We start from the raw sequence: 57,671 nt of genomic DNA on the forward strand, positions 1-57,671 counted from the left end.
AGAGCGCAATGGCATAAGGGAGCTTGACTGCGAGACCGACAAGTCGAGCAGGTACGAAAGTAGGGCTTAGTGATCCGGCGATTCCGCATGGAAGGGCCATCGCTCAACGGATAAAAGGTACTCCGGGGATAACAGGCTTATCTCCCCCAAGAGTTCATATCGACGGGGAGGTTTGGCACCTCGATGTCGGCTCATCACATCCTGGGGCTGGAGCAGGTCCCAAGGGTTTGGCTGTTCGCCAATTAAAGCGGTACGTGAGCTGGGTTTAAAACGTCGTGAGACAGTTTGGTCCTTATCTGTTGCGGGCGTAGGATATTTGAGGAGATCTGTTCCTAGTACGAGAGGACCGGAATGGACGAACCTCTGGTGTTCCAGTTGTCGCGCCAGCGGCATAGCTGGGTAGCTATGTTCGGAAGGGATAACCGCTGAAAGCATCTAAGCGGGAAGCCCACTTCAAGATGAGATATCCCGTGGCGTAAGCCACCTGAAGGCTCGTTGGAGACCACAACGTTGATAGGTCAGGTGTGGAAGTGTGGCAACACATGGAGCTAACTGATACTAATAGGCCGTGCGGCTTGACCATATTTTTTCTTAAAGACTCACAGTGTCTACTAATAATTAAAAACCTGTTCGATTGTCACAGTTTTTATATATAAAACGTTCCAACGATCAAACGTTTGAACGCTACACGTTTGAACACTTTTTTTCTCGGCTAACACACCAGCCGAGGTATTGATTTTTTCGGTGGCCATTGCGAGAAGGATACACCCGTTCCCATTTCGAACACGGAAGTTAAGCTTCTCAGCGCCGATGGTACTGCCAGGGAGACTTGGTGGGAGAGTAGGTCGCTGCCGAATTCTTTCTTTTAGGCCCGTATGATCCTTATCCGATCATTCGGGCCTTTTTTTTTCGATTTCAAGGACAAGCTGATGACCGAAACTGAGAAAAAAAAAGGGACACTTTATGTTGTTGCAACTCCCATAGGGAATCTGGAAGATATTACCATGCGGGCGCTACGTACCCTGCAGGAAGTTGATCTTATCGCTGCAGAAGATACCCGTCATACCCGCAAACTCCTGAGTCATTTCGGAATCAACAAACCGCTCATCAGTTATTACAAGGAGAAAGAGGCAGGCCGTTCCGATACGATTGTTGCAGAGTTGCTTGGGGGCCGTCAAATTGCTCTCGTGTCGGATGCCGGCACACCAGGGATTTCCGATCCAGGAGCCATGCTTGTCGATAAATGCCGTCAAAACGGTATTGATGTAACCGCAGTTCCTGGTCCGTCTGCGCTCACAGCTGCACTCAGTATTTCCGGGCTGTCTTATTCCGCTTTTACATTTCTTGGTTTTTTGCCGAGTAAGCAATCCCAACGGAAAAAAATGCTCAGCTCCCTTGTTCAGCTTGAAAATCTGCTGGTTTTTTATGAGTCACCTCGGCGCATCGTGCAGACGCTTGTCGATTGTTATGAAATTCTTGGCGAGAGAAGAATTGTCGTTGCCAGGGAACTCACCAAAATGCATGAGGAAATTTTGCATGGCAATTTGTCTTTTGTGCTCGACAGTCTGCGTCAAAAAAGTATCGTAAAAGGTGAGTTTGTTGTTCTCATCTGTGCAAATGATGTTTCACTTCCTGCGCTTGCTGAAAATTTGCCTGATTTATTGTTGTGGTATAAAAATCAATCCGGTTTGAGCATGAAGGATTCCGTTAAAAAAATCTCGACTGATCTCAATCTTTCCCGTTCTCTTGTTTACAAGGAGGCGCTGACCATTTGGAAGTCCTGATTTCTCATCTTTTTTTGTTTCGCGTTTTTCCTTTGTCATCATCATATTGCAATGCGTGCAAATTCCTTGTTTTTGCTCGTGAAATGGGCTACTTTCCAAATTTAATTTCCTGTTTTTCAGTCTTTTTTTTTGAATTGGTTTTTTGCCACATGCGACATGGAGACTTCAGTTCCGTTAAAAACGATCTCCGGATTGCATACCCGCTACTTTCGCGTGTGAAGATGGCTTGCTAATCTGCTCCGGCGGGAATAGCCTGGTCGTGTACGACTTGGCAAGCGTCTCTTTCGCCATCAATTTGTCGAGATTAAAGTGAAAAAAGTTCAAGATTATTATTTTAAAAAAGCAAAACAGGAAAATTACCCTGCCCGTTCCGTTTACAAACTCGAGGAAGCCCAAAAAAAATATGGATTTATCAAAACCGGCGACAAGGTTCTTGATCTCGGGTGCCATCCGGGCAGCTGGTCGCTTTATGCAGCCAAAATTGTCGGCCCCCACGGGATGGTTTATGGCGCTGATTTGCAGAAAAGTATTCCTGTTACGGTTCCCGGCGGCGGCAAAATCCAATTAATCTGTGCTGATATTTTTGATGATGATTTTCTCAGCCTGACATCACAGACCTTTTCTTTTCAGGTTGTTTTAAGTGATCTTGCTCCAAAGACCACGGGGCATAAATTTTCCGACCACCTGCAATCGATTGAGCTCTCGCGTCGGGCATTGTATCTTGCGGGAAAAATGCTTGTACGAGGCGGACATTTTTATTGCAAAGTTTTTCAGGGCGAAGATTTTCCTGTTTTTGTCGATGAGGTTCGTCAATTTTTTAAAAAGGTGAAAGTCGTAAAACCGAAGAGCTCCAGGGTGGAAAGCCGTGAGGTTTTTGTGCTGGGGCTTGATTTTGTCGGATGAAAGTACTTGGGTTAAGTAAAATTATTTTGTTTCGTTTCATGTGTATTTTTAAGTTTTCGGAGGATAATAGAAATGTCCGGACATTCAAAATGGGCTAACATTAAAAGAAGAAAAGGTGCCGTGGATGCCAAGCGCGGTAAGATATTTACCCGGCTGATCAAAGAAATTACTGTCGCGGCCCGCCTCGGTGGCGGTGATCCCGATGCCAACCCCCGTTTGCGCAGCGCCATCCTCACGGCCAAAGCGGTCAATATGCCGAAGGACAACATCGATCGGGGGATTAAAAAAGGAACGGGTGAACTTGAAGGCGCTGTTTATGAGGAGATCACCTATGAAGGATACGGTCCGGGCGGTGTTGCCATTCTGGTTGACTGCATGACCGATAATAAGAATCGGACCGTTGGCGAGGTTCGTTTTGCCTTTACCAAAAGCGGCGGAAATCTTGGTGAAACAGGCTGCGTTTCTTACATGTTTGATAAGAAAGGGGTGATGCAGGTTGACAAAAAAACCATTGATGAAGAAAAATTGATGGATATTGCCTTGGAGGCCGGTGCCGATGATGTGCTTGATGAGGATTTAGAATTTCAGGTAATTACCGCCCCGGAAAATTTTGAATCCGTGCGTGAGGCCCTCGCCGGCCAAGGAGTCGCTTTTCTGGAGGCTTCCATATCCATGGTTCCGCAGAATGTTGTCGAGGTAACGGATGAGAGTGTTGTCAAACGACTCCTGCGGCTTATGGAAACCCTGGAAGACAATGATGACGTGCAGAATGTTCATGCCAACTTCGACATTCCCGATGAAATCATGGAGAATCTCTCCTAAGTGCAACGATTTATCCGCATTCTTGGCATTGATCCCGGAACTCGTACCACCGGTTTTGGTATCGTCGAACAATGTGGATTTGATGTTCATTTTGTCTGTTGCGGGGTCATCAAGTCCACCGTTAGCCTACCCATGCATTCGCGATTGCAGGAAATTTATGATGGGATTTGTGAAGTGATGGAAAAGCACACACCTCATCATGCGGCCATAGAAAATGTGTTTATGGCCAAAAATCCAAGTTCGGCGATCAAACTTGGCCAGGCCCGCGGGGTTCTGTTGCTGGCTGCAAGCAAGTTCCATCTTCCTTTACAGGAATTTTCGGCAAAGGCGGTCAAACAGGCGGTGGTCGGATATGGCCAAGCCGGCAAGGAGCAAATGCAGCAGGCTGTCAGGGCACTGTTGAAACTCTCCGCCACCCCCAGTTCCGACGCTGCTGATGCCCTTGCTGTGGCCATGTGTTGCGCCAGTCATCTTGCCGTTAATCGAGTGGCGGACAAGGTGCGGCAATGATTGCCTGTTTGCGCGGGGAGCTTTTTTCCCGAACGGAAGAAAAGCTCATCATCATGACCGGCGGTGTCGGCTATGAGATGTTTGCCACCGCATCCTGTCTCCGTGCCCTTCCTGAAATAGGGAATCAGGTGCTGGTGCATGCCTATACCCATGTGCGCGAAGATGCGCTTCTGCTCTACGCTTTTTCCAGTGAGGAGGAAAAGGAGATTTTTCTTCAGCTGATCAGTGTTTCCGGGGTTGGCCCCAAGCTTGCGCTTGCCATCCTCTCTGGTATTACCGCCGGGGAACTTGCCGCTGCCATTCGCAGCGAGTCCGTTGCCCGTTTGACCAAATTGCCGGGCGTGGGAAAAAAAACCGCGGAGCGTCTTTGTCTGGAGCTGAAAGATAAGATGCAGTGGCTGCCTGTTCATCAGGAAATGCAGCCTGCCGCAAGAATCGCAGGGCATGAAGAGTTGCTACGGGATACGGTATCGGCGCTGGTCAATCTGGGATATCCGCAAAACAGCGCGGAGACGGCGGTGCGGAAGGCGGCCGATGAAACCGCCGATACCGGCAAGATGACCCTGGAATATCTGGTGAGACTTGCCTTGAGGTTGCTGGCATGAATTACGAAGAACGCATTGTCAGTTCACGTGCGGTTGCGCCGGTTGAAGAGGTTGAGGAGAAAAATCTTCGGCCGAAAAAATTATCCCAGTATATCGGCCAGCAGCAGGTCAAGGCAAATCTTGATATTTCGCTGAAAGCGGCCACGGCCCGGGGCGAACCGATGGATCACGTTCTCCTTCATGGTTTTCCAGGGCTGGGCAAGACGACCCTTGCCTATATCATTGCCAACGAGATGAATGCCAATATCCGGGTGACTTCCGGTCCGGTCATTGAAAGGCCGGGTGATCTGGCAGCCATCCTGACCGGCCTTCAACAGGGAGATATCCTCTTTATTGATGAAATCCACCGTTTAAATCATGTGGTCGAGGAGATTCTTTATCCGGCCATGGAGGATTTTCAGCTTGACCTTGTCATCGGCCAGGGGCCTGGGGCGAAGACCGTAAAGATGGATCTGCCCCATTTTACCTTGGTGGGTGCCACCACCAGGACCGGCCTGTTGACCCCACCCCTGCGGGACCGTTTCGGCGTTATCCTGCGCCTTGATTTTTATTCACCGGCAGAGCTTGTGACCATTATCAAACGTTCAGCATCCCTGCTCAATATCCCCATGGATGATGAAGGTGCCTTGGAGATGGGGCGCAGATCAAGGGGTACTCCCCGTATTGCGAATCGCCTTTTGAAAAGGGTACGAGATTTCGCCGAGGTGAAGGCTGATGGCCGGATTACGGCTGCAGTTGCAGATGCTGCTTTGGACATGCTTTCCGTTGACAAGGAGGGACTTGATGAAATGGATCGGCGTATTCTGCTTACCATGATCGACAAGTTCCAGGGCGGGCCTGTCGGCCTAGACACCATGGCGACGACGGTATGCGAGGAAAAGAACACCCTTGAAGATGTCTACGAGCCTTTTCTTATCCAATCCGGACTGCTGATGCGAACACCGCGGGGGAGAATGGCAACCCTTGCCGCATATGAACATTTCGGCCGCACCAAGGAGTATTGCCGACAAACGGAAATCAGCGAGTTCATCGGGTCGTTGAAATAAGCCGTGTTCATAAAAATACCGTCGTTCCGAGCAGTGGCCGTCCTCAAATGATTTGCTTTTATATGTAATTTTTCTTTGTCACTTTGCCTTGGTGCGCTAAAATAAAATCCGGTGTTGCATTTTTACATTTTGAGGCATCACAGCCATGAAGAAACTGACCATACCCGATATAATCAACCGGAAGGGCGGAGAAAAACTCACCATGCTCACCGCCTATGACGCCGCCTTCGCCCGCCTGCTGGATGCGGTCGGCATTGACATGATTCTGGTGGGTGATTCCCTGGGCATGGTCCTGTTGGGATATGATTCCACCGTGCCGGTGACCATGGATGAAATGATTCATCATGCCAAGGCGGTCAGGCGCGGAACTTCGGCGTTTCTGGTTGGCGACATGCCTTTTCTTTCCTATCAGGTCGGCAACGAAGAGGCTGTGCGAAATGCCGGACGCCTTTTTAAGGAGGCCGGGTGCGATGCGGTCAAACTTGAAGGGGGACCGGAAGTATGTGATGCGGTGCGGGCCATTGTCAGGGCAGGCATGGGGGTTATGGGGCACATCGGTTTGACGCCGCAGACTGCCGGTAATCTCGGCGGCTACAAGGTGCAGGGTAAGGATGCGGCTTCCGCGCGAAAGATTCTTGCCGACGCCAAGGCGCTGGAAGAGGCTGGTGTTTTTGCCATTGTCATGGAATGTATCCCTGATCGTCTCGCCAAGGTGGTAACCGAAAGCGTTTCCGTGCCGACCATCGGCATCGGTGCCGGGGCTGCCTGTGACGGACAGGTTCTGGTCACCCACGATCTTCTCGGCATGTTTGAAAAGTTCGTGCCGCGTTTTGTCAAAAGTTATGTCAACCTCGCGCCTCAGATCAAAGAGGCTGTTGCCGCCTTCAAGAAAGACGTCGAGATCGGTCGTTTCCCTGATGAAGATCATAGTTTCATTATGCAGGTTGATGTGGAGACGCTCGTCTCGGACGATGAGGCGTAAAGGAATCAAGAACGTATGGATTTAGCCACAATTATTGGTCTGGTGGGCGGTTTTGGAATTGTCATTATGGCAATTCTCTTCGGCGGTTCCCTCTTGTTGTTTTTCGATATTCCATCCGTCCTCATTGTCGGCGGAGGAACGATTGCCACGGCATTTATCCGCTTTGGCGCCGGTGATGTTATGAATTCCATCAAGGTTGCCAATAATGCCTTTGCCACCAAATTGAGCATGCCTGATAAGGTGATTAAAGAGATTGTCAATCTGGCCAATATTGCCCGCAAAAACGGCCTGATCGTCCTCGAACAGCAACCCATCGAAGACCCTTTTCTGAAAAAGGCCATCATGTATTGTGTTGACGGACATGAAGCTGAGTTCATCGAGGAGGTGCTCAACAAAGAGGTGAGCCTGACCGTTGATCGGCACGAGCTGGGCCGCAAGGTCTTTTCCGCTATGGGGGACTCCGGACCCGCCTTCGGCATGATCGGTACCCTGGTCGGATTGGTGCAGATGCTGTCGAACATGGGTGATCCCAGCACTATCGGTCCGGCCATGGCGGTTGCCTTGTTGACAACTCTTTATGGGGCGCTTATTGCAAATATTTTCTGCATCCCCATCGCGGAAAAATTGGCGTTGCGCAGCCGTGAGGAGGAAAGAAACCGGAAATTGATCATAGAAGGTGTATTGGGCATCTTAAAGGGCTTGAATCCCCGAGTCATGGAGGAATTTCTGGAGACGTTCCTGCCGCCGAAAGAACGCACCTCCGCTGATCAGAAGAAAAGTTAGGAAAATATCAACGACGGATAATTTTAATGGCCAAGGAAGAACCGAAAAAAGTGGAATGTCCACCCGGCGCGCCCCTCTGGATGTGCACATTCTCCGACATGATGTCGCTGCTGCTTTGCTTTTTTATTCTGATACTTTCCTTTTCGGTTATGGATGTCAAAAAGTATCAGGACGCGGCCGGCTCCATGAAGGATGCCTTCGGTGTCCAGAAAGAAAAGAAGGAAACTTTTTCCATCCAGGGCGAGAAAATGATTTCCACGACTTTCGATACCGTTCCCCTGCAAGTGCAGATCAAAGTTGCCAAGGAGTTGTCCGATGAGATATCCGGGGGACTGGTGGAAACAGAGTATACGGAGAATGGGCTTATTCTCCGGGTAAAGAGTTCGGTTGCCTTTGATTCCGGCCGGGCAATCATCAAGAATGATTTTTACCCTTTTCTGGATAAGCTCGGCAAAATGGTCGAAGAGATGGATCTGGCAATCGAGGTGAGTGGACATGCCGATAACGTGCCGTTAAAGCCTGGCATGAGCCCCTATAAGAGCAATTGGAGCCTGTCCGCCGCCAGGGCGGTGGGGGTTGTTGAGTATTGGGTGGAAAAAATGAAAATTGCCCCGGAAAAACTCGCAGCTACCGGATTTGCCGACGGCAAACCGATTGCGGCCAATAACACTGAAGAGGGGCGTGCCGCAAACAGAAGGGTTGAGTTCAAGATCAGGCCCGCCAACCCGCAGGTGATCGTGACCGGGATTGAGCTGGAAAAACCTGTTTCCACTGACACTCCGCAACAATAGGGGCGATTGAATATGACAAAGCGAAATACCGAGGATGCGGATCGACGGCAGTCTGTTCGTATTGCCGGCAGGAATCTTTTTTATTGTCAGCCTGTGAGCCGGGAAAGATTCAATGCCGTGGCCCAGGATTTTGCAGACGGCATTCCTCCCTATAACCAGGATGGACTTTCCGATATTCAGATGTTCATCGGAGCGCAAAGCGCTTTAGCACGAATTCGCGAGAAGGATGCCGATCTTGGTGATTTTTTGGCCCATCTTGACACAAAAATTAATCTTGTCCTGAAAAAAACCAGTGCGAGCAAAACGATTTTTGACAAATTAAAGCTGCATGACCTGAGTTTGAGCGGCAGTGGTATTGCCTTTATCGCACCGGGGAAAATTGATACTGGTACTGTCCTGGAATTTCATATTGCCCTTCTGCCGTCGTATACCTACATTTATTGCTTCGGTAAGGTTGTTTCCTGTTCGCCGTTACCGGAACGGGAGGGGAAAGTTCCGTATAAGGTGGGGGCGGAGTTTGTCCTTATCATGCAAGAGGATCAGGAAAAATTGATTCAGCACAATTTCAAGCAGCAAAGTCTTGCCTTGCGCAATCGCAGGCTCAACAAAGAGTAAACAAAAGCTGTTCGGGCGGAATATCATTTTTTAAGCGTGAATTCGGGAGTTGATATGCGGGAAATAGAGGCCGGACGCATTACCGGGGCGGTAAAAGAGATCACCATGGCCGCAGGCTGCGATCTTGAGCCCGATATTCTTGAGGGGTTGCTGAAGGCCAGGGACAATGAAACTTCGCTGCTGGCCCGAAGTGTTCTCGATCTTTTTCTTATCAACGCCGATATCGCCAGCCGTGAAAAAATACCGGTCTGTCAGGATACGGGCGTGGCGGTAGTTTTTGTCGAACTGGGACAGGAGATCCATGTCCAGGGGGATATGATGGAGGCGATCCAGCAGGGCATCAGGGAGGGATATCAGCAGGGTTACCTGCGCAAGTCGGTCTGTGATCCGGTCAGCCGGATCAATACCGGTACCAATACTCCCGCCGTCATCCATGTCGAACTTGTGGCCGGTGATCAGTTGAAAATTACCGTTCTGCCAAAGGGCTGCGGCAGTGAGAATATGAGTGGTCTCGTCATGCTGCCGCCTTCCGCCGGAATCGCCGGCATGGTTGATTTTGTCGTCAAGCAGGTGGTAAATGCCGGTCCTAATCCCTGTCCTCCATTGCTGGTCGGGGTCGGCATGGGCGGCACTTTTGAAAAAGCGGCTTTCCTCGCGAAAAAATCATTGCTGCGACCCTTGGGCGAACCGAGCCGACGCCGGGATATAGCCGACCTTGAACAGGAAATCCTGACAAAAATAAATGAACAAGGGATGGGGGTCCAAGGTCTGGGCGGCAACAATACCGCCCTTGCCGTCCATGTCGAGTCCTTTCCGTCACATATCGCAAGTCTGCCGGTGGCTGTCAATATTCAGTGCCATGCCCATCGCTATAAGGAGATTATTCTCTGATGTCTCTTCTTCGTAGTCGACCGGAGTTTCTTGATAATCTGAAAGAACTGGAAGTTCCCTTTGGTGACGGCGCACTCGAAAGTTTGCATGCCGGCGACCTTGTCAGCCTCAGCGGCACCCTTTTTACCGGACGCGACCAGACCCATCGACGCATGATTGAACTGCTGGATCAGGGAAAGTCCTTGCCCGTTGATCTGGCAGGACAGCTTCTTTATTATGTCGGGCCGAGCCCGGCGCGTCCGGGGCAGATCATCGGCGCGGCCGGCCCGACCACCAGTTATCGCATGGACAGCTATACTCCGCGACTGCTTGACTTGGGGCTGAAGGCCACCATGGGGAAAGGAGCGCGGTCCATGACGGTGCGTGAGGCGATGATGAAATCAGGGGCGATCTACCTGTCCGCTTTCGGCGGAGCAGGCGCCTATCTGTCGAAGTGTATTGTTGCCGCGGAAGTTGTGGCTTTCGCCGATGCGGGGCCGGAGGCGCTGTATCGGTTCACGGTGAAAAATTTTCCGGCCGTGGTGATCAATGACATCCACGGCCGGGATTTTTACGATTCAGTCAGGCAAGGAAAGGTCTGAAGCAGCGCCTTTTTTATTACCGGCCGAGATCGAGCTTGCCGAATACAGCCAGACCTTTCAGCAGGGTCAGGGCCTGGGTAAGCTGGTTGTCTTTGCTGATATCCTCTTGTTCGGCTACATCCTCCGGCTCAGGCGCATCGGTGCCTTCTTGTGCGGGAGCTGTTTCCTCTTCAACGTCTTCCTCTTTTTTCTCATTGCCATTGGTAATGTGGTGCTTGAGGTCTTTTTCGCGGAGGAATTTGACCGGTTTCTTATTGTTTTCCGCATCAAGGGCGGTCAACTCGGTGGGGACGACGATATCGGGAGTGATGCCGGTGGCCTGGATTGATCGGTCATTCGGCGTGTAGTAACGAGCGGTTGTCAGCCTCAGACCCGCCCCGTCATCCATGGGGATAATGGTCTGCACGGATCCCTTGCCGAAGGTCTGGGCGCCGAGGATAAGCGCCCGTTTATGATCCTGCAGCGCTCCGGCAACAATTTCAGAGGCGCTTGCGCTGCCTTCGTTGACCAACACAATGATGGGGAAGGTGTATTTTTCCCCGTTTGCATGAGCACGGAATTCCATGTTCTGTTCTTTTATCCGGCCCTTGGTGTAAACAATCATCCCTTCATCGAGAAAAATATCGGAAATTTTTACCGCTTGATCCAGCAGGCCGCCCGGATTGTTGCGGAGATCAATGATGAGCCCGGTCAATTTGGCCTCTTCGCCCAGTTTGTCGAGTTGATCCTTGAACTCCTTCGTGGTTTTTGACTGGAAATTGCGGATGCGCAGATACCCGTAGCCCGGTTCCAGCATTTTTGAGGTCACGCTGATCAGCGGGATGACATTGCGGACAATGGTAACATCCTTCAGTTCGGTGAAACCCTCGCGCAGTATGGAGACGGTGACTTCCGTTCCCTGTGGGCCACGCAGTCTTTTAACCGCTTCCATCAAGGTCATGTCCTTGGTCGATTCGTCGTCGATTTTCAGGATTTTGTCACCTGATTTCAATCCTTTTTTAAAGGCAGGCGTTCCTTCGATGGGTGAAACAACGGTCAGAATTCCGTCCTTCATGGAAATTTCGATACCGATGCCGGAGAAGCTGCCTTTGGTTTCGATCTTCAGTTCCTGAAAATCGTCGGGCTTCATGTAGGAAGAATGGGGGTCAAGGGTGGTAAGCATGCCCTTGATCGCTCCTTCGAGTACCTGTTCCGTATTTATCTCTTCCACATAATTTTTTTCCAGCAGATTGAGCACATTGGAAAAGATTTCAAGATTTTTGTAGATGTCCTGGGTTTTTGCCTGAACCTTGGTGTCGTGTTCCAGGAAGATAAGGCTGAAAGCGGGAAGGCAAACCAGAGCGATAACAAGGGTTTTCCAGAACAGAGATGTCTTTTTTTTCATAAAATTACCGTTGGAAACGTTGTGACATTAGGCAGCATTGACGGACAAATTCATTCTATATCTTTTTTCTGCAGAGCGTGGGGCATCCGGCGCTTCGGGCCTGAGGATTCAATACAGGTTATAATTTAACAATATAATTTTACTTTTTTCAACAAGATAGAGAATTTTTATCAATGTAGCATGGAGCAATCATTCTCACAATGTCAAATCATATAAAAAAATCCCTTAAACCGTGGTAAAAAAAATAACTGTTACATCATCGGAACAGAAACGGCAAAAGGGCCTGGGGAAAAAAAGGGTTGGAGGTGAAATAGCTGTTTTCCCGCCGGCGCAACTTCTCGTCGCTCAGCGAAGTTGCGAATCCTCAAAAGAAAGCAGTGAGGAATCAAGCCAGTTACACGGATCCTGCACCTCGGTATTATAACGTATTTCAAAGTGGAGCCCTTCCTGCAGGGTGCCGGTGTGCAGGCTGGTAGCACCTATTTTGTCATGCTGCTGAACGGAGTCGCCGACTTTGACAAGAATTTCGCCAACGCCGCTGACCAATGAATAGTAGTGGTTTCCGTGGTCGATGATGATCAGGTTGCCGTAACCTCGCATGGCGCCAGCATACACTATTTTCCCCTGGTAAACGGCTTGAATATCGCTGCCCGGCGGACATTCGATGTCAATGCCGTTGCTTTGGACGGCCGATTCAGTATCGGCAGCATCATTTTTTTTGAACGAACGGACAACGGTGCCCGCGGCTGGAGGGGGAAGTTTGCCCTTTTCCGCGGCAAAACCTTTTGCCGATGCGGGTTTTCGTTTCTTGAAGGCCTTGAGCGGATAGTCGCGGATGTGTTTCATTTCGCGTTCATCCTTGGCTGCCTGTGTCCGTGTCTCCAATTCTTGCAGGGTCCGGGTAAGCTGCGCCGATGCACTTTCAAGCTCGGCAACGGCCTGCTGGTAGAGTGCCTTTTCCATCTTGACCCGTTCCAGGACGGCCTTTCTTTCCCATTGCTTTTCTTCCAGGTTGTTTCTCTGCTCCTGAACAAGCAGCACCACTTGGCCGAGCCGCCTTTTTTCTTCTGCGTGGGCTTTGCCGGCTGATTCCAATTCCTTCATCTTTTCTTTGTAGCTGGTGAACACCTCGCGGTCATGCTGCAGCATAAAATGGAAGCCGTCCTGCAAGCTTACCAGGTCGGCGAGGGACTCGGCCGAAAAGGCGGCGTTCATGATGCCGATATCTCCCGTCCTGTAATAGGCGGCCAATCTTTTTTCCATGTGCCGGCGAAGAGCCTCTTTTTCAGCAAGAATCCGCTCGGCTTCCTGTTTTTTTTCCAGGGTCAATTCGTCCTGCCGCAGCATGTCCCGTTCCAGCCCCGCCAGTTTTTCGCTTTCAAGGGCAATGCGCCGGTCGATTTGTTCCAGTTCGCTCAACAAGTCGACTTCCCTTTTTCTCGATTCTTCCACTTTTGACTGATGGGTGCTGATGCCGGTTTGCACCTTTTCAATATTTTTTTTCTGCTGCATGACCTGTTCGTCGAGCTTCTTGATCTGCTCAAGGTCGGCGGAACGGGCGGGCGGGTTGCCGGCGGCGAGTGTGGTGAAGAGGAGGAGTATGTTGAGCAGAACGGCGCGACTTTTCATACTTTCAGGAGTTTGCGGATGGAGAGCACGCTGCCGACCGTGCAGAGCGCTATGCTGATCGAGAGGATCAGGAAAGATTCGCCAAAGGACAAAAAGGATAACTGGAATACGTTGATAAAGCCGGGACCGCTGAAATTGTGCGCGACCCATTGAAAAAGAAAATTCAGGGCGCCGAGGCCGAACCCCGCCCCGAAAAGACCGAGGAGGAAGCCTTCAACAAGAACAGGACCTCGAATATAGCTGTTTGTGGCACCCAGATACCTGAGGACTTTCAGCTCCTGTTCACGGGCGTAAAGGGTGAGTCGCAATGTGTACGAAACCATGAACATGGTGGTGAGAATGAGCAGAAAACCGCTGATAATGACGATAAAGCGCAGAAGCGTGACGAAGTAGCCGAACCTTTCCACCCATCCGTGCCCATACTGCACTTTGGAGACTCCGGGCAGGTTTTTCAGATAGTCGGCGAATTCCTTGATTTTCGTCAGATTTTTCAAACCTTTGTCAGGGTGGATTTCCGCCGAAAAGGGCAGGAAGGCGGAAGTGAGATCGGCAAGGACATCGCGGTCATCGCCGAGTTGTCTGCCCAGTCGCTCAAAGGCATCGGTCGGGCTGATAAAGTCAATTTTTTCAATCTTGGCGAAACCGGCTGCTTTTTTGCGAAACAGATCCTGCTGCACGGGGTTGAGTTCCGATTCGAGATAAACAACAAGCCGCAATTCTCCGCCAAGTCGGGCACCGGCCTCAATCATATTGCTGTAAATAAGGTAAAAGAAAGAAAAAATCAGCACCGACAGGGTAACGGTGAGCAGGGTCATGGACTGGATTCCCCATGACTGTTCGATGTTTCTTTTGGTCTGGGTCAGAATGAAGAGTGGATATTTCATGCAATGTCTCGAGAAAGAGGGAGTTGGAACACGTTTAATGGAGTAGTATCCGCATTAAAGTTCTTGCATCTCGCCTTGGCGCAGTTCAAATTTCCGGTGACTTGTTTCCCGATAAATGGATTCGTCATGGGTGGCAATGATAATGGTTGACCCACGCTGGTTGAGTTCGTTGAAGAGATTCATGACCAGTCCGGTTGTAACGGCATCGAGGTTGCCGGTCGGTTCGTCCGCCAGGATAAGAGGAGGAGCATTGGCCGCGGCCCTGGCAATGGCCACGCGTTGCTGTTCTCCCCTGGAAATTTTTCCCGCGGGCTTGTTCTGTTTTTCGGTGAGTGCCAGTTTCGCCAGAAGCTCCATGACCCGCTCGCGAATTTCTTTCGGATTTGTGAAGCACACCTCCATGGGCATGGCGATGTTGTCGAAAACGGATTGACGCGGCAAGAGCCTGAAATCCTGATAGGCGACACCGATACGCTGCCGGAGTTGCTGGATGTCGTTTGGTTTGAGAGAGCTTAAGTCCTTGCCCCCTATCTCAATCAGTCCCCTGGTCGGGGTTTCTATCCGGCAGAGAAGTTTCAGGAGAGTCGTCTTGCCGGAACCGCTAGGGCCGGTGAGAAAGACAAGTTCACCCTTTCGCGCGGAAAGGGAAACATTGCGCAGGGCGACCACATCCGGAGGGTATATTTTCGTCACCTTGACGATTTCCACCAGATTGGGGTTGGTGTTTTCAGAAAAGAATTCTTGCATGGCCATATGGGATGATGAGGTTTGCAGTTGACAATCAGCGGGTTGAGGATGTTCTCTGTGTGAAATTTGGAAAATTCCCGACCGTAAACTGGAAACCGGCAACAGTGAGTTGCTTCAATAGGGAATACTTTAAACTGTTTTTAAAAAAAATTGACACCTTTTTCCCGTATATTGTATATCAATTGTATACCAAAACTACGTAATAATTGAAATTTATTTTATAAATAACTTAACGGCAACAGGTGGATCCCCCATTGGCCACGCCTCTCCCCGCAAAAATCGACGCAAAGGATACAGCCCCATCCGCCTTTTATCCCCGGATTATAGGGAAAAGCAAGCCGCTGCTTGAATTGTTCGATATCATAGAAAAAGTATGTGACACGAATGCCACTGTTCTTATTCAGGGGGAAAGCGGAACAGGCAAAGAACTTATTGCTCAGGCGCTTCATTACGGCAGCGAACGGAAGAACGGACCTTTCATTCCGGTAAATTGCGGCGCGATCCCGGCGGAGCTCCTGGAAAGCGAACTCTTCGGTCATGAAAAAGGCGCTTTTACCCATGCCATCCGTACCCGGCTGGGTCGTTTTGAACTGGCCGACGGCGGCACGGTTTTTCTTGATGAAGTTGCGGAGATGAGCCCTTTGCTCCAGGTAAAATTGTTGCGTGTCCTCCAGGAAAAACAGTTTGAGCGGATCGGCGGAACCAAGACGATTGTTTCCGATTTTCGGGTGATTGCCGCCACCAACCGGGACCTGGACCAGGAAGTGGCCGAGGGCCGTTTCCGGGAGGATCTCTATTACCGGCTGACCGTCATCCCCATCAAGGCGCCGCCGCTGCGCAACCGTTTGTCCGATGTCCCCCTGTTGGTTGAATATTTTATTGATCGATTCAACAGGTCGAAAAAAAGAACGATTTCCCGTATCGATGATGAGGTGATGGCGTATCTGTTCCATTATTCATGGCCCGGGAATGTCCGGGAACTGGAAAATGTGGTGGAAAGAATGGTGATCCTCTGCCAGGGTGATGCCATAACCTGCGATGATTTGCCGGCCAAGATCCGCGCCGCGGAACATCGGGCGGAGCGCACCGGTGAAATTCCTCCCCATGGTTTTTGTTTGAGTCACGAGGTGGCTGAATTTGAAAAACGTTTGATTCTCCAGGCCCTTGATCAGTCGAAATGGGTGAAAAACAGGGCGGCAAAGCTGCTTCATGTTAATCGAACCACCCTGCTTGAAAAGATGAAGCGTCATGGAATAGGCAAAGAAGAATGACAGGCCCTGTTTTTTCCACGTTGCGCGGCCGTGGATACCGATGATTTTCTTGCAAACCCATCATAGTGATCGTTGTGGTGTCTCGGCTGCAGGACGGTTGTGGGTTTTCGTTTTTTTTCTTTTGTTTTTCCCGCCCGTTGATTTTCGGTCTTGTTTTCCTTTCTGCTCGAGCGTGACTTTTGCTGCTGACATGAGTGAGGAAGAGGCTCTTAAGGAGCTGCTCAAGCGCCGGGAAGAGAAGTTGTGGCAGGATGCCAATGATGCCTTGCGATTGGGCAAGGATCGGGAGGCGGCCGAATCCTTCCTGGGCTATTATCGCAAGTACCCTGCTTCACCCCTGGCTGAAGAGGCGTTGTGGCAGACCGCAAATCTTCATCGGGAACTTGCCTTGGCCGATGCTGACGCGGACTGGGAGGTGGTCAAGGATCTTTTTCGTTCCTACACCATTGATTACCCGGATTCTCCCCGGCAGGCGGAAAGTTACTTTCAGGTGGGAAACGCCTATGTGCACATGGGATATTACCGGGAGGCCATGACCTATTTCGGCCTTTTTGTTCAAAAATTTCCGTCCAGCCCCCAGATCGATGAGGCCAGGTACATGAAATCCCGCATTCTCCTCCAGATCGGCCGACTCAATGAAGCAGCCGCTGCCTTTGAAGATCTGGGCTTGAGCCGGGATCCCATTTCTCAGCTGCGTGCTGAAGCGGGCGGGGCGCATATTGATTTTGCCCGGCAGAAATATCATGACGCCTTGGCGGTCTACTTGAAAATATTGCGGAGGGATCCGGCTTTTTACGTGAGCGATCCTGATATCCTCCGCAACAAGGGAATTGCCAACCTTCGGGTGGGAAACCGGGATGAAGGGCGCAGGGATCTGCTGCAATATCTCAATGTCACCGGGTTTGGCCCCTCCCGTGCCGAAATATTATTCGAACTTGCCGAAAGTTATGGGGTGGATGGTCAGGCTCAGTCTGCCGAAAAGTTTTATATGCAGATCGTCGAGGAAGGAAAACCGGAAGGCCGCGAGGTCGTCTTGAGCCGTTTCCGCCTGGCCCAATTGAAAAAGCCTGATCAGGGCGATAAGGCGGCAACGGAAAAGGTGGAACAGCCGCCGCCCAAGGATGATCAGCCCTTCCAGGCGGTGCTTGATACCCAATATGCCGACCCCGTCAGCCAGGACGCTCGACTGGAGATGATCCGGCGCCATTGGCAGCGTGGTGAGCTGGATCAGGCATATTCCACGGGCAGGGCCTACCTTCGGCATCAGGCCTCGAAGTCGGAAAAAGATGAAGTGATTGACGTCATGGGGCGGATTCTGATCACGCGGATGGAAAAATTGTTGCAGGAAAAAAAATATGGGGAAATATACCAGCTCTATCAGGATGAATATCCCCAGATCAAGGAGTACAAAGGGGGAAAACTGCTTTATCTTGTCGGTCGCGCCCTGGAAGAAATGGCATTGTACCGCCAGGCCGGGGTGGTTTATTACCGGGCCATGGCCCTTGCCTTGAGTGATGCGGAACTGCTTGATCTTTATGTTCACCGGGCCTTGACCTACCTTGCCGATAATGATTTGAAGTCTGCCCAGCGTCTGCTCAAGTACCTGCGGATTCTTTATGCATCAAATAAGGCTCTCGGCGAGATCTGCTGGCTGAGCGGTCAACTGCGGGAACGGCAGGGGCGTCCCGGGGACGCCTTGGAATTTTATAAAATTGCTGTTGAGAGCCCAACCTTTGCCGAAAAGAAAAATATTTACGCTGCTGATTATCTGAGGCTTCTTTTCGACCAAAATCAAATTTTCGAAAAGGCTGATGTGCTGACGACCTTTGCCGAACAGAAGTGGCTTTCTCCCCTGGAGCTGCAGCAGTGGTATGGAAAGCTTGGTGATCGCTATCGGGAGGATGACGATCCGGTCAAGGCCGCGGAGGCTTACCGTGCTGCCGTGACTGAGGGAATGCCGGCGGACAGTGAGACGGCCCAGATGCTTCAGTTGCGTCTCGGCGACATGCTTTATCTGCAGGGGATGAAAGAGGAGGCCGGCGTGCATTTTCAAAAGGCGACGGAAGGGAAGGTCGAACTGGTCAAGAAATTGGCGCAGCAGCGTTTGCGGCAGCAAAGCATCCAAAAATCCATGGCTGAAACGGAAGCCGTTTTGAAAAATTAGCATGACGGAACAATTGCGGAAAATTCTTGTAGTTGATGATGATCGCGAGACGCGGATGCTTTTTTATGAAGCGCTCAATCGCCGGGGATACGTGGTCAGCGTCGCGGAAAACGGCGTCATGGCCCTGGATATCTGTGAAAAAAATCCACCGGACGTGGTTATCACCGATATCAACATGCCGGAGATGGACGGTCTGGAGCTTCTGCGCCGGTTGCGCGACGATAACGGCGAACTGCCGGTGATCATCATCACCGCCCACGCCACGGTTGAAACCGCGGTCAGCGCCATGAAGCTCGGTGCCTTTGATTACCTGCTCAAGCCCCTTTCCGGCGAGATTATCGTCGAGGCTGCCGCCCGCGCATTGGTCGGCAGTCCGCTCAAGAAAGACAACGGGGTTGGATCTGCGAGGCCGGCAAGTGATGCGACCGGAAAAAAAATGATCGTCGGGTCTGATTCCAAACTTGCCAGGGTGCTGCAGAAGGCCAAAAGTGTCGCTTCAAGCAAGGCCACTGTTCTTGTGCTGGGAGAGTCGGGTACGGGCAAGGAAATGATTGCCCGTTTTATCCATGAGGAAAGCGATCGCCGGGAGGGGCCCTTTGTGGCCCTGAACTGCGCGGCCTTGCCCGAGGGGTTGCTGGAGAGCGAACTGTTCGGCCATGAAAAGGGTTCCTTTACCGGTGCCGTCTATGCCAAGAAAGGCAAATTCGAGCTGGCTGACGGCGGAACCCTGCTGCTTGATGAAATTGCGGAGATTCCCCTGCATCTGCAGGCCAAGCTCTTGCGCGTCCTCCAGGAGGAAGAGGTGGACCGGGTGGGCGGCAAGGCCCCGGTCAAGGTTGATGTGCATGTGGTGGCCACCACCAACCGCAACCTGGAAGAGGCGGTGAAAAACGGCGAGTTCCGCCAGGATCTTTATTATCGTTTAAATGTCATTCCTTTGACGATGCCGCCGTTGCGGGAGCGCAAGGAGGATATCGAGCAGCTTTCCCGCTATTTCATCAACCGTTTCTCCGAGCAGTACGGGAAATCCGTCAAAAAAATGTCAAAGGCGTCACGGGCGCGTTTTCTCGAATATTCCTGGCCCGGCAACATCCGGGAGATGGAAAATCTGGTGGAGCGGGCTGTGCTCCTGTCCCTGACAGAGCAGCTTGAGCCCTGGGATTTCTGGGATGAGGATGCCGATGTCCCGTCGATTGCTCCGGAGTTTGCCGCCGAACCGGCAGGCGAGTTTTCTCCGGCCCCTGAATATGCGGGAGAGAAGGGCGGCGTGGCGAGTCTCAGGGATGTGGAGCGTCAAATGATCCTGCAGGCCCTGCAGCAGACCGACAATAATCGGACACATGCGGCCAGGATATTGGGGATCAGTGTCCGTACCCTCCGCAATAAGCTGCAAGAGTATCGTTCTTGCGGGATAATTGATTGATTTTTCATTGTTTTTGTCTTTTTTTCGTTGCCTCCACGCATTTTGTTTTTTCCCTCATGCCGTTGTTCTGAAAGTCTTTTCTTCGTAAGGCATGCATTTTGCAGATTCTTTGTGCAGCAGAATAAAACAGCCGGCACAGGAGAAAATTATGCCTATTGATAAACTGTTCAGCGGCGGTATCGCCCGGATGGAACAAGCCTTGAATCTGCGTTATGACCGGCAGGGTCTCATTTTGTCCAATGTGGCCAATATGGAAACCCCGGGATACACGGTTCAGGATTTTTCCTTTGAAAAGGCCATGAAAAAGGTGATGGACAACCAGGGTATCCTGAGCCGCACCCATGAAATGCATCTGGATCTTGATCCGGTTGATGCGGCGCAAAGTCTTGAGTTTTCCGCGGAGAAAAGACCGGTGGATCTTGACGAGGAAATGGTCAAGCTTGCGGAAAATCAAATGATGTACGAAATCGTCTCCCAGATGATCGGCAAGAAATTTGACGGCTTGAAATATGCCATTGATGAAGGAGGATCATAATCATGGATATACTCACCGCTTTTCAAATAAGCGGCTCTGGGCTGAAGGCGGAAAGGGCCCGGCTGAATGTGACGGCGATGAATCTGGCCAATGCCAATACGACGCGAACCATGGAAGGCGGCCCGTATCGTGCCAAATCCGTTGTTTTCCAGGCAAAACCTCTGGAAAATTTCAGTGATGCGCTGCAGGCCAGTTCCGACAAGCTGCGCACGGTGGAGGTCGCGGAGGTTGTCGAGGACAACAAGGAGTTCAAGTCGGTTTACGACCCGTCTCATCCCGATGCCGATGAAAACGGGGTTGTGCTTTTCCCTAATGTGGATGTGCCGGAGCAGATGGTCGACATGATCAGTGCGAGGAGAGGGTATGAGGCAAATGTAACCGCCATAGAAGCGGTGAAAAGCATGGCCATGAAGGCTCTTGATATCGCCAGAAGATAAAAAGACAATTGCTGCGTGATTGCTGCGCACGGATGATAATTTGACGGAAGTCGGGAGGAGAAAGCAAATGGAAATGTTGCCCTTGCAGCCGGTTCGTTATGGTGAATCGCTTCAGTTGGATCAGATTGAAAAAACCGGTAAATCCCAGACCCCGGGCACCGGGTTTGGCGAGGTGCTGCAAAAGTCCATCGACGGCGTCAACGCCCAAATGCGGGAAGCGGATGAATTGAGCCGGGGGCTGACTGCCGGTGAACACGGCAACATTCATGAAACAATGATTGCCATGGAAAAGGCCGGCGTTTCCTTCAGGCTGATGACCAAGGTGCAGCAGAAGGCGATCCAGGCATATCAGGAAATGATGCGTATGCAGCTTTAGGCCGCTGGACGAAAAAGAAGCGTGAAACTGCAGCGCCGTATACGGCATAAGGGAACCGTCACGCTCATGATGAGAAATGGAACGACTCTTGCGCAACGGTCCCCTCAATTTTAAACTCGGAGCCTTGAACACATCTTATGGCACCCTTACGAGATATTTCGAATCAGGCTGTTTCCGTAATCAAAAGTCTCACCCTGCCCCAGAAAATTATTGCCGGTTTCATTGTCGCAGCTGTTCTGGTCGCCATGCTTTCCCTGTCCTTCATGGGGGCAAAACCGAATTACAGCGTGCTTTACAGCGGATTGACGCCGGAGGATGCGGCCGGGGTGATCGCCAGACTGAAAGAGCAGCGAATCGATTACCAACTGGCTGAAAACGGAACAGCCGTTCTGGTGCCTGGACCAACTGTCCATGAGACAAGGCTTACCCTGGCGGGTGAAGGATTGCCGAGGGGCGGCGGCGTCGGGTTTGAACTTTTCGACAAGAGCAGCTTCGGCACCACGGATTTTGTCCAACAGCTCAATTACCAGCGGGCGGTGCAGGGCGAGCTTGCCAGGACCATTCGCCAGTTTAAGCAGGTGAGTGATGCCAGGGTGCATATCGCCACGCCGAAAGAATCCGTTTTTGTCGAGGATAGCAGGCCGCCCAGTGCCTCGGTGAGTTTGACCATGAACGGGCAGGAAAACTTGGCCAAAAGTGAAATAATGGCTATAGTTCATTTGGTGGCCAGTGCGGTTCCCGGTTTGACCTCGGAGAATATAACGGTTGTCGATACCGTCGGCCGTCTCCTGTTCCGCAAGGAGAGTGATGATGCCGCCATGCTTTCCGCCACCCAGCTTGAATACCAGACCAAGGTGGAAAGCGATCTGCGGAAAAAAGTGGAAAGCATGCTCGAGGAGGTCGTGGGTGTCAACAAGGCCCTGGCGCGGGTTACCGTTGATCTTGATTTCAATAAGGTGGCGGTGACCGAGGAAAGCTTTGACCCGGATGGGCAGGTGATTCGCAGCGAGCAGTTTCTGCTGGAAAAACAGGGGGGCGAGGAGGATACGGGCGGTATTCCCGGAGTCAAGGGACAGCTGGCGACATTTACCGAGACAGGAGATGCCGCCACCTCAACCGAGGGGTTTAACCGGAAGAATATAACCAGGAATTATGAGATTACCCGCAAGACCCGCCAGGTTCAGGAAGGAGTCGGGGTCATCAAGCGTCTCTCCGTTGCCGTCATGGTTGACGGCGCTTATGAGGAAAGTAAGGACAAGGACGGCAAGAAGTCACTGGTTTACAAGGCGCGCAGCCCGGAAGAACTGCAGCATTTTGCCAAGATGACCCAGAACGCCATTGGTTTTGATCCGGATCGAGGTGATCAGGTGGAAGTGGTGGCCATGCCTTTCTATCTTTCATCGGTTGTTCCTCCGGAACCTGATCCACTGGAAAAATGGCACGCCCTGATTGAAAACCTCGCTGTTCCGATTGCGCTGCTGCTGGTGGCACTGGCGTTTCTCCTCTTCGTTGTGCGTCCTTTCCTGCGACTGCTCAGCAAGCAGCAGCAGGAGGCGCAGCGCAAGGCGGAACTTGCCGCCCAGGCGGGGCTGCTTGAGACGAGAGGGGAAGACGGGGAGGATTTAACATTTCAGCCGCTGGGTATGACGGATAAGGAAAGAATATACAAGCTGGCCCAGAGCGATCCGGAACGAGCGGCTGACCTGGTAAGGCGCTGGTTGCGCGAGGAGATGTAAGGGGTGGCCAAGAAAAAAGATGCAGGAACCGACAACCTGACCGGAGCGGAAAAAGCGGCGATCTTTCTGCTGACCCTGGGCGAAGATTTTGCCACCGAGGTTTTCAAACGGCTGGATGAAGATGAGATCAAGATGGTGGGTCGGCAGATGTCCAAGATGGACAAGGTCGACAAGGAGGATATAGCCGCGCTCCTCCGGGAATTCAAGACCGACGCCGGCGGCGACGAGATCTATCTTTCCGGTGATGAGATGCTGGAAGCGGCGGTGAAACGCGCCCTGCAGTCGGATAAGGCCAATGAAATCCTTGACGATATCCGTTCCGACTGGCGTCTGACTCTTTTTCAGAAAGCACGCAAGCTTGAACCGAAAATTCTGGTCAACTTTCTGCGCAATGAGCATCCCCAGACCGTGGCTTTGGTGCTGGCCGTTCTTGAACATAGCCAGGCGGCGGCTATTCTGGCGGAATTAAAGGAGGAAACGCAGGTCGAGGTGGTTATGCGCATGGCGGAACTCGATAAGGTCAGTCCGGAAATTCTTGTTGATGTGGACCGGGTTCTGCAGGAAGAACTGTTGTCGGTGGAGGGCCTCGAGGGACAGCGGCTCGGTGGGGTGGCCGCGGTTGCGGAGATTCTTAACAACGCCGATCGGGCGCTGGAAACCCAGGTGCTTGAAGGGATAGAAGAGCAACGTGAAAGCCTGGCGGAAGACATTCGACGTCTGATGTTTGTCTTTGAAGATCTTCTTGGCGTGGATGACCGCGGTATCATGGCGATTTTGAAAGAGGTCTCAACCGACGACCTGAAGCTTGCCCTGAAGACGGCTTCGGAAGATTTGAAGGGCAAAATTTTCAAGAATATGTCGACGCGGGCCGTGGAGATGCTCAAGGAAGATATGGAGATCATGGGGCCGACTCGTATCAAGGATGTCGAAGCGGCTCAGCAGTCCGTAATCAAGATAGCCAAACGGTTGGAGCAGGAAGGGAAGATCCAGCTCATGACCGGTGGCGGCGGCGAGGACGAATTTGTCTAATATTTTTGAGTTCAAGGATAAAATCGAAAAAGACAGGAGCCGGGGGTTTGTTTCCTTTGAAAGCATGATGCCGGCGAAAAAGGGTGAAGACGTTCGTCGGGCCGACCCGGTTGCCGAGCTTGAAAAAAAGAAGACCGTCCTTCAGCGCGAGATCGAGGAGATGCTTGCCCTGGCCGAGGCCGAGAAAAAAAGGATTGAACAGGAGGCATATGACAAAGGTTTCGCCCAAGGGATTGTCGAAGGGCGCGAGGCGGGCAAAGAGGATTTTTCGGGGAAAAGCGCCGATGCCCTGCGGCTCATCGCGTTGCTCGAGCAGGAACGGAACCGGGTGAACCGGCAGTATGAGGAAGAGCTGCTGGTCCTTGTCACGACCATGGTGGAACGATTGGTGGGGCATGAGGTTTCCGTTAATCCCCTGGTGATAAAAAATTGTCTGCACAGTGCCATGGCCTTTGTGGTTGAAGATTCCGTCGTCAAGGTGCACCTGCACCCCGAGGATTTTCAGCGTTTGAAAGAAATGAGTCTGGAGGATCCTTCCCTGCTGCAGGGCGCAAAAAGGGTGGAGTTGCTGGATGATCCGGCTGTTTCCCTGGGCGGTTGCCTGCTGGAAACGGATTTCGGCGAAATTGACGCCCGGCTGGAAAAGTGCCGGGAAAAGCTGTTTGAACTGGTGGACCGGGCCTTCATGGCCGCTCTCGCGGCAGATGGATAAAGGAATTGCCGAATGAGACCGTCGAATTTGAAACCTGGATCCGGGAAGTAAAAATGAATCTTTCTTCCTGTATCCAGCTCGCTGCCGACCAGCCGCTTATCAGCGTGCGCGGCCGGGTGAACCAGGTCATCGGTATGGTTATCGAAAGCCGTGGTCCGGGAATTCCGGTGGGCAGTGTCTGCGAGGTGGATCTCTTTCGGGGCGAAGGCCGGGTGCCGGCCGAGGTGGTCGGTTTTCGGGAGGGTCGGGTGCTGCTTATGCCCCTTGGCGAAATGCGGGGAGTGGAGCCGGGCAGCTCGATCCGCCTGATTGGCGGCCAGGCGCGGGTGCCGGTGGCTGATTCGCTGCTCGGCCGGGTCATTGACGGGTTGGGTAATCCCATGGACGGCAAGGGGCCGCTGGAGTATGGGGTGGATTATCCCCTCTACGCCGAGCCGCTTAATCCCATGAAAAGGGAACGGATAAAAGAGGTGGTTGATGTCGGGGTCAGGGCCATCAATGGGCTGCTGACCCTGGGCAAGGGGCAGCGCATCGGCATTCTTGCCGGTTCCGGCGTGGGCAAGAGTACCCTGCTTGGCATGATCGCCAAGCATACGGCGGCGGATATCAGCGTCATCGCCCTGATCGGGGAACGGGGCCGCGAGCTGAAGGATTTTATTGAACGTGATCTTGGCCCTGAAGGACTGGCGCGTTCGGTGGTTGTCGTTGCCACTTCTGATCAGCCTCCCCTGGTCAGGATGCGGGGGGCCTATCTTGCCATGGCCATCTCGGAATTTTTCCGTGACAAGGGCCGGGATGTGATCATGATGATGGATTCCGTGACCCGTTTTGCCATGTCGAGCCGCGAAGTGGGGCTTGCCATCGGCGAGCCGCCCACCTCGCGCGGTTACACCCCGTCGGTTTTCGCCCAGTTGCCGAAACTGCTTGAGCGGGCGGGAACCTGTGAGGGAAAGGGCAGCATCACCGGCATCTTCACGGTGCTGGTGGAGGGTGACGACATGAACGAGCCCATTGCCGACGCGGTTCGTTCCATTGTTGACGGCCATGTTATCTTGAGTCGGGAGCTGGCAAGTCGGGGGCATTATCCGTCAATTGACATCATGGGCAGCGTCAGCCGTTGCATGACGGATGTGGTCGTCAAGGACCAGGTCAAGGCCGCGCACCGTTTTCTGGAAACACTGTCAACCTATCGTCGATCGGAAGATCTGATCAATATCGGCGCTTACGCCTCCGGGACAAATCCCAAGATTGACAAGGCCATCTCCATGATCGACCGCCTGAATAATTATCTCAGGCAGGAGGTGGAGCAGAAATTCAGCTATGAGGAAAGCAAGCAGCAGTTGCTTGCCTTGTTCCGTTAAGCCGTTGTCGCAAACCTCTGCTGCCTCCGGATGGTGGAGACGGTGGAAGATGTTCCGACGAAAGAGTCACTACCCCGCGGTTGTCGGTAACGGGGTGAGCAACCGAAAACCGCACAGCAAAACGGATCTCTATAAATTCAATGGCCTTTCATTTCACACTTGAATCCGTCCTGACTCTCAGGAAAAATATCGAGGAGCAGATCCAGCTCAAACTTGCCCGGGAACAGATGATTTTAAACGCTCATCAGCTCCGGCTTGAAGACCTGAAGAAGAAGCGGGCGGATCTGTGCTTGGTTATGGAAGAAAAGAAAAAGCAAACCCTGGCCGTCAAAATATTTCTCTTTTATATGGAGTCCATGCGAATTCAGGAGCTGCAGATTCATATACTGACAAATACCATTGCCGCCCAGCAACAGATTGTTGCCGGAGTGCGCACCGAGCTTGCCGAGGCCATGAAGCAGCGGAAGATTCTTGATGTGTTGAAGGAAAATGCTCTGCTGAAGTATCTGGATGAGACTCGCCGGAAAGAGCAAAATGAAAGTGACGAACAGGCACTGCTTCGTTACGGACGGGGTATTGTGCTATGAGAAAAATGACGAAGGTTCATACGTTTTTTGGGATGTTTCTGTTTCTTTTCTGCACGGTGGTGCAATGCGCCATCGCCGCCGACAGTCCGGTTGAGGTCAGCAGCCAGGAACTGGAAAAATCGCAATCCCTGCAGCAGCGGGAAGAAGCTGTCGTCCTCCGGGAAAAGGAGTTGGATGCGCGGCAGAAAGAGCTTGATTTGCTGGGGAGTGAGGTCGATGCCAAGCTGGAAGAGGTCGCTGCCATGCAAAAAGAGATCGAGGCAAAACTTGCCGAGATCAAAGCGGAGCAGGATGCGAGCTTTAAGAATTTGATCAAGGTTTACAGCACGATGAGCTCTTCAAAACTAGCGCCGCTGCTCAACCAGATGACGGATGGGGATGTGGAAAAAATCCTGCGGGCCATGAAGGCCGATCAGGTGGCCCAGGTCATCTCCAAGCTTGAAACGGAAAAAGCCGTCCGGGTCAGCAGGCTTCTGGGTCGCTTCGAATAGGTTTCTTTTCAATATACCCGTTGTATCCCCTTTCGTAAGGGCTTCGCCGTTTCTGTCGGTTTGCGGCGCTTCGCCCCGGTTGCCTGCGCTGGACAACCATCAGTTTCTCCCTCCTGCGGCAATTCTTTCCTAGTCGGCTTCCTTGTGAATCATTCCTTTTCTGGCGTGGCTTTCCTGCCTTTTCTGTTGCAAATACTTGATTTTATATTGTTTTTTCTGTCCTTTATGCGGATCCGTAAATATTTTTTCTTCTGGCATCGTGGTTGCATTTAAAGCCAACAAGCAAAGAAATTCTATCGAGGAGGTCGGTTCATGTCCATAATGATGAATCCGGTGCTGCCTGTTGCAGCACCTGAGTTGCCGGTGAAGATTGCGGGAAAAGAGGATAGCGGCGCGAGATCTTTTGCAAAGCATCTTGATCGACAGATTCAGGAAAAATATAACCGGGGCAAGGATAAGCTCGGGGCGGCGGCATCGAGACGGAATCAGCGTTCCTCGGAGAAAATGAAGGAAAGCGAAGCCGACGAAAAAACGGAACAGGCCGGTGCCGCGGGAAAGAAAAAAAGAGTGTCCCCGGAGCTTCCCGAGCTTCTCGGCAACGTAATGGATTATCTTACCCAGGTGGCTGAAACCAAGATTGACGCGCCCGGGGAGTGGAACCTGGAACTTGCCGATGGAGAAATGCTTCGGCAACTGGGCGCGGCGGCCGGCATGGACGAGGCAGATTTTTCCCGGTTCATGCAGCAGCTGGAAAATTCCGACTCTTCCTTCAGTCTCGTTGATTTTTTGAACGCATTAAACACGCACTTTGCTGAGATGGCAAAAGGTGATGCCTTTACCGTGCCGGAAACTGAATTTCCCATGCTGGAAGCCATTCTGACCAAAATGGGCATGCCGCGGGATGCCCTTGATGCAATCAGTGCCAAGGCGGTTACCGGTGATGGAAATATTGATTTGAATCTGCTGCTTCAGGCCCTTGAGGAAACCGGAACCCAAAATAATCTGCTGCCGGTGGAACTGTCGGACTGGGAGTCCGAACAGATGCAGAATCTTCTCGCCCTGGCCGGAGTTACCCTGGAAGAACAGAATGAGCTTTTGCCGGAGAGATTTCTCAATCAGGTTCTTGGTCAGGATGAGGCCGGCCGGCCTGTCACCCTGACGTTTGATAGATTGCAGAACATGCTGCGTGATGCACTGGCAAGTCTCCAGAACAGCCGGCCCAAAGTGGACCTGCCGGTTTTTCTGTCCGATCTGGAGCAGATCATGTCCCAGGCGAAATTTCAGAACCAGAGCGTCGGATGGACCCCGGTTGTCGAGGAATCGGTGAACACGGTTTTTCAGAAGTTGCAGGAACTGGTTGATTTCGCCCGGGTCAAGGTGGAGGAAAACAGTTTGGCGGAAGATCAGGCACTTGATGATGATATGGCCGACTGGTTCAAGTCCGTTGAGGAAAAATTCGCCGGGCAATCATTGCAGGACGAGACGGCAGATTTTGCCGGGAATCAATCAGGAGGGCAGGTGCTTGAGGAGATGACAACGGCCACGTCTTCATTGACTGAGCCGCATCAGCCTGTGACGAATTTCATCGTCGGTCGGAGTGCCGCGGACCCGGCCCAGGTGGTTGAAACCGCGCGCAATGAGAGTTTTGTTCGTACTCCTTCCCGGCAGTTGCAGCACCAGGTCTTTCAGCAGCTCAGCGACGGGGTGATCCGGGGGCTGCGCAGTCAGGAGCATCAGCTTGTCCTTCGTCTTTATCCGCAGGATCTGGGTGAGGTGAAGGTGAATCTGCTGGTGCGGGATGAGCATGTCTCGGTTTCCTTCAACATGGAAAACGCGCGGGTGAAGGAAATGCTGGAAAGCACCATGGAAGAGTTCAAGCAGAACCTGGATCAGAAGGGATTCAAGCTCGGTGAATGTTTTGTTTCCGTGGGGCAGCAGGGTGACGACGGTGCCCAGTGGCAGCGCTTTGAAATGGCGCGGCAGGCGGTGGAGTCGGCCAGGGCAACCCTTGCCGAAGTGCCGGAAAACGCCCTGTATCTGCAGGCGGATCCACAGCGTCGGGACGGGCGTGAGGGTGGAATCAGTCTCTTTGTTTAGGCGGTCCGGATTGCCCCGGTGAATGCAAGATGGAATATAAATTGTTTGTGAGGAGAGTATCATGACTGTACCGAGTGTGACAAACGGTCTTCCCTCGTATGAGGAAGAAAGCCTCTTCAAGCCGGTGGGAAAGAAAGAGCTGGATCAGTATGATTTCATGAACCTCTTTATCACCCAGCTGCAGCACCAGGATCCGATGAAACCGATGGACAGCTATGAGATGGCCTCCCAGCTTGCCCAGTTCAGCAATATGGAAGCCACCCTGAAGATGGCGGACAATATGGAGAAGCTGCTTGAATACCAGACGTCGCAGAATAATCTGCAGCTTCTTACCCTGCTTGACACCGAGGTGAAAGTGGCGGGCGATAGCCTGGCGGTTAATGACGGGACTCCGGGCGGCGGTGAATTCATCCTCGCGGAAAATGTCGATACCTGTGTGGTGGAGATTTACGACGCCGGCGGGCGACTGCAGAAATTGATCGACGTCGGTCCGTCGGAAGCGGGAAAATATGCCCTGGAATGGGACGGCACCGATATGCAGGGCGCAACGGTTGCCGACGGCGCCTATACGTACAAGGTAAAAGGATATAATGCCCTTGGCGAGCAGTCGGAAGTGGATTACCGGGTCAGCGGCACGGTAACCGGCATCACCTATGAGGACGGGGTCGCCATGTTGACCCTGGACAACCATGTGGCTGCCGCGGTCGGTGCCGTGGTCGGGGTTCTGTAAGCAGAATTTGTGTTCATAACATCCGGCCGGGCCGGTTTATAAGGAGGAATTATAATGGCGATTGCAAGTTCACTTTATTCAAGTATCAGCGGTATCAACACCATGGGGAACGCCATGTCCGTTCTCGGCGACAACGTGGCCAACGTCAACACCCTGGCCTTCAAATCCAGCCGCACCGTTTTCCAGGATGTGTTGTCCCAGTCGGTATCCACCGCATCGGGCGCCGATCAGGTGGGCCGCGGTGTAACGTTGAGCACGGTTGACGGCCTTTTTGCCCAGGGGTCTTTCCAGAGCTCTTCCATCGCCACGGACATGGCCATCGGCGGTCAGGGATTTTTCATGCTCCGCGCCGCGGCAAACGCCGAGGCGGACATGTATACCAGGGCCGGTGAGTTCCGTTTTGACCAGGAGGGTTTTCTCGTCAGTCCCATGGGTTATTTTGTCCAGGGCTGGGGTATTGACACTGCCACCGGCGAACGGGCGGGCACCATCGGCGACATGCGGATTGACAAAACCACGCCTCCGGTCGAGACCGAGATGGTCGAGGTTATTGCCAATCTCGATTCCCGCGAGGACAATGAGATCAACGAGGTGCGACTTTTTGACGCCTGGAACGGCACCAATGCCGCCGCGGTCAATCCAACCGCGCCCATTGACTCCAATAACTATGAATACACCAGCGCCATCAAGATTTACGATGCCAAGGGCGCCAGTCACGACATCTCCATTTATTACGACCGAACCACCAATGACAATGAATGGGAATATTTGATCACCTGCGATCCTTCCGAGGATCTCCGCTATCTCGACGAACGCGAGCAGACCATATACGCCCCGAATGAACGCTATAATTATGAAGAGCATAAGGGTGCGGGCGCGCTTATGTACGGCACCATCCAGTTTGACACATCGGGCAACATCCGGGAGATCTCAGCCTACCGCATACCGCCGGACGGCAAGGTGGACCCGGCCCTGGATGACAACAGGATCGTTTTGTCCAACACGGACAGTTACTACAGTTTCGAGGCCAACTTTACCGGCGCCACCACCAATCAGAGCGTGGAGATCAACCTCGGCGCCCAGTACAGCGGTTTGACCTCAACCACCCGGCAGACCCTGGTCAGTGAGCTGGGGGCGGTGAACAGCAATCTCACCGGCGCGGGGTACATCACCAGTCAGACTTACTGGCGTGACGTCTATGATGTCAACGGCCTGCAACTGCAGGGGGACGGCGGCGCCGGCACCAGCGACACCATCTTTATTGAAGGCTATACCAATGATGGGACCTTGACCAACATGACCTATAATGTCAATACCGACGAAAAGGTGCAGGTTTTTCTTGATGCGGTAAGCGCCGCCTTCAACTGTTCCGCGTCCATTGACGCCTACGGCCGCCTCAAGTTGACCGATCTCACCGGCGGCAACAGCGGCTTGAATATCACCAATGTTGACGTGGACGGCTCCATCGCCGGCCCGGCCACCGAAGATGATGCCAATCCCTTCGGTGAAAGCACGGTAAACGGCGATACGGTCATCAATATCACCACTTCGAAACAGAAAATTTATTCCCCGGGTCAGGGCCTGAGCGCCGGCGGCACGGTACCGGTCGTCACCGCCAATACCCCCTGGACCCAGGTTTATGACAGCGACGGCGACGTCATCGCCAATGGGACTGTTTTCACCTTTAACGGCTTTGCCAGCGAGGGCACGCCGGTGGTGAACGCAACCTACACCGTTGACTCAGTCATCACCGCCACCAATACCGGCACGGTACAGGAGCTGCTTGATTGGCTGGAGACGACTTTCAACGCGGATGCGGAGATTGATTTCGCCGGCCGCATCGTGCTGACCGACCGGATGGCCGACGAGGCGGAAACCGGCGGTTACACGAGCCAGCTTGCCATCAGCGATATGGCGACTTCCGGCGCCTCCGACCCGTGGGGGGCCGACGGTGCCACCGACTTCCTCACCCTTGCGGCAGACACCAGCGGCGAGGACGGCAGCATGCAGGGTGGGGTCGTCAGCGCCGAATTTTCCCCGGAGGCGCTGGCCACCACCCAGTACGCCAACAGTTCCACCACCATCTTTCAGGATCAGAACGGTTATGCCTCCGGCTTTCTGCAGGCTGTCTCGGTTGACACGGAAGGGGTCATCACCGGCCATTATTCAAACGGTCAGGTGCTCAAAAAGGCCCAGGTGGCGCTGGCCAACTTTGCCAGCCTGGAAGGCCTTTTCAAGAAAGGCGGCAATATTTTCACGGAAACCACCGAATCCGGCGCGCCGGTCACCGGCACCCCCGGCACCAACGGTCTCGGCACCATTGCCCCCAATGCCCTGGAGATGTCAAACGTCGATATCGGCACCGAGTTTGTCAACCTGATCACGGTGCAAAGGGGATTTCAGGCCAATACCAAGATCGTTACCACCACGGACGAGATGATCTCCGATGTTATCAATATGAAGAGATAGTGAATGATTGGGGATTGGGGATTTTAGATAGCGGATTGAAACAGCGGGCAGCCCTGTTCGTTTAATCCGCAATCGGCAATCCCAAATCCGCAATCAGAAGATTTTGTCAAAGGCGGCAAAGGCGGCCTGTATCACCGGGACGTCTTCGCCAAGGGTGAGATAGGAGCCGCCGGTGATCTCCCGTTTGATGAGATCGTCGCTTGAAGGGAAAATGCCGCCGAGCGGCAGGTCGCATTCGCTCACCGCCTGCCGTATTTTGGCATCAAGCTCGGCGGTCATCGGCTGCGGCGCCCGGTTGACGATAAGATATTTGCTTTTCACCTCAAGCCCGAGGGGGCCGGTGATCTCGGCAATGCGCCGGGCGGTGAGGATGCCCCGGGCGGACGGGTCGGAGATGATGAGCAGATAGTCGATGACCCGCAGATTAAGCCTGCTCAGATGTTCCATGCCCGCTTCGTTGTCCACCAGGATATAGCGGTAATTGGCGGCCAGATGATCCATGGTCATGGCCAGGTACTGGTTGGCGGAGCAGTAGCAGCCCGGCCCGTCCGGCTGCCCCATGACCAGCAGATCAAAGCCGTTTTCTTCGACAATAGCCTGCTGGATTTTCATTTCCATGAACTGATCGCGGGTCATGCCCGGCGGCAGGTCGCCTTTCAGGTCTTTCCGTATGCGGCCGATGGTCGTGCCGACTTTGAGTTCCAGCAGTTCATTCAAGTTGGCGTTGGCGTCGGCGTCCACCGCCAGAATCGGCGTCAGTCCTCTGGCCAGCAGATATTTGATCAGCAGGGCCGAGGTGGTGGTCTTGCCGGTACCACCTTTTCCCGCCATGGCGATTACTTTCGGGGTCATGGGTCTTTTCTCCCTTTCTCTTTTCATGGTTTGTTTCCGCTTCCCTTTTCACCGTAAACTGGAAAGCGGAAACCGTCAACATGAGCAAAATAAAAAATCATTCTCCTTCTTTTTGTGTCATTAAACCCTTGCAAGTTGGGGCTGAATTGGTATTCTGTCTGGTTTGATGCTGCAGGCTGAACAGGAATACACAATAAAGATGGAGAGCGAACCATGGACTACCGGGCCACCCTGAATCTGCCCACGACGAATTTTAAAATGAAGGCCAACCTTGCACAAAAGGAGCCTGAATTACTGAAAGTCTGGGAAAAGGACGAGCTTTACAAGCAGGTGCAGAGGGCCACCGAGGGCAGGCCGGTCTATCTGCTGCATGACGGCCCGCCCTATGCCAACGGTTTTATCCATCTCGGCACCGCCTTCAACAAGGTTCTGAAGGACATTGTTCTCAAATCCAAACGGATGGCCGGTTATCACTGTCCGTATATTCCCGGCTGGGACTGCCATGGGCTGCCCATTGAGCTCAATGTGGACAAGGAGCTGGGGACCAAGAAGAAAGATATCCCCGTCCTTGCCTTCCGGGGCGCCTGCCGGAAATACGCCCAGAAATGGATCGACAAGCAGAAGGCCGATTTCAGACGGCTCGGTGTGCTGGGCGACTGGGATAATCCCTATCTTACCATTGATTTCAAATATGAGGCGTCCATTGCCAGGGAGTTCAATCGTTTTCTTGCCAACGGTTCGGTTACCCGCAGCAAGAAACCGGTTTACTGGTGTTCTTCCTGCGTCACCGCCCTGGCCGAGGCCGAGGTGGAATATGAGGATCATTCCTCGCCGTCGATTTATGTCAAGTTCCCCCTTGATGAAGACCTGGGAGATGTGATACCCGAGCTTGCCGGGAAAAAGGTTTTTGCCGTCATCTGGACCACCACTCCCTGGACGCTGCCCGCCAATCTGGCCATCGCCTTTCATCCGCAGTTCACCTATGCCGCGGTCAAGGTGGGCGACGAGGTGCTGCTCATGGCGGAGGGGCTGGTGGAGCAGGCCTGCGGGAAATGCGGCATCACCGACTATGCGATCGTCACCACCTTTTCCGCATCCCTGCTGGAGGGCAGGAAATGTAAGCATCCCTTCCTGGAAAGGGAATCGATTATGGTGCTGGCTGATTACGTCACCCTGGAAACCGGTACCGGTTGCGTTCATACCGCACCGGGACACGGCCGGGAGGATTATCTCACCGGTATCCGTTATGGTCTGCCGGTGCTTTCTCCGGTGGATAATTTCGGCAGATTTACCGATGAGGCGGGCCCCTATGCCGGCATGAACATCATGGAGGCGAATCCACGGATCTGCGCCGACCTGCTGGAAAGCGGGTTTCTTCTTGGAAAGGGTGAGCTTTCCCACAGTTATCCCCACTGCTGGCGGTGCAAGAAGCCGGTTATTTTTCGCGCCACCGAGCAGTGGTTCATCGGCATGGAAAATAATGATCTGCGCAGCAAGGCACTGGCGGCCATCAGAAAAGTGAAGTGGACCCCTTCCTGGGGCATGGAGCGGATTTACGGCATGGTCGAGGGGCGGCCGGACTGGTGCCTTTCCCGCCAGCGCACCTGGGGCGTGCCCATCACGGCGATCATGTGCGCGCAGTGCGGCGAGATCATGAATGATGATGAGGTGAACAGTCGGATAGATGCACTTTTTCTCAAGGAAGGGGCGGATGCATGGTTTTCCCATGAGCTGGCGGATTTCATCGGCAGTGATCGCAAGTGCCCGCAATGCGGCGGCAGCGAATTTGCCAAGGAAACCGACATTCTTGATGTCTGGTTCGATTCCGGCGTGAGTTATGCGGCGGTGCTCGAGCAACGCGGACTGCCGGTTCCCGCCGACCTCTATCTTGAAGGCAGCGATCAGCACCGCGGTTGGTTTCAGAGTTCGCTCCTCGCCTCGGTCGGCACTCGGGGGGGGGCGCCTTACAAGGGGGTGTTGACCCACGGTTTCGTGGTGGACGGCCAGGGCCGGAAGATGTCGAAAAGTATCGGCAACGTCATTGCGCCGGGGGAGATCATCAAGGAGTATGGGGCAGATATCCTGCGTCTCTGGGTGTCTTCGGAGGATTACCGGGATGATATCAAGATTTCCAATGAGATTCTCCGCCGTCTTGCCGAGGCCTATCGGAAAATTCGCAACACGATTCGCTACATGCTGGGCAATGTCGGCGACTTCGACCCGCGGCGCGACGCGGTCGCCTTGTCCGCCATGCCGGAAATCGACCGCTGGGCCCTGTCCCGTTTTGAGCTGGTGAAGCGCCGGGTGATGATGGGCTACGAAAATTTTGAGTTTCATACGGTTTTTCATACCCTGTATCAGTTCTGCACCGTTACCTTGAGTGCCTTTTACCTCGATATCCTGAAAGACCGGCTCTATACCGAACATGTTTCCTCGGTGGAGCGGCGTTCGGCCCAGACCGTGATTTACGAAATGCTGGACGGCCTGGTGCGGCTGATGAGTCCGGTGCTTTCCTTTACCGCGGCCGAGGTATGGGAGTATCTGCCGGAGACTGTCCAGCGGGAAAAAAATGTGTTTCTCGCCGATTTTCCCCGGCTGAATGATGAAAATTACGATGACGGCCTGAATCGGGTTTGGGACAGGCTGCAGGACGTGCGGGCCGAGATCACCAAGGTGCTTGAGCTTGCCAGGCGTGACAAGGTGATAGGCCACTCCCTGGAAGCGGAGGTGTGGGTCGGCGTGTCCGGCGAACTCGCGGAATTCCTGGCGGATAAGTGGTCGACCCTGGAGATGATCTGCATCGTTTCCCGGATGCACCGGACGGATGACGTACCGGAGGGTGCCGTTGTCAGTGAGGAGCTGCCCGGGATGGCCGTGCTGGTCAAATCCGCTGCGTCGGAAAAATGTGAACGCTGCTGGATGCGCAGCGAGACGGTGGGCAAAAACAGCGATCATCCGACCATCTGCGGTCGCTGCGCCGCAGTGGTCAGCCGCATTGACGGGTAGGTGGTGATGCAAAGCAGAAAGCCGCTTTCTTTTTTTTGGCTCATTGTTCTGGCTCTGCTGGTTGTTGTCGCGGACCAGTATACCAAGTGGCTTGTCATGTCCCGTTTCAGCCTGTATGAGACGATAAGCGTTCTGCCCGGTTTTTTTAACCTGACCTATCTGCATAATACCGGGGCTGCCTTTGGTCTGCTCGCCAATGCCGATCCGGCCTGGCGGGTTTATTTTTTTGTCGGTATCGCCTGCGGCGCCCTGGTTTTCGTCCTGTACGCCTTTCAGCAGTACCGGCGCAGGGGCTTGCTGTATCTCTTTGTTTTCTCGTTTATCGGCGGCGGGGCGGCAGGTAATCTCATTGACCGGGTCCGTTTCGGCTCGGTGGTGGATTTTCTCGATTTTTATGTCGGCGCCTATCATTGGCCGGCCTTTAATGTGGCGGATTCCGCTATTGTCGTCGGGGTTGGCCTTTTTTTGCTGGCCGGTTTTTTTGACAGGGACGGAGAAAGGGATTGAGAAAATATTTCAGGTTTCGCTTTTTTTATCTGCAACCCGCACGTGAAACAATGAATTAATAAGTCAGGAAGGATTGGAACAATGACTACAAGAATCAATGACCCTGCGAAAACAGCCTTTCTTTTTCCCGGTCAGGGCTCCCAGTTTGTCGGCATGGGAAAGGATTTCCTCGAGCGGAGCAGCGGCGCGCGTGATCTGCTGGCCATGGCCGAGCGGGTAAGCGGTATTCCCCTTGGCAACCTCTGTTTGAACGGGCCCATGGAAGAGCTGACCCGAACGCTTCATCTGCAGCCGGCCATGACCGTGCTTAATTTGATCTGTTTGCACGCCTTGCGGGAAAAAGGGATTGATGCCGCCTTTTTTGCCGGTCACAGCCTGGGAGAATATTCCGCCCTGGCGGCGACCGGGGTGCTGAGTCCGGAAGACACCATGACACTTGTCACGGAACGCGGCAGATTGATGGAACGGGAAAGCGGGCTGCATCCGGGGGCCATGAGCGCCATCCTCAAGCTCTCCATCGATCAGGTTGCCGGAATTGTGGAAGAAGCGGCGGGCAAGGGCGTGGTGGTGGCGGCCAATCATAACTCCGAGCAGCAGATTGTCATTTCCGGCGACCAGGCCGGGGTTGCGGCTGCCTCGGCCCTGGCTGCGGAAAGGGGTGGGCGGGCCATTGCCCTGCCGGTGAGCGGCGCCTGGCACAGTCCGTTGGTGGCGGATGCCGTGCCGGATTTTGAAAAGGCCATGGCCGGGATCGTTTTCAATGAACCCACCGGCACCATTCTGTTTAATGTCACTGCTGCTCCGGCGGCAAATCCGCACGCTATCCGTTCCATCATGAGCCGCCAGATCGCTTCCATGGTCAAGTGGTATGACACCGTCATGGCCATGCTGGAAGGGGGGGTGACGACATTCGTTGAGGTGGGTCCGAAAAATGTGCTGACCGGTCTGCTGAAAAAGATATTGCCCAAGGATCATGGATGCAGTTGCCTGCAGGTGGAGGATTCCGCTTCCCTGCAGGCCTGTGTCGACAGCCTGCGGGGAAAAGAGGCGCATTAATCGCTTGACAATCGTTTCATATCCAATTATTTTTCCCCGTTTACGTGTCATATCTGCCGATTTCGCTGCGGCTGAAATCGTATATTTTAGGAAAATAGCTCCATGTTTGAAAATCTTTCGGACCGCTTGCATAAAGTCTTTAAAGACTTGCGTGGACACGGCAAACTGAATGAAACCAATATTCAGGATGCCATGCGCGAGGTGCGCATGGCCCTGCTTGAGGCCGATGTCAACTTCAATGTGGTGAAAGAGTTTGTCGCGGCCGTCGGTGACAAGGCTGTGGGGCATGAGGTTCTGGAGAGCCTTTCTCCGGGACAGCAGGTTGTCAAAATAGTTAATGAGGAATTGATCGCCCTGCTGGGCGGCTCGACTTCTCACCTGGACCTGAAAGGCAAAACTCCGGCCGTTATCATGATGGTCGGTCTGCAGGGATCCGGAAAGACAACCTCCTCCGGGAAACTTGCCAAGCTTTTAAAGAAGCAGGGAAGGCGCCCCTATCTGGTCCCGGCCGACGTTTACCGACCCGCCGCCATCGAGCAGTTGCATGTTTTGGGCCGGGCCATCGGTGTGCCGGTGCATCCGTCCCAGACCGATCAAAATCCGGTAACCATCTGCCGCAATGCGGTAATGGTCGCCATGAACAGCAATTATGACACCCTGCTGATCGATACCGCCGGTCGCCTCCACATCGATCAGGGGTTGATGGCGGAACTGGCCGATATCAAGGACGCGGTAACTCCGGCCGAGATACTTTTTGTGGCTGATGCCATGACCGGCCAGGATGCGGTGACTGTTGCCGATAAGTTCAACAAGGATCTTGCCATCAGCGGCGTCATCCTGACGAAAATGGAAGGTGACGCCAGGGGCGGCGCGGCTCTGTCCATCGCGAAAGTGGCGCAACGGCCGATAAAGTTTATCGGCACCGGTGAAGATCTTGATGCGCTTGAGATATTTCATCCTGATCGAATGGCTTCGCGGATTCTCGGCATGGGTGATGTTCTCACCCTGATTGAAAAGGCCGAAGAGGTTGTTGACAGGAAAAAGGCAGACACCCTTGCCAAGAAAATTCGGAAAAGCACCTTCAGCCTGGAGGATTTTCTCGATCAGATTCAGCAGATCAAGAAAATGGGCACCCTGGAGCAGATCATGGGCATGATCCCCGGCCTGAGCCGGATGCGGCAATTGAAGGATATGCCGAAGCCCGACGAGAAGGAGTTGGGCAAGGTGGAGGCGATTATCCGTTCAATGACCGCCGAGGAACGGCAGAAGTATCTGATCATCAATGCCAGCCGCAGGACCCGTATTGCCAAGGGCAGCGGGACAACGGTGCAGGATGTCAATAAAGTCATCAAAAGCTACAGTGAAATGCTGAAGATGATGAAAAAGATGCAGGGCAAATTCAGCGGGGTCCCGCTCGCGGATGGGAAAAAACGGAGGAAGAAGCCGAAAGGTTTGTTCCGTTAATAATATATTGTAGAGAATACTCGTCAATTCATGATCCCGGCGCATGCCGGCAAGGAGGATACACGCATATGGCAGTTCGAATTCGACTCACCAGGATGGGCAGAAAGAAAAAACCTTTCTATCGTATTGTGGTTGCAAACTCAGAGGCAAAACGCGATGGAAAGTTTCTTGAGGTCGTGGGTACCTATGATCCGATGCAGGAGCCCGCGGCAATCACCATCCACAAGGAAAAGCTGCAGAGCTGGCTGGATCAGGGCGCTCAGCCGTCTGAAACCGTGAAGAATCTGTTGAAAAAAGCTGCTTCCGCGTAATTGTCGGGACTTGATTCAGGTTTCAATCCATGAAAGAACTTGTCGGCTTTGTCGCCACCTCGCTTGTTGATCACCCGGATGCCATCGAGATTAATGAATCGGTGCAGGATGATCTCATCGTAGTTGAACTCCGGGTTGCCAAGGATGACCTGGGCAAAATCATCGGCAAGCAGGGACGAACGGCCAGGGCGATCAGGGGAATCTTGACTGCTGCGGCAGGAAAGCTCGAGAAACGGGCCAGATTGGAAATCATTGAATAGCGTCCCTGGGGAAGCGTGTTGAGCGGGGAAAAAACAGAGGCATCATTCGATCCATTGGTGCTGGTGGGGGAAATTGTCAAACCCCACGGCATCAAAGGAGAAGTAAAGGTATTTTGCTATTCCGGCCAACCTGGGAACTTCAGCTCCTGCAAGCGGATTTTGCTGGAGACGGATGATTCTGCGGAAAAGACCTCCTATGGTCTGGGTAAAATCCGGAGTCAGGGACAATTTGCCGTCATGGCGCTGACCGGCATCAGCAGTCGGGATGGGGCCGAAGCATTGACGGGCTGCAAAGTCTGGGTGACCCGAGACGAATTGCCTGATCTTGAGGATGATGAATTTTACTGGCAGGATCTGCAGGGCATGGAAGTCATCACGCTGCAGGGTCAATCACTGGGCCGGGTAGCGAATCTTCTGGCCACCGGGGCGCATGATATCCTGGTAATTGCCGACCGCGGTAAAGAATATATGATTCCGGCGGTGGACCCGTTTTTGGTGGAGATTGATCATGAGCGGCATCGCATTGTTGTTGACGCCCCTGATGGTCTGCTGGAAATCAATGACTGATGCTGTTTCATGTGTTGACGATTTTTCCGGAATTGCTTTCCTCCCCGCTTGAGGAGGGAATAATCCGCCGTGCCCGCAAGGACGGAAAAATTGAGATAATGATCACCGATATCCGCGAATTTGCGCTGGATAAGCACACCATGACCGATGACCGTCCCTTTGGCGGCGGGGAAGGGATGGTGATGAAGCCTGAGCCCCTGGCTGCTGCGATCCGGCAGGCAAGGGACGGTCAGGCCGAGAGCCATGTCGTTCTCCTGTCGCCCCAGGGCAGACGGTATGACCAGAATATAGCCGCCGATCTTGCCGGGAAAAAAAATATTATTCTGGTCTGTGGCCGTTACGAGGGCGTGGACGAACGAATCCGCGCCAATTTTGTCGATGAAGAGCTTTCCATCGGTGATTATATCCTCACCGGCGGAGAACTGGCGGCCATGGTCATCATTGATTCGGTAACCAGGCTGCTGCCCGGAGTGCTTGGCTGTGCCGGGTCCGCCGAATGCGACACCTTCAGCCGGGGCGGACTGAAATACCCCCAGTATACGCGGCCGCGGGATTTCGAGGGGCATGAGGTGCCGGATATCCTTTTGTCCGGTGATCACGAAAAAATCGCCCAGTGGCGTTTTGCTGCAGCTGTTAAAACCACCATGGAGAAGAGGCCGGATCTGCTGGACGCCATGTCTTTTTCCAAAAAGGAATTGAAACTTCTGCAAAAATATGGGGTCTGTCTGGATACATCGTGCCGGAAATAGAACAGGAGCCGCAGGGCGTTGCCGGTCGCGTCGACGTGGCGTTGATTCATTATCCGGTATACAATAAAAACCAGGAGATTATAGGCTCGGCAGTCACCAATCTCGATATCCATGATATCGCCAGGGCCTCCAGAACATTCGGGGTGAGTTCGTTTTATATTGTCACCCCTTACCGGGACCAGCAGAAGCTGGTCGGCGAAATCGTCGGCCACTGGCAGGACGGTTACGGCGCAACCTATAACCGTGATCGCAAGGAGGCCATGGCCTCAGTCCGGATCATTGATGATTTGCAAAGCCTTTACGGGCTGATTGCCGATGAGGGCCGTCGTCCGCTGGTGGTCGCAACCAGTGCCAGAACCCACGACAGGACCGTGTCCTATCGCGACATGCGGAGTCGGATTTTTCAGGGCGCGCATGTGCTGCTGCTGTTTGGTACCGCCTGGGGGCTGGCGCAGGAGGCCTTGACCCGGGTGGATGCCATGCTGCCGCCCATCAGCGGCTATGAGAATTACCGGCATCTTTCGGTTCGATCGGCGGTGTCGATCGTCCTTGACAGGTTGCTGGGAAGAGATGAGTAAGAGACGCGGCTGAAGACCGCCAAGAAGAAAAGAAGTATGCAGCATGAACAACCTATAACCGGAGAAGAGTGACAGCGAAAACAAGGTGATTGATTTCGTGGCATTTTCCAGGTAAAAGATACAATATCAAAGTAAATATACCAAACAGAGAGCGTGCATTATGAACATGTTAGAGCTGATTGAAAAAGAAAATATGCGTTATGATATTCCGAAATTCCGTACCGGCGACACCATCAGTGTCCACATTCGGATTATCGAAGGAGCCAAGGAAAGGGTTCAGATCTTCAAGGGCGTCGTTATTGGTCGCAAGGGCGGCACCATGGGTGCCAATTTCACCGTTCGCAAGATTTCCCATGGCGTCGGCGTGGAAAAAACCTTTGCCCTCCATTCTCCCCGCATCGACAAAATCGAGCTCAACACCCAGGGCCGGGTTCGTCGTTCCAAGCTGTACTATCTGCGCAATCTGCGCGGCAAGGCGGCTCGTATCCGGGAGAAAGGCATCAACTAACATCGCAATTTTCAGCCGGTCGAAAATGGACACCTTTTTTCATGAACGTCATTTGATGAAAAAAGGTGTTCGTTTTGTTGCCGGAGTCGATGAAGCAGGCAGAGGCCCCCTGGCCGGCCCGGTTGTCGCGGCTGCGGTGATATTGCCGGCTGAATGTGAATACTCCCTTTTTCAGGACTCAAAAACATTGAGTGAAAAAAAAAGGGAACATCTCTTTGCGATGCTGACCGAAATGGCGGTGCCGATCGGAGTCGGGGTCGCAACCCATGCTGAAATCGATGCCGTCAATATCCTGCAGGCCTCTCTGCTGGCCATGAAAAGGGCGGTCCTTGACCTGACGGTCCTGCCTGGATTTCTTCTTGTCGACGGGAAATTTCCCGTCCCTCTCCACATCGAGCAAGAGGCGCTTGTCAAGGGAGAGTCGAAAAGCGCTTCCATCGCCGCTGCCTCCATTGTCGCCAAGGTCACCCGTGACCGGATCATGATGGACTATCATCGCACATACCCCCAGTATAATTTTCAAAAACACAAAGGTTATCCCACCAGGGAGCATAAAGATCTTTTGCGCCAGGCGGGTCCCTGCGAAATTCATCGCATGACCTTCAGCGGTGTTCGCGGACTGCCGTTTTCCGGCAGTCAGTGTCGAGAATGACCTTTCAGCGCCAGTCATTGGGGAAAAAGGGTGAGGAGATTGCTCGAAAGTTTCTTCGTCGGCAGGGATACACCATTATTGAACACAATTTCCGTACCCGGAACGGGGAAATAGATATCATTGCCCGGGAAGGCGCCACCCTGGTTTTTGTCGAGGTGAAAACCCGTTCCGATGCTCGGTTCGGCTCGCCGTTTGAGGCGGTTACCACCCGGAAATGCAAAACCATATCGCGCGTCGCCCTTGAATATCTCCTGGCCCACGGCGGACTTGACCAGCCCTGCCGGTTTGATGTTGTATCGGTCCGGCCCGGGGAAAATCCCGAGGTTGAGATCGTCCGCAATGCCTTTGAAATAACCTGACGAAAAGATATGACAAATTTAAAACCGCTTGTCATGACCATGGGCTGCCCGGTCGGTATCGGACCGGAGTTGATTTTGAAATTTTTTGCCGGTGCCGCTTCCCGGGCAGCCACGGCGCCGGTTGTGGTCATCGGCGATCCGAGCGTGCTCGCCTGGTGCAGTCGTGTGTTGTCCATTCCCGCCCGGATTGTTCCCTGGCAACCGGGCGAGCCGGTTCACCCCGGGGTCATTGCCGTCCATGCGCCCACGGCCTCACCTTTTCTCGATCCGCAATCCCTGGTTTGGGGGCGTCCCGACATTCTGACCGGCAAGGCCATGGCGTGCTGGATAGAGACGGCCGTTGCCCTGGCCCTCGAAGGTCAGGTGCGCGGAGTGGTGACCTGTCCGATCACCAAAAAGGCATTGTGTGAGGCGGGATATCATTTTCCCGGACATACCGAGATGCTTGCCTCCCTCTGCCGGTCCGGGAATTATGCCATGATGATGGCCGGGGACAGGCTGAAGGTGACCCTGGTTACCATTCATGTGCCCCTTGCCCGGGTGCCTTCGGCATTAACCAGTGACAAGGTGGTGGAGCTGATTGTCATGACCGGCCGTTCGTTGCGGGATGATTTCGCTGTGCCGTCGCCCCGGCTGGCGGTGGCGGCTTTGAACCCTCACGCCGGAGAAAGCGGTTTGTTCGGCGATGAAGAAGAGCGGATTATCGGCCCGGCAATACGCCGGGCGGCGGAAGAAGGGTGGTTGGTGAGCGGCCCCTACCCGCCGGACACGGTTTTTCATAAGGCGGCCGGGGGGGCTTTTGACGCCGTGGTCTGCATGTATCATGATCAGGGGCTGATTCCCTTCAAGCTGCTCCATTTTGCCGACGGCGTCAATGTCACCATCGGTCTTCCCATTGTCAGGACATCGGTTGATCACGGGACGGCGTATGATATAGCCGGTCAGGGCAAGGCCGATCCGTCCAGCCTGATCGCCGCGGTGGCCATGGCGGGAAAAATAGCGGCCAACCGGGAAATAAATCCATGAGCAAAGGCATTGGACTCTGCGGCAGCCATCGAACCGGCAAGACGACCTTGGCCGGGATACTTCGTGCAAAGGCCGGCATCGATTTTATCCGGACAACCACCAGTGAGGTTTTTTTCGAGAACGGCCTGGATCCCGCAAGTTCCATGGACTTCGCCACCCGCATCTGGATCCAGCTCAAGGTGGTGGCTGCGGCGGAGGCAGCCTGGCAACAGGCAACGGGTCCTTTTGTCAGCGACAGAACGCCCATTGACATGATGGCCTACACCCTTGCGGATATTCAGGGGAAAACCGGAGCTGATTATCTTCAGCTCGAGGCGTATCTGGATCATTGTTATGCGATCACCAACAGATTTTTCAGTCGTCTCATCGTGGTGCAGCCGGCGATTCCCCTGGTGCACGAAGAGGGAAAGGCCGCTTTGAACAGAGGCTATATGGAGCATCTGAACATGCTTGTCATGGGCCTCTGCTGCGATGCGAGGTTGCACTGCCCGGTTTTGTTCATGCCGCGGGACATCATTGATCTTGATGCCCGGCTTGCCTTTGTGCTCGACGCCGGTAAGGTCTCAGCGCCATAGCGCGGGGGCTGATTTCGAAAAAAGTCTTTGAAGCGTCCTTTTCGCCATGTGGGACATGTGATCGCTGCTTTGTTGACATAAAGGCTGGAATTCCCTGCCGGTGGATGGTAGAATTATTTTTTTGATTTTTTTTATTACCTTTTCCCTTTTCCTGAAAAAAATGCTGAAACAAATTTCCGGCCTTATTTCCGCTTGTAAAGAATATACCCTGTCCACCGGCATGGTATGTCTTGCTGTTTTTTTCTTTCTGGCAAACAGTTCCTGTTCCGGCGGCAGCCGTCCCGCCGTTGCCGGCGAAGATTTGCCCGCGGCCCATGACGGGGTTGCCGCGGAAATCGAGGCCGGAGTTGAGGCCGAGCCCGCGGATACGGCCTGTTCCTATTTCTATTTTTTATGGGGATCGGCGGCGGAAGAGGAAGAGAAATATGATGAGGCGCTGGAGGCCTATGAAAAGGCGCTGGTTTGTGATCCCAATACCGACTATGTCCGTCGTAAGCTTGCGATTCTGCTCATCAACATGGACAAAAAGGAACAGGCCATCGTCATGCTGGAGAAGATGATAGCCGCCGACCCGCGGAACATGGAAACCCGTGTTCTGCTCGCCAATGTTTTCAGCTCGCTTGAGCGGGTTGCGGAGGCGAAGAAGGTTTATGAGGAGATTTTGCGGCTCCATCCCGACGATACCCATGCCCTGCTGATGATGGGCGCCCTTCATGCTCGTGACCGGGACTACGGCAAGGCGCAGGAGATGTTGGAAAAACTGGTGAAGGTGGACGACCGGTCCTATTCCGGTTACAGCTACCTGGCGAAACTGTATCGCGAGCTGCGTTACTTCGATAAGGCCATGGCGGCCTATGACAAGGCCCTTTCCCTCAACTGGTCGTCCATGCTCGCTTTGGAAGCGGTGGAGCTCTACGAATACCGGCAGCGCTATGATGAGGCTGCGGCCATTTATCGGCGTCTGCTGGAAGAGGATGAGACCAATACCAAGATACGCGGTCGTCTCGCCCGCATCTATCTGGAACAGGGCAAGGTGGATGAGGCGTTGAGTGAACTGGAAGAGCTGCGTGACTACTCCGATGACACGGAAATGATCGATCTGGCCATCGGCCGGGTGCTGCTCGATCAGAAAAAATTTCCCGAGGCCGTCGCCCTGTTTGAAAAAATGCTGAATCAGCCGGAAAATCGGGATGTGGCGCGATCAATGCTGGCGCTGACGTATTATGAGTCCGGGGAAAAGGAAAAGGCCAAAAAAATTCTGCGGGAGGTGCCCGCGTCAAGCAAGGATTACGAAAATTCGATTCTGATGCTTGTGCAGATCCTGCTGGATGAAAACGATAAAACGCGCGCGGCCGAGGTGTTGCGGAACGTCATGGCCGATGAGGAAACCCGGTATCCTTCCTTTTATTATCTTCTCGCCGGCATGATGCGGGAAGAAGGCAAGGTGCAGGAGGGCAGGGATATTTTTGAAGAGGCCCTGCGGATCTTTGCCGAGTATCCCAAAGTCTGGTTTGAATACGGACTTTACCTTGAGCGCATAGGCGCCCAGGACGAGGCCCTGGTCAAGATGCAACAGGTTCTGGTTCTTGACCCTGATGATGCTTATGCCCTTAATTATGTCGGTTACACGTGGGCGGATCGGGGAATCAATCTTGAAAAGGCCTTGGAATATGTCAAAAAGGCGGTGGCGTTGAAACCTGAAGATGGTTTTATCCGTGATTCCCTGGGCTGGGTCTATTACAAGATGGGCGCCTTTGACGATGCCGTCAGGGAGCTTGAAGCGGCGGTCACCATGCAGCCGGACGACCCGACCATGTTGGAGCATCTTGGCGACGCCTATCAGAAGGCCGGTCAATTGGACAAGGCTGTCGGCGCCTATGAAAAGGCCTTGAGCCTCTACAAGGATGACATGAAAAAGGCGCATGCCCTTGCCGAGATTCAGGTTCTGAAAGGCCGGATCAAGGATAAGAAGTAGTATGGGAAAACCATCCCTCCCGATCGCCGCTTTCCTGTTCTGTCTTTTGCTGCTGACAATGGCGGGATGTGCCCGTTTACCTGCGACAGTGAGTATTCCGGCCAAGGAAAAGGTGGAGGTCATTGCCGCATTCCAGGATATGGTCGCCCGGCAGATGGATTGTCCCTGTTGCATTGATGCCGAGGCAACCGTTTCTTTTTCTTCTATCTGGCAGAAAGGGTCGCTGAACGGATTTCTCCAGGCCATGACCCCTTCCTATCTGAAGTTTGTCGGTATAAATCCTTTTGGTCAGCCGTTGGCGATATTTGTCACCGATGGTGAATTTTTCCGCTATGTGGCGGTGCCGGCGACCAAGGAGTATTCCGGCAGTGTGGCGGGAACCACCTACGCCAGGTACGCGCCGGCGGGATTTTTGCCTGAGCACGGATTTTACTGGCTCATCGGCCGCCTTTATCCGGGCGAGATGAAAATTCTTGATGTGAGCCATGACGAAGAGGGAAACGGCTACTGGTTCACCCTCAATTACGGCAACGGAACAACCAGCCTGGTGCTTTTTGCCGCGCGACAGGGGGTTCTGCGCCGCCATATTGTTCTGGATGAAAACGGAAAACGTATTTTTAATGTTCTTTATGACGATTATTCGCCGGGCGCTTGCCCCATGCCCGGCAAAGTCACGGTAACGTCTTTAGTGCACAACAGCAACATGGAGCTGCGCCTGAGCGGCTGGCTGCCTGATGCATCCTTTACCGGGGAGGACTTCCAGTATGAAGCACCCCCGTCTTTTGAAAGAGTTGTTGTCGAGTGAAATCCGATCATTTTCTGCCGTTCGTCCGAAAGCCCGGGCGATACAGCGGCAACGAGTTCAATGTCATCCGAAAAGAGTGGGAAAACGCGGTCCTGCGTATTGTCCTGTCGTTTCCCGATCTCTATGAAATCGGCATGTCCCACCAGGGGCTGCAGATCCTTTATCATCTGGTCAACAGCCGGGACGATTTGCTGGCCGAACGGGTCTATGCGCCGGATACCGATCTGGAGGCGCTGCTGCGTGAAAGCGGTGAACCGCTTTTTTCCCTGGAATCGCGGCGTCCGGTGGCTGATTTTGATATGCTGGGGATCACCCTGCCGTATGAGCTCTGCTATACCAATATTCTGACCATCCTTGACCGCAGCGGGCTGCCGTTGCTCGCCCGGCAGCGGGATGAGTCGCATCCCCTTGTCTTCGGCGGTGGTCCCTGCGCCTTCCATGCCGAGCCGGTGGCTGATTTTTTTGATGCCATTCTCCTGGGCGACGGAGAAGAAGCGATTCTCGAGATAGCCGACTGCCTGGCCCTGGCCAAAAAGCAAGGCTGGTCCCGCCCGCGGCTGCTGGCGCAATTGACGGAGATCCCCGGGGTCTACGTGCCCTCTCTTTTTCAGCCGCATTATGCTGAAAACGGCGATTTTGCCGGCATGACCCCTTTGCTGCAAGGGTATGAACGGGTGAAAAGACGGATTCTGCCGGACCTGGAAAGTTCAGGGTTTCATCCGCCCCTGGTGCCGCTTTTCAAGATTGTCCACGATCGATTGGGGATCGAGGTGGCGCGTGGGTGTACCCGCGGCTGTCGCTTCTGCCAGGCAGGTATTATTTACCGGCCGGTACGGGAGCGGAGCCGGGAAAACATCATGGCCCTTGCCCGGCAGGGCATCAAGTGTACCGGTTTTGAGGAACTGGCCCTTTTGTCGCTCAGCACCGGTGACTACTCCTGCATTGCCCCGCTGCTGGTCGAGCTGATGGACACCTTTGTGCCCAATAAGATTTCCGTTTCCATGCCGTCCATGCGAGTCGGCACCCTGACCCCGGAAATCATGGAGCAGATCAAGCGGGTGCGCAAAACCGGCTTTACCGTTGCGCCGGAAGCCGGGACGGAAAGGCTGCGCCGGGTCATCAACAAGGGCATTACCGAAGAGGATCTGCTGGCTACCTGTAAAGCGTCTTTTGAACTGGGCTGGAAGCTGATCAAGTTTTATTTCATGTTCGGGCTGCCCACCGAAACCGAGGAAGACCGCTTGGCCATCATCGACCTTGCCCGGCGGGCCCTGGCCCAGAGCCGCGGCAGATCAACGAACATCACGGTCAGTGTTTCAACCTTTGTTCCCAAGCCCCATACCCCGTTTCAGTGGGAGGAGCAGATCAGTATCGAGCAGGGGTTTTCTCATATCGATACCCTGCGCAAGAATATGCGTGATCGGCGAATCCAGTTGCGCTGGGGTGACCCGCGTCAGAGTTTTCTTGAAGGGGTCATGTCCCGCGGCGACCGGAGGCTTTCGGCGGTCATCATCGAAGCATGGAAGCGCGGGGCCAGGTTTGATGCCTGGTCCGACCACATGAGGCTCGATACCTGGCAAGAGGCGGCCGCGGAGATCGGCATTGATTTGAGCCGATACCTCAGGCGCCGGCTGCTCACCGAGCCGCTGCCCTGGGATCATCTCGATGTGGGGCTGGATCGCGGATTTTTCCGGGAGGAACTTGAAAAAGGGCTGGCCGAGGGATATACCCCGGATTGCCGTTATCATGGCTGCCAGAAATGCGGCCTTTGTGACTTCAAGAGCATCAAGCCCATTGTCTGCTGCAAGCTGACAAAAAACGAAATGAAAGCCGCACCGCCTGTGCCGCCGAGTCCGCTTGAAAATCCGCCCCGATTCATTTACCGCATCGATTATCAGCGCATTGACCGGGCCCGTTTTATCAGCCATCTCGAATTGCTCCAGCTTTTTTTCCGCACCTTTCGCCGGGCGGAGCTGCCGCTTAATTTTTCCCAGGGGTTCAACCCCACCCCCAGGGTTTCTTTCAGTCCCGCCCTGCCCCTCGGCACGGAAAGTCTGGCGGAATATCTTTTTGTCGAACTCCATCAGCCGATGACGGATCTGGACGACCTGCAAAAAGAATTGAACAGGCAGTTGCCGGGTGGTTTGCGCATAACCCGCATCACGGCGTGCCGGGAAAAATCCCTGCCGGACAGGGTCGAGACCCTGTACAGTATTGATATCGCGGGAACGAAAGAGCAGGCGCGGATAGATTCCTTCATGGCGAGCCCGGAATATTTTATTGCCGTGAGCCGGAAGAAGGCAGACAGGAATATTGATGTCCGGCCGCAGATTTCATCCCTGCGGCTGGTTAACGGGGAACGGATCGAACTTGCCATGATCAGTGAAACAGGCAAGGCGGGGCTGAAACCCCTGGAAATCGTCAGATCTGTTTTTTCCCTTACCGACAAGGACGTTCAGACGGCACGCGTGCTGAAGGTCAAGGAAAGAGAAGTTATAAATGGCAACTGATTTGATCATAAACGCGACCTCTTTTGAGATCCGTATCGCCCTGGTCGAGCATGGCAATCTCGTGGAGTTCTATTTGGAGCGGCCCACCGAAAAAGGGATGGTGGGCAATATTTACAAGGGCAAGGTGGTGCGGGTGCTGCCCGGCATGCAGGCCGCTTTTGTCGATATCGGCCTGGAGCGGACCGGCTTTCTCTACGTCGATGATATTCATGTCAGCCGGGCGGATTTTGAAAGGCGTTACCAGAATCCCGACGAAGAGGAATGCTGCTGTCACGAGGCGCCGGAATCACTGAGTAACCGGATCCCCGGGAAAAGCATCGATGACCTGCTGGTGGAAGGCCAGGAGCTCCTGGTGCAGATCTGCAAGGAGCCGATGGGCACCAAGGGCGCGCGACTGACCGGTCACATTACCCTGCCGTGCAGGAATCTGGTTTTCATGCCCATGACCGACCATATCGGTGTTTCCCGGAAAATCGAGGATGATGAAATCCGGGAAAAGCTGCGGCAGGACATCGAAAGGCTGCGACCGGCCAATACCGGCTTCATCGTCAGAACGGTGGCCGAAGGGGCGACCAGCGAAGAGCTTGAGGCGGATATGGAGTTTCTCCTCCACCTGTGGAGTGAGATCCTGGACCGGGCCGGCAAGGCGGCGTGCATGACCCTGGTTTATGAAGACCTCGACATTATCCTGCGGGTGGTGCGGGATATCTTTTCACCCACCATTGACCGGGTGGTGGTGGATGAGATGAAGACCTATCAGCGGGTGGTCAATTTTGTTGAAACCTTTGTCCCTCACCTGCGACCCAAGGTGCACTATTACGACGGCAAGGTGCCGATTTTCGAAACCTATGGCGTCGAAATGGATATCAATCGGGCCCTGGCCCGGAAAATCTGGCTGCGCTGCGGCGGCTACATCATCATCGAGGCCACCGAGGCGCTCACCGTCATTGATGTCAACACCGGTCGTTACGTCGGCAAGACCGATCTGGAGGAAACGATATTCAAAACCAACATGGAGGCGGTGAAGGAAATCGCCTACCAGCTCCGGTTGCGGAATATCGGCGGCATTATTATCATTGATTTCATTGATATGGAAAGCGAGGAGCACCGGGAAGAGGTGTTCCGGGTATTGCATGAGGCGGTTCGCGAGGACAAGAGTCGGATCAATATCCTCAAATTTTCCGAATTCGGCCTCATCCAGCTCACCCGGAAGCGAAACCGGGAAGACCTCACCCGGATCATGTGCGAGCCCTGCCCCTGCTGTAACGGGTCCGGTATGCTCAAGTCGGCCAGAACGCTTTGCTATGAGATTTTCCGCAAGATAACCAGGGACGCGGCCCGAAGCGGCGGCTCCACCGTCACGGTGAACGTTCATCCCAAGGTGGCGGCCATGATGCTGAAAGACGAGGCGATGACCATCAAGAACATTGAGGATGAGATCAAGATGACCCTGGCCATTTTCCCCAATCGGGAACTGCATCCGGAACGATATGAGATCAGTTGGGATTCGGGGAAATAAATCTGGTGGAATCGTGAAAACGTAAAATATGGAACCCGCGCAGCACACGGCGATCGCTGACGATTTCTTGTATTACAGTCAGTGAGCCGGGTGTTCTCCGTGCGGGGGGAACGATGTAATGTGAAAACCGCGTCGGTGCTTCAACCGCCGGTGATCATCATCTGTGCCGCGTCGAAGCAAACATCCTCACGCGGCTTTATTTTCTTGCTGGAATTTCTTCTTGACGCCATGGGGAGTCCCGCCCCATAATAGTGCTGAAAGTTTTGGAAAAAACGCCGGGCCGCATGGGCTGGAAAGTGTTTTTCGCGCAGTGCTTCACGGATGACGGAGGTGCGATGGCCGACAGGAAAAAATTTCGTGCAACAGCCCACGGCCTGGTGTTGACACTGGTCGCTGTTCTGTTCGTGCTCTTTTGGCGCGAAGCTTCCTGCGGCACGGTCGGTGAACAGGACGTTTCACGACCGCCGATCAGTTCCGCTTCTGAAAAAGACTATCCCCCCTTTTGTTTTGTCGATGCCGATGGCGGGGTGAGCGGTTTTTCCGTTGAACTGCTGCGCGCCGCCCTTGGCGCCATGGAGCGGAAGGTGGACTTCCGCACCGGTTCCTGGCCGGAGGTGCGGGGCTGGCTGGAAAAAGGCGAGGTCGCAGCCCTTCCTCTCGTGGGGCGAACCCCGGAACGGGAATTGCTTTTTGATTTCACCTTCCCGTACATGACCCTGCATGGGGCCATTGTCGTGCGGAAAGACACGACCGATATTCATGATCTTCACGATTTACGCGGTCGCCGGGTTGCGGTCATGCAGGGTGACAACGCCGAGGAGTTCATGCGGCGTGAGGAGCGAGGAATCACGCTCCATACAGTCCCGTCGTTTGATATTGCCTTGCGGGAGCTTTCCCAGGGCCGTCATGACGCAGTGGTAATTCAGCGGCTGGTGGCCCTGCGCCTCATTCAGGAAACCGGGCTTGCCGATCTGCGTATCGTCAACAAGCCCATAGAAGACTTCCGTCAGGATTTCTGTTTCGCGGTGCATGAAGGAGACAGGGATACCCTGGCCCTTTTAAACGAGGGGCTGGCCTTGGTCATGGCGGACGGCACCTATCGCAACCTCCACGCCAAGTGGTTTGCCCGCCTGGAGCTGCCCTCCAATCGCCGCCTTGTCATCGGTGGCGATCAAAACTACCCTCCCTTTGAATTTCTTGACGAAAACGGCCGGCCGGCCGGTTACAATGTCGATCTGACCCGAGCAATCGCCCGGGAAACAGGGCTTGACATCGAAATCCGCCTCGGGCCGTGGACGGAAATCCGACAGGCCCTGGCTCGGGCCGAGATCGACGCCGTGCAAGGTATGTTTTATTCATCCGAGCGGGACAAGACATTTGACTTCACCCCGCCGCATATGGTTAATCATTGCGTCAGCGTTGTTCGCACAGGGGCGATTCCGCCCGGCACTGTCGAGGAGCTGGCCGGGAAACGCATTGTCGTTGAACGGGGCGATATCATGCACGATTTCCTCCTGGAACAGGGACTTGGCGGTCAGGTCGCGGCGGCGGACACCCAGGAGGAGGCACTGCGGCAACTGGTCGCGGGCGAACATGACTGCGCCCTGGTTTCCCGGATTACCGCCCGCTACTGGATGACGCAACACGGCTGGGACAATTTGCTTCTCGGTCGGCAGCCGTTTCTTTCCCCCGGCTATTGCTACGCCGTTCCGCACGGACATAAGGCTCTGCTGGCCCAGCTGGCCGAAGGCCTGAAGGTGCTGGATGAAACCGGTGAATACCGGCGCATCTACGAAAAATGGATGGGAATTTACGAGGAGCCGGTCCCCGGTTGGCGCGAAGTTCTTCGCCATGTTGCCATGGCGGCCGTCCCCCTGCTGGTGATCCTGCTTGCGGTTTTTCTCTGGTCGTGGTCATTGCGTCGGCAGGTGGCGCTGAAAACTCAAGAACTGCGGCACAGCACCGAGCTGCAGCGGGCCATGGTCGCCTGTTCGCCCGTGGCCCTCTACAGCGTTGATCCGGAAGGATGTGTCACCTCCTGGAATGCATCGGCGGAAAGGGTTTTCGGCTGGTCGGCTGATGAAATCATGGGCAAACCCCTGCCGATCGTGCCGGCGGAAAAAATGGAAGAGTTCGCCGGTCTGCGCGTTCTTGTCGGCGCGGGAGAGGGCTTTGCCGCCAGGGAAGTCGAGCGGCGGAAAAAGGACGGCAGCCTGTTTATCGGCAGTCTTTCGGCTGCCCCGATTCGTGATGCAAGAGGTATGATCATCGGTATCATGGGGGCCATGGAGGATATTTCCCAGCGCAAGGAAGACGAACGAAAGCTTGCCGAAAGTGAGAAAAGATTCCGGCGCGCCATTGAGGAGGCGCCGTTTCCCATCATGATCCATGCCGATGACGGCGAGATACTGGTTCTCAGTCGGGTCTGGCTGGAGATCACGGGATACGGCGGCGAAGAAATGGCCACCATTGCCGACTGGACTTCCCTGGCTTGCGGAGAAAGGAGCGAAGAAGTCCGGACGACGATTGCCCGGTCGTATTCCCTGACTGATCGTACAGCAGAGGGAGAGTTTGAAGTCATCTGCAAGGACGGCTGCCGACGGATCTGGAGTTTCAGTTCAACGCCGCTGGGGCTGCTTGCCGACGGGCGGCGGGCCGTTATCAGCATGGCTGCGGATATCACCGCCATGAAACAGGCGCAGGAGCGCATCCAGCATTTGAACAATGTGTTGCGCGCGATTCGCGATGTCAATCATTTGATCGTGCACGAACGAAATTCTCAAGCCATGATTCGGGAGTGTTGCTTCCTGCTGGTGAACAACCGCGGTTACTCCTCCGCCCTGATCGTGCTCACCGATGAAAACGAGCAACCCTTCTTCTGGGCCAAGGCCGGCATTGCCGCATTGTCGCCGGAGCTGGACAGCATGCTTGCCCAGGGACAACTTCCCCCCTGTTGCCGGTCTTTCCCGGGGGACAAGAATGTTGTAGTGATGTCCGACCGGCGGAATGAATGCGGGCAATGTCCTGTCGCCGAGGCCAAGAGCGGTGACACGCTCTCACTGTGCACTCGTCTCGTTCATAGAGACGAATCCTTCGGTTATCTGGCGGCCGACCTGGGGCATGACCTGAATGTCGACGAAGAAGAGCTGTCCCTCTTTGGTGAAATAGCCGGAGATCTTGCCTATGCCCTCAAATCACTGCAGATAGACGAGGCCCGGAAAAAGTCCGAAAGCAAAAGTATGGCCTTGGAGAAACAACTGGCCCAAGCCCAGAAGATGGAATCGGTCGGGCGACTGGCCGGGGGTGTGGCCCATGATTACAACAATATGCTCAGCGTCATAATCGGTTACGCGGGGCTTGTTTTGGAAAAAATGGAGGAAAAAGATGTTCTGCGCGCCGATATCAATGAAATTCTCGCGGCGGCAAAACGTTCAGCCGACATCACCCGGCAGTTACTGGCCTTTGCCCGGCAGCAGATCGTTGAGCCCAGAGTGCTTGATCTGAATGAGACCGTGGAAAGCATGCTGAAAATGCTGCACCGCCTTATCGGTGAAGATCTTGAGCTGGTCTGGCATCCAGCCGCGACCCTGTGGCCGGTCAAAATTGACCCGACGCAGATCGATCAGATTATGGCCAATCTCTGCGTCAATGCCCGGGATGCTATCAACGACGTCGGAAAAATCACCATCGAAACGGATACCGTTGTCTTTGACGAATCATACTGTGCTGATCACGCAGGATTCATTCCGGGCGATTTTGTCTTGCTGGCGGTCAGCGATGACGGTTGCGGCATGGACAGAGAAACCATGGAGAAAATTTTTGAGCCGTTTTTTACGACTAAAAAGCTAGGACGCGGCACCGGACTTGGGTTGGCTACCGTTTACGGCATCGTCAAGCAAAACAAGGGATTTATCAACGTCTATAGTGAGCCGGGCAAGGGAACCACGTTTAAAGTTTATCTGCCCAGGGAAGCGGAAGGCCGGGTAACGAAGGATCGTGCCGGGATCGTAGAGGAAATTCCGCAGGGACGTGGTGAAAACGTGCTGGTGGTTGAGGATGAATCCTTGATTCTGAAGCTGGCAGAGAGAATTCTCACGGGCCTCGGCTACCGGGTTTTTCTGGCGGAAACCCCGGCCGCAGCACTGCGGGTGGTCGCGGAGTGCGGTGAAAAAATTTCCCTGCTGATCACCGATGTCGTCATGCCCGGAATGAACGGCCGTGAATTAGCGGAACGGTTGCAGTCCCTGCATCCGGATATTAAGTGCCTCTTCATGTCAGGGTACACCGCCAATGTCATTGCCCATCGGGGGGTTCTGAAAGAGGGGGTTCATTTTATCCAGAAACCTTTTTCCCAAAAAGATATGGCTGTCAAAGTGCGAACTGTGCTGGACATGGAGCCTCATTCGGTATCCTGACGAGTGGAGTGGTTGGAAAATCCCGGCGATGCCGGCAACCACCCCGCTTTCCCAGAAACGCAGTGCGAGAATGTCGTTGGTCTGAAAACCGAGAAATTTCAAGTTACCGATTTCTTGTTTCTCTTCCCGTGAAAGTCCTCATGTCTTATCCCATGTCAGTATCACAAAGGTCGCCAGGGCGGTCAGCAGGCAGATCGAACCTGCGTTGCCCAGTTCGGTGCTTGGCCGCAAACATTCCGCAGATCGCGCAGCGTGCGTCGCTGTCGATACTGTCCGGCGGAGCGGCGTAAACCGGAGGAAAAATATTGACATCCATATCACAAGGTGGTACCAATTGTTGGAAGTATTAGTATCACAATGTGGTATTAGTGTCAAAGGGTTCGGTGAAATTTTAAAAATGACGTAGAGAAACAGATTCATGAAACAAAATGAACTGGTCCGGATTCGCAACAAATTAGCAAAGACACAAAAGCAACTCGCTGCGATTCTTGGTGTTTCCGTTCGAGCAATTCGGAGTTATGAACAGGGGACCCGCACTATTCCCGCCTATGTCGAGCGGCAGCTCTATTTTGTTTTAAGCCAGAAAAATGGAACCCTGACAACGGGAAAGCTCTGTTGGGATGTGAAAAAGTGTCCTCTGGAAAGAAGAAAAAGATGCCCGGCATGGGAGTTCAAATGTGGTGCGCTTTGCTGGTTTATCAACGGAACCGTTTGTGAATGCGCGACCCTGGAAAACTGGGACGACAAAATGGCGGTTTGCCGTAAATGCGAAGTCTTGCAATCGATTCTTAAGGAGCATGATCTTGACCAATGAGCGTTAACCGACCCCCTCATGACGGCATTTTGTGGAGCCGCTTACCAAAAAACATAGGGGGGAAACCATGCAAATGCATAGCGGAAAGTTGGCGCGCGCCATTGCTGTAAGCGCGATGCTTGTCGGCGCCCTGCTTTCCGTCCTCCGCCTTGCGGCAATGGAACCGCAGGCCGTTAAGGAGGAGTGATTTTTTCCGTCGGAAGCGCCGACAGGTGGTCAATCCTTTATTCCCTTGCCTTCACAATCATGGCCTCGCCCAGCTTTTCAGCTATTTTCTGCGCCGCGATGCCCGTGGCGAAAAATCTTCCCAGGCCGACTGAGACCGATGTCGTCTGGACGCCGGAATCGGTGGTGAAATTGCCGAAGGTCGAGTAGGCGTCTCTGCTGCCGTCGGCTGCCTTTGCCTGCAACGGCATGACGTCCGTCACGCCGCTCGTCTGATCCTTACCCCGCACTGCCACCGGGATGACCGCGACACTGGTTGTTTTGAATCCGAGGGTGATCTCCGGCGCTCCCTCGCCGCCCCCGGAGGCTTCCAGTCCAAGAGTCGTCTTGTCGGTAAAAACCAGGGGGAAGGTGCTGCCGCAACCGGCAAGGGTAATCGGTAAAAGGGCGGCGATGAGTGATCGTGTCAGGCTTTTTTTCATTTTGTTTCTCCTTGTTCATTTGTATCGGGCGTTTTTTGGAGAAAACAGACTCCGTCCATATCGTCGAGAAGCACCTTGATGTTGTTTGCCTGTGCTTCATTTTCGATCCAGAACAGGACATGGCAGGATGGCTCGATTGCC

General features: G+C 53.7%; 55 protein-coding genes and 2 rRNA genes (1 of these 57 running past the window's edge). 50 read left to right on the forward strand and 7 right to left on the reverse strand.

Going from position 1 to position 57,671, the window contains the following annotated elements:
* The 14 genes from BM485_13240 to BM485_13305 form a co-directional block, all read left to right on the forward strand.
* Window positions 1–586 (forward strand): 23S ribosomal RNA (locus BM485_13240); the annotation flags it as partial.
* A gap of 154 nt (window positions 587–740) precedes the next feature.
* Window positions 741–857: ribosomal RNA gene (rrf, locus tag BM485_13245) — 5S ribosomal RNA — on the forward strand.
* Between the two features lie 72 nt (window positions 858–929).
* Complete coding sequence (locus BM485_13250) at window positions 930–1,784, forward strand: 16S rRNA (cytidine(1402)-2'-O)-methyltransferase (protein ID OKY74503.1); 855 nt, start codon at window positions 930–932, stop codon at window positions 1,782–1,784.
* 309 nt (window positions 1,785–2,093) lie between these two features.
* The gene (locus tag BM485_13255; protein ID OKY74424.1) at window positions 2,094–2,687 is read left to right on the forward strand and encodes a 50S rRNA methyltransferase; all 594 of its coding nucleotides are present in this window, start codon (window positions 2,094–2,096) and stop codon (window positions 2,685–2,687) included.
* A 72-nt stretch (window positions 2,688–2,759) separates the two neighbouring features.
* Window positions 2,760–3,509, forward strand: a complete 750-nt coding sequence (locus BM485_13260) for a transcriptional regulator (protein OKY74425.1) — start codon at window positions 2,760–2,762, stop codon at window positions 3,507–3,509.
* Entirely contained in the window at window positions 3,510–4,019 is a 510-nt protein-coding gene (locus BM485_13265; GenBank protein ID OKY74426.1) for a crossover junction endodeoxyribonuclease RuvC, read from the forward strand.
* Window positions 4,016–4,624: a Holliday junction DNA helicase RuvA gene (locus tag BM485_13270; protein OKY74427.1), complete on the forward strand. Its 609-nt coding sequence runs from the start codon at window positions 4,016–4,018 to the stop codon at window positions 4,622–4,624. Before BM485_13265 ends, BM485_13270 begins: the two co-directional genes overlap by 4 nt.
* Window positions 4,621–5,670: a Holliday junction DNA helicase RuvB gene (locus BM485_13275; protein OKY74428.1), complete on the forward strand. Its 1,050-nt coding sequence runs from the start codon at window positions 4,621–4,623 to the stop codon at window positions 5,668–5,670. The genes BM485_13270 and BM485_13275 overlap by 4 nt, the downstream gene beginning before the upstream one ends.
* 145 nt (window positions 5,671–5,815) lie before the next feature.
* Complete coding sequence (locus tag BM485_13280; GenBank protein ID OKY74429.1) at window positions 5,816–6,652, forward strand: 3-methyl-2-oxobutanoate hydroxymethyltransferase; 837 nt, start codon at window positions 5,816–5,818, stop codon at window positions 6,650–6,652.
* A gap of 15 nt (window positions 6,653–6,667) precedes the next feature.
* A complete protein-coding gene (locus BM485_13285; protein ID OKY74430.1) occupies window positions 6,668–7,435 on the forward strand; it encodes a flagellar motor protein PomA in 768 nt (255 codons plus the stop codon).
* 26 nt (window positions 7,436–7,461) lie between these two features.
* Window positions 7,462–8,226: a hypothetical protein gene (locus BM485_13290; GenBank protein ID OKY74431.1), complete on the forward strand. Its 765-nt coding sequence runs from the start codon at window positions 7,462–7,464 to the stop codon at window positions 8,224–8,226.
* A gap of 12 nt (window positions 8,227–8,238) precedes the next feature.
* Entirely contained in the window at window positions 8,239–8,841 is a 603-nt protein-coding gene (locus tag BM485_13295; protein OKY74432.1) for a hypothetical protein, read from the forward strand.
* Between the two features lie 54 nt (window positions 8,842–8,895).
* The gene (locus BM485_13300; GenBank protein ID OKY74433.1) at window positions 8,896–9,732 is read left to right on the forward strand and encodes a fumarate hydratase; all 837 of its coding nucleotides are present in this window, start codon (window positions 8,896–8,898) and stop codon (window positions 9,730–9,732) included.
* Window positions 9,732–10,313, forward strand: coding sequence for a fumarate hydratase (locus BM485_13305; GenBank protein OKY74434.1), 582 nt, complete (start codon window positions 9,732–9,734; stop codon window positions 10,311–10,313). The genes BM485_13300 and BM485_13305 overlap by 1 nt, the downstream gene beginning before the upstream one ends.
* 16 nt (window positions 10,314–10,329) lie before the next feature.
* On the opposite strand, the gene BM485_13310 is transcribed toward BM485_13305, so the two are convergent.
* From BM485_13310 to BM485_13325, 4 genes are all read right to left on the reverse strand, one after another.
* A complete protein-coding gene (locus tag BM485_13310; protein OKY74435.1) occupies window positions 10,330–11,697 on the reverse strand; it encodes a peptidase S41 in 1,368 nt (455 codons plus the stop codon).
* A gap of 345 nt (window positions 11,698–12,042) precedes the next feature.
* On the reverse strand, window positions 12,043–13,326 hold the full coding sequence (locus BM485_13315; GenBank protein OKY74436.1) for a hypothetical protein: 1,284 nt from the start codon (window positions 13,324–13,326) through the stop codon (window positions 12,043–12,045).
* Window positions 13,323–14,210 (reverse strand): cell division protein FtsX, encoded by an 888-nt coding sequence (locus tag BM485_13320; protein ID OKY74437.1) that lies wholly within the window; start codon window positions 14,208–14,210, stop codon window positions 13,323–13,325. The genes BM485_13315 and BM485_13320 overlap by 4 nt, the downstream gene beginning before the upstream one ends.
* A 54-nt stretch (window positions 14,211–14,264) precedes the next feature.
* Window positions 14,265–14,921, reverse strand: a complete 657-nt coding sequence (locus BM485_13325; protein OKY74504.1) for a cell division ATP-binding protein FtsE — start codon at window positions 14,919–14,921, stop codon at window positions 14,265–14,267.
* A 47-nt stretch (window positions 14,922–14,968) separates the two neighbouring features.
* On the opposite strand from BM485_13325, the gene BM485_13330 reads away from it, so the two are divergent.
* From BM485_13330 to BM485_13405, 16 genes are all read left to right on the forward strand, one after another.
* Window positions 14,969–15,160, forward strand: a complete 192-nt coding sequence (locus tag BM485_13330; protein ID OKY74438.1) for a hypothetical protein — start codon at window positions 14,969–14,971, stop codon at window positions 15,158–15,160.
* 117 nt (window positions 15,161–15,277) lie between these two features.
* The gene (locus tag BM485_13335) at window positions 15,278–16,228 is read left to right on the forward strand and encodes a sigma-54-dependent Fis family transcriptional regulator (protein OKY74505.1); all 951 of its coding nucleotides are present in this window, start codon (window positions 15,278–15,280) and stop codon (window positions 16,226–16,228) included.
* Between the two features lie 97 nt (window positions 16,229–16,325).
* Window positions 16,326–18,392, forward strand: coding sequence for a hypothetical protein (locus BM485_13340; GenBank protein ID OKY74439.1), 2,067 nt, complete (start codon window positions 16,326–16,328; stop codon window positions 18,390–18,392).
* A 1-nt stretch (window position 18,393) separates the two neighbouring features.
* Complete coding sequence (locus BM485_13345) at window positions 18,394–19,815, forward strand: sigma-54-dependent Fis family transcriptional regulator (GenBank protein OKY74440.1); 1,422 nt, start codon at window positions 18,394–18,396, stop codon at window positions 19,813–19,815.
* Between the two features lie 148 nt (window positions 19,816–19,963).
* Complete coding sequence (locus tag BM485_13350) at window positions 19,964–20,350, forward strand: flagellar basal-body rod protein FlgB (protein OKY74441.1); 387 nt, start codon at window positions 19,964–19,966, stop codon at window positions 20,348–20,350.
* A gap of 2 nt (window positions 20,351–20,352) precedes the next feature.
* Window positions 20,353–20,787 carry a flagellar basal body rod protein FlgC gene (locus tag BM485_13355; protein OKY74442.1) on the forward strand — a complete coding sequence of 145 codons (435 nt, stop codon included), beginning with the start codon at window positions 20,353–20,355 and terminating at the stop codon, window positions 20,785–20,787.
* Between the two features lie 73 nt (window positions 20,788–20,860).
* Window positions 20,861–21,163, forward strand: coding sequence for a flagellar hook-basal body complex protein FliE (locus BM485_13360; protein OKY74506.1), 303 nt, complete (start codon window positions 20,861–20,863; stop codon window positions 21,161–21,163).
* A 137-nt stretch (window positions 21,164–21,300) separates the two neighbouring features.
* Window positions 21,301–22,899, forward strand: a complete 1,599-nt coding sequence (locus BM485_13365) for a flagellar M-ring protein FliF (GenBank protein ID OKY74443.1) — start codon at window positions 21,301–21,303, stop codon at window positions 22,897–22,899.
* Between the two features lie 36 nt (window positions 22,900–22,935).
* Window positions 22,936–23,928, forward strand: coding sequence for a flagellar motor switch protein FliG (locus tag BM485_13370; GenBank protein ID OKY74507.1), 993 nt, complete (start codon window positions 22,936–22,938; stop codon window positions 23,926–23,928).
* A complete protein-coding gene (locus BM485_13375) occupies window positions 23,900–24,640 on the forward strand; it encodes a hypothetical protein (protein OKY74444.1) in 741 nt (246 codons plus the stop codon). Before BM485_13370 ends, BM485_13375 begins: the two co-directional genes overlap by 29 nt.
* 53 nt (window positions 24,641–24,693) lie before the next feature.
* A complete protein-coding gene (gene fliI, locus BM485_13380; GenBank protein OKY74508.1) occupies window positions 24,694–26,001 on the forward strand; it encodes a flagellum-specific ATP synthase FliI in 1,308 nt (435 codons plus the stop codon).
* Window positions 26,002–26,141: 140 nt separating this feature from the next.
* Window positions 26,142–26,588, forward strand: a complete 447-nt coding sequence (locus tag BM485_13385; GenBank protein OKY74445.1) for a flagellar export protein FliJ — start codon at window positions 26,142–26,144, stop codon at window positions 26,586–26,588.
* The gene (locus BM485_13390) at window positions 26,585–27,079 is read left to right on the forward strand and encodes a hypothetical protein (protein ID OKY74446.1); all 495 of its coding nucleotides are present in this window, start codon (window positions 26,585–26,587) and stop codon (window positions 27,077–27,079) included. Before BM485_13385 ends, BM485_13390 begins: the two co-directional genes overlap by 4 nt.
* A gap of 312 nt (window positions 27,080–27,391) precedes the next feature.
* On the forward strand, window positions 27,392–29,176 hold the full coding sequence (locus BM485_13395; protein OKY74447.1) for a hypothetical protein: 1,785 nt from the start codon (window positions 27,392–27,394) through the stop codon (window positions 29,174–29,176).
* 61 nt (window positions 29,177–29,237) lie between these two features.
* A complete protein-coding gene (locus tag BM485_13400) occupies window positions 29,238–29,906 on the forward strand; it encodes a hypothetical protein (protein ID OKY74448.1) in 669 nt (222 codons plus the stop codon).
* A 54-nt stretch (window positions 29,907–29,960) separates the two neighbouring features.
* Entirely contained in the window at window positions 29,961–32,375 is a 2,415-nt protein-coding gene (locus BM485_13405; GenBank protein OKY74449.1) for a hypothetical protein, read from the forward strand.
* A gap of 93 nt (window positions 32,376–32,468) precedes the next feature.
* On the opposite strand, the gene BM485_13410 is transcribed toward BM485_13405, so the two are convergent.
* Window positions 32,469–33,227 carry a carbon monoxide dehydrogenase gene (locus BM485_13410; GenBank protein OKY74509.1) on the reverse strand — a complete coding sequence of 253 codons (759 nt, stop codon included), beginning with the start codon at window positions 33,225–33,227 and terminating at the stop codon, window positions 32,469–32,471.
* Window positions 33,228–33,440: 213 nt separating this feature from the next.
* Between BM485_13410 and BM485_13415 the strand changes: the two genes are divergently transcribed.
* The 20 genes from BM485_13415 to BM485_13510 all read left to right on the forward strand — a co-directional run bounded on the left by BM485_13415 (window position 33,441) and on the right by BM485_13510 (window position 56,883).
* Window positions 33,441–36,233 carry an isoleucine--tRNA ligase gene (locus BM485_13415; protein OKY74450.1) on the forward strand — a complete coding sequence of 931 codons (2,793 nt, stop codon included), beginning with the start codon at window positions 33,441–33,443 and terminating at the stop codon, window positions 36,231–36,233.
* A gap of 6 nt (window positions 36,234–36,239) precedes the next feature.
* Window positions 36,240–36,740 (forward strand): signal peptidase II, encoded by a 501-nt coding sequence (locus BM485_13420; GenBank protein OKY74451.1) that lies wholly within the window; start codon window positions 36,240–36,242, stop codon window positions 36,738–36,740.
* A gap of 81 nt (window positions 36,741–36,821) precedes the next feature.
* The gene (locus BM485_13425; GenBank protein ID OKY74452.1) at window positions 36,822–37,796 is read left to right on the forward strand and encodes a [acyl-carrier-protein] S-malonyltransferase; all 975 of its coding nucleotides are present in this window, start codon (window positions 36,822–36,824) and stop codon (window positions 37,794–37,796) included.
* Between the two features lie 102 nt (window positions 37,797–37,898).
* The gene (locus BM485_13430) at window positions 37,899–39,260 is read left to right on the forward strand and encodes a signal recognition particle protein (GenBank protein ID OKY74453.1); all 1,362 of its coding nucleotides are present in this window, start codon (window positions 37,899–37,901) and stop codon (window positions 39,258–39,260) included.
* A gap of 68 nt (window positions 39,261–39,328) precedes the next feature.
* Window positions 39,329–39,571: a 30S ribosomal protein S16 gene (locus tag BM485_13435; protein ID OKY74454.1), complete on the forward strand. Its 243-nt coding sequence runs from the start codon at window positions 39,329–39,331 to the stop codon at window positions 39,569–39,571.
* A gap of 29 nt (window positions 39,572–39,600) precedes the next feature.
* Window positions 39,601–39,831 (forward strand): RNA-binding protein, encoded by a 231-nt coding sequence (locus BM485_13440; protein ID OKY74455.1) that lies wholly within the window; start codon window positions 39,601–39,603, stop codon window positions 39,829–39,831.
* Window positions 39,832–39,849: 18 nt separating this feature from the next.
* Entirely contained in the window at window positions 39,850–40,398 is a 549-nt protein-coding gene (locus tag BM485_13445) for a 16S rRNA processing protein RimM (GenBank protein ID OKY74456.1), read from the forward strand.
* Entirely contained in the window at window positions 40,398–41,147 is a 750-nt protein-coding gene (locus BM485_13450; protein OKY74457.1) for a tRNA (guanosine(37)-N1)-methyltransferase TrmD, read from the forward strand. The genes BM485_13445 and BM485_13450 overlap by 1 nt, the downstream gene beginning before the upstream one ends.
* On the forward strand, window positions 41,144–41,725 hold the full coding sequence (locus tag BM485_13455) for a hypothetical protein (protein ID OKY74510.1): 582 nt from the start codon (window positions 41,144–41,146) through the stop codon (window positions 41,723–41,725). Before BM485_13450 ends, BM485_13455 begins: the two co-directional genes overlap by 4 nt.
* Window positions 41,726–41,885: 160 nt before the next feature.
* Window positions 41,886–42,233, forward strand: a complete 348-nt coding sequence (locus BM485_13460; protein OKY74458.1) for a 50S ribosomal protein L19 — start codon at window positions 41,886–41,888, stop codon at window positions 42,231–42,233.
* A complete protein-coding gene (locus BM485_13465) occupies window positions 42,178–42,885 on the forward strand; it encodes a ribonuclease HII (GenBank protein OKY74511.1) in 708 nt (235 codons plus the stop codon). The genes BM485_13460 and BM485_13465 overlap by 56 nt, the downstream gene beginning before the upstream one ends.
* Complete coding sequence (locus BM485_13470; GenBank protein OKY74459.1) at window positions 42,882–43,244, forward strand: YraN family protein; 363 nt, start codon at window positions 42,882–42,884, stop codon at window positions 43,242–43,244. The genes BM485_13465 and BM485_13470 overlap by 4 nt, the downstream gene beginning before the upstream one ends.
* Before the next feature lie 9 nt (window positions 43,245–43,253).
* A complete protein-coding gene (locus BM485_13475; GenBank protein ID OKY74460.1) occupies window positions 43,254–44,270 on the forward strand; it encodes a 4-hydroxythreonine-4-phosphate dehydrogenase PdxA in 1,017 nt (338 codons plus the stop codon).
* On the forward strand, window positions 44,267–44,845 hold the full coding sequence (locus BM485_13480; GenBank protein ID OKY74461.1) for an AAA family ATPase: 579 nt from the start codon (window positions 44,267–44,269) through the stop codon (window positions 44,843–44,845). Before BM485_13475 ends, BM485_13480 begins: the two co-directional genes overlap by 4 nt.
* Before the next feature lie 121 nt (window positions 44,846–44,966).
* A complete protein-coding gene (locus tag BM485_13485) occupies window positions 44,967–46,820 on the forward strand; it encodes a hypothetical protein (GenBank protein OKY74462.1) in 1,854 nt (617 codons plus the stop codon).
* A 1-nt stretch (window position 46,821) separates the two neighbouring features.
* Complete coding sequence (locus BM485_13490; GenBank protein OKY74463.1) at window positions 46,822–47,625, forward strand: hypothetical protein; 804 nt, start codon at window positions 46,822–46,824, stop codon at window positions 47,623–47,625.
* Entirely contained in the window at window positions 47,622–50,135 is a 2,514-nt protein-coding gene (locus BM485_13495) for a B12-binding domain-containing radical SAM protein (GenBank protein ID OKY74464.1), read from the forward strand. Before BM485_13490 ends, BM485_13495 begins: the two co-directional genes overlap by 4 nt.
* A complete protein-coding gene (locus BM485_13500; protein OKY74465.1) occupies window positions 50,125–51,654 on the forward strand; it encodes a ribonuclease in 1,530 nt (509 codons plus the stop codon). Before BM485_13495 ends, BM485_13500 begins: the two co-directional genes overlap by 11 nt.
* 251 nt (window positions 51,655–51,905) lie before the next feature.
* The gene (locus BM485_13505; GenBank protein OKY74466.1) at window positions 51,906–56,069 is read left to right on the forward strand and encodes a histidine kinase; all 4,164 of its coding nucleotides are present in this window, start codon (window positions 51,906–51,908) and stop codon (window positions 56,067–56,069) included.
* A 418-nt stretch (window positions 56,070–56,487) separates the two neighbouring features.
* On the forward strand, window positions 56,488–56,883 hold the full coding sequence (locus tag BM485_13510; protein ID OKY74467.1) for a transcriptional regulator: 396 nt from the start codon (window positions 56,488–56,490) through the stop codon (window positions 56,881–56,883).
* 224 nt (window positions 56,884–57,107) lie between these two features.
* Here BM485_13510 and BM485_13515 read toward each other — a convergent pair whose 3' ends face one another.
* On the reverse strand, window positions 57,108–57,530 hold the full coding sequence (locus BM485_13515) for a hypothetical protein (protein OKY74468.1): 423 nt from the start codon (window positions 57,528–57,530) through the stop codon (window positions 57,108–57,110).
* A protein-coding gene (locus BM485_13520; GenBank protein OKY74469.1) for a hypothetical protein crosses the window boundary here: on the reverse strand, window positions 57,527–57,671 show its final stretch. The gene runs 257 nt beyond the window's last position; the window shows 145 of its 402 coding nt (coding positions 258–402); its start codon lies off the right edge, out of view; its stop codon occupies window positions 57,527–57,529. Before BM485_13520 ends, BM485_13515 begins: the two co-directional genes overlap by 4 nt.

This window comes from Desulfobulbaceae bacterium DB1 (genome assembly GCA_001914235.1).
Lineage (GTDB): Bacteria > Desulfobacterota > Desulfobulbia > Desulfobulbales > SURF-16 > DB1.

Bases quoted from the DNA above. Each gene is read 5' to 3' on its own strand.
- BM485_13305 (OKY74434.1), top strand. From the start codon at position 9,732: ATGTCTCTTCTTCGTAGTCGACCGGAGTTTCTTGATAATCTGAAAGAA.
- BM485_13435 (OKY74454.1), top strand. From the start codon at position 39,329: ATGGCAGTTCGAATTCGACTCACCAGGATGGGCAGAAAGAAAAAACCT.
- BM485_13290 (OKY74431.1), top strand. From the start codon at position 7,462: ATGGCCAAGGAAGAACCGAAAAAAGTGGAATGTCCACCCGGCGCGCCC.
- BM485_13295 (OKY74432.1), top strand. From the start codon at position 8,239: ATGACAAAGCGAAATACCGAGGATGCGGATCGACGGCAGTCTGTTCGT.
- BM485_13510 (OKY74467.1), top strand. From the start codon at position 56,488: ATGAAACAAAATGAACTGGTCCGGATTCGCAACAAATTAGCAAAGACA.
- BM485_13420 (OKY74451.1), top strand. From the start codon at position 36,240: ATGCAAAGCAGAAAGCCGCTTTCTTTTTTTTGGCTCATTGTTCTGGCT.
- BM485_13475 (OKY74460.1), top strand. From the start codon at position 43,254: ATGACAAATTTAAAACCGCTTGTCATGACCATGGGCTGCCCGGTCGGT.
- BM485_13490 (OKY74463.1), top strand. From the start codon at position 46,822: ATGGGAAAACCATCCCTCCCGATCGCCGCTTTCCTGTTCTGTCTTTTG.
- BM485_13390 (OKY74446.1), top strand. From the start codon at position 26,585: ATGAGAAAAATGACGAAGGTTCATACGTTTTTTGGGATGTTTCTGTTT.
- BM485_13280 (OKY74429.1), top strand. From the start codon at position 5,816: ATGAAGAAACTGACCATACCCGATATAATCAACCGGAAGGGCGGAGAA.
- BM485_13315 (OKY74436.1), bottom strand. From the start codon at position 13,326: ATGAAAAGTCGCGCCGTTCTGCTCAACATACTCCTCCTCTTCACCACA.
- fliI (OKY74508.1), top strand. From the start codon at position 24,694: ATGAATCTTTCTTCCTGTATCCAGCTCGCTGCCGACCAGCCGCTTATC.
- BM485_13330 (OKY74438.1), top strand. From the start codon at position 14,969: ATGATGAGGTTTGCAGTTGACAATCAGCGGGTTGAGGATGTTCTCTGT.
- BM485_13500 (OKY74465.1), top strand. From the start codon at position 50,125: ATGGCAACTGATTTGATCATAAACGCGACCTCTTTTGAGATCCGTATC.
- BM485_13320 (OKY74437.1), bottom strand. From the start codon at position 14,210: ATGAAATATCCACTCTTCATTCTGACCCAGACCAAAAGAAACATCGAA.
- BM485_13270 (OKY74427.1), top strand. From the start codon at position 4,016: ATGATTGCCTGTTTGCGCGGGGAGCTTTTTTCCCGAACGGAAGAAAAG.
- BM485_13350 (OKY74441.1), top strand. From the start codon at position 19,964: ATGCCTATTGATAAACTGTTCAGCGGCGGTATCGCCCGGATGGAACAA.
- BM485_13440 (OKY74455.1), top strand. From the start codon at position 39,601: ATGAAAGAACTTGTCGGCTTTGTCGCCACCTCGCTTGTTGATCACCCG.
- BM485_13430 (OKY74453.1), top strand. From the start codon at position 37,899: ATGTTTGAAAATCTTTCGGACCGCTTGCATAAAGTCTTTAAAGACTTG.
- BM485_13450 (OKY74457.1), top strand. From the start codon at position 40,398: ATGCTGTTTCATGTGTTGACGATTTTTCCGGAATTGCTTTCCTCCCCG.
- BM485_13400 (OKY74448.1), top strand. From the start codon at position 29,238: ATGACTGTACCGAGTGTGACAAACGGTCTTCCCTCGTATGAGGAAGAA.
- BM485_13470 (OKY74459.1), top strand. From the start codon at position 42,882: ATGACCTTTCAGCGCCAGTCATTGGGGAAAAAGGGTGAGGAGATTGCT.
- BM485_13415 (OKY74450.1), top strand. From the start codon at position 33,441: ATGGACTACCGGGCCACCCTGAATCTGCCCACGACGAATTTTAAAATG.
- BM485_13460 (OKY74458.1), top strand. From the start codon at position 41,886: ATGAACATGTTAGAGCTGATTGAAAAAGAAAATATGCGTTATGATATT.
- BM485_13360 (OKY74506.1), top strand. From the start codon at position 20,861: ATGTTGCCCTTGCAGCCGGTTCGTTATGGTGAATCGCTTCAGTTGGAT.
- BM485_13425 (OKY74452.1), top strand. From the start codon at position 36,822: ATGACTACAAGAATCAATGACCCTGCGAAAACAGCCTTTCTTTTTCCC.
- BM485_13395 (OKY74447.1), top strand. From the start codon at position 27,392: ATGTCCATAATGATGAATCCGGTGCTGCCTGTTGCAGCACCTGAGTTG.
- BM485_13355 (OKY74442.1), top strand. From the start codon at position 20,353: ATGGATATACTCACCGCTTTTCAAATAAGCGGCTCTGGGCTGAAGGCG.
- BM485_13385 (OKY74445.1), top strand. From the start codon at position 26,142: ATGGCCTTTCATTTCACACTTGAATCCGTCCTGACTCTCAGGAAAAAT.
- BM485_13300 (OKY74433.1), top strand. From the start codon at position 8,896: ATGCGGGAAATAGAGGCCGGACGCATTACCGGGGCGGTAAAAGAGATC.
- BM485_13250 (OKY74503.1), top strand. From the start codon at position 930: ATGACCGAAACTGAGAAAAAAAAAGGGACACTTTATGTTGTTGCAACT.
- BM485_13310 (OKY74435.1), bottom strand. From the start codon at position 11,697: ATGAAAAAAAAGACATCTCTGTTCTGGAAAACCCTTGTTATCGCTCTG.
- BM485_13515 (OKY74468.1), bottom strand. From the start codon at position 57,530: ATGAAAAAAAGCCTGACACGATCACTCATCGCCGCCCTTTTACCGATT.
- BM485_13365 (OKY74443.1), top strand. From the start codon at position 21,301: ATGGCACCCTTACGAGATATTTCGAATCAGGCTGTTTCCGTAATCAAA.
- BM485_13405 (OKY74449.1), top strand. From the start codon at position 29,961: ATGGCGATTGCAAGTTCACTTTATTCAAGTATCAGCGGTATCAACACC.
- BM485_13480 (OKY74461.1), top strand. From the start codon at position 44,267: ATGAGCAAAGGCATTGGACTCTGCGGCAGCCATCGAACCGGCAAGACG.
- BM485_13285 (OKY74430.1), top strand. From the start codon at position 6,668: ATGGATTTAGCCACAATTATTGGTCTGGTGGGCGGTTTTGGAATTGTC.
- BM485_13260 (OKY74425.1), top strand. From the start codon at position 2,760: ATGTCCGGACATTCAAAATGGGCTAACATTAAAAGAAGAAAAGGTGCC.
- BM485_13345 (OKY74440.1), top strand. From the start codon at position 18,394: ATGACGGAACAATTGCGGAAAATTCTTGTAGTTGATGATGATCGCGAG.
- BM485_13275 (OKY74428.1), top strand. From the start codon at position 4,621: ATGAATTACGAAGAACGCATTGTCAGTTCACGTGCGGTTGCGCCGGTT.
- BM485_13410 (OKY74509.1), bottom strand. From the start codon at position 33,227: ATGACCCCGAAAGTAATCGCCATGGCGGGAAAAGGTGGTACCGGCAAG.